General features: G+C 46.9%; 46 protein-coding genes, 1 other RNA gene and 1 pseudogene. 18 read left to right on the top strand and 30 right to left on the bottom strand.

Translation table 11 applies throughout. From position 1 onward, the window contains the following. Nucleotides 1–187: pseudogene (locus AC1DXC_RS25385) on the bottom strand (hypothetical protein); the annotation flags it as partial. A gap of 284 nt (nucleotides 188–471) precedes the next feature. On the opposite strand from AC1DXC_RS25385, the gene AC1DXC_RS25380 reads away from it, so the two are divergent. Further along, nucleotides 472–1,668 carry a pyridoxal phosphate-dependent aminotransferase gene (locus AC1DXC_RS25380; RefSeq protein ID WP_477461980.1) on the top strand — a complete coding sequence of 399 codons (1,197 nt, stop codon included), beginning with the start codon at nucleotides 472–474 and terminating at the stop codon, nucleotides 1,666–1,668. A 26-nt stretch (nucleotides 1,669–1,694) separates the two neighbouring features. On the opposite strand, the gene AC1DXC_RS25375 is transcribed toward AC1DXC_RS25380, so the two are convergent. Continuing rightward, nucleotides 1,695–2,153 (bottom strand): DUF3592 domain-containing protein, encoded by a 459-nt coding sequence (locus tag AC1DXC_RS25375; RefSeq protein ID WP_477461979.1) that lies wholly within the window; start codon nucleotides 2,151–2,153, stop codon nucleotides 1,695–1,697. Nucleotides 2,154–2,200: 47 nt separating this feature from the next. Beyond that, nucleotides 2,201–3,829 carry an acyl-CoA carboxylase subunit beta gene (locus tag AC1DXC_RS25370; RefSeq protein ID WP_477461981.1) on the bottom strand — a complete coding sequence of 543 codons (1,629 nt, stop codon included), beginning with the start codon at nucleotides 3,827–3,829 and terminating at the stop codon, nucleotides 2,201–2,203. Nucleotides 3,830–3,990: 161 nt separating this feature from the next. On the opposite strand from AC1DXC_RS25370, the gene AC1DXC_RS25365 reads away from it, so the two are divergent. Further along, complete coding sequence (locus AC1DXC_RS25365) at nucleotides 3,991–4,584, top strand: hypothetical protein (protein ID WP_477461978.1); 594 nt, start codon at nucleotides 3,991–3,993, stop codon at nucleotides 4,582–4,584. 68 nt (nucleotides 4,585–4,652) lie between these two features. Here AC1DXC_RS25365 and AC1DXC_RS25360 read toward each other — a convergent pair whose 3' ends face one another. Beyond that, nucleotides 4,653–5,237, bottom strand: a complete 585-nt coding sequence (locus tag AC1DXC_RS25360; protein WP_477461977.1) for an LOG family protein — start codon at nucleotides 5,235–5,237, stop codon at nucleotides 4,653–4,655. Nucleotides 5,238–5,387: 150 nt separating this feature from the next. Here AC1DXC_RS25360 and AC1DXC_RS25355 point away from each other — a divergent pair, with 150 nt between their 5' ends. Continuing rightward, nucleotides 5,388–6,170 (top strand): hypothetical protein, encoded by a 783-nt coding sequence (locus tag AC1DXC_RS25355; RefSeq protein ID WP_477461976.1) that lies wholly within the window; start codon nucleotides 5,388–5,390, stop codon nucleotides 6,168–6,170. Between the two features lie 101 nt (nucleotides 6,171–6,271). Here AC1DXC_RS25355 and guaB read toward each other — a convergent pair whose 3' ends face one another. Beyond that, on the bottom strand, nucleotides 6,272–7,741 hold the full coding sequence (guaB, locus tag AC1DXC_RS25350; protein ID WP_477461975.1) for an IMP dehydrogenase: 1,470 nt from the start codon (nucleotides 7,739–7,741) through the stop codon (nucleotides 6,272–6,274). 403 nt (nucleotides 7,742–8,144) lie between these two features. On the opposite strand from guaB, the gene AC1DXC_RS25345 reads away from it, so the two are divergent. Next, nucleotides 8,145–9,215, top strand: a complete 1,071-nt coding sequence (locus AC1DXC_RS25345) for a hypothetical protein (RefSeq protein ID WP_477461974.1) — start codon at nucleotides 8,145–8,147, stop codon at nucleotides 9,213–9,215. Nucleotides 9,216–9,229: 14 nt separating this feature from the next. Here AC1DXC_RS25345 and AC1DXC_RS25340 read toward each other — a convergent pair whose 3' ends face one another. Continuing rightward, the gene (locus tag AC1DXC_RS25340; RefSeq protein ID WP_477461973.1) at nucleotides 9,230–10,513 is read right to left on the bottom strand and encodes a M16 family metallopeptidase; all 1,284 of its coding nucleotides are present in this window, start codon (nucleotides 10,511–10,513) and stop codon (nucleotides 9,230–9,232) included. A 92-nt stretch (nucleotides 10,514–10,605) separates the two neighbouring features. Next, complete coding sequence (locus AC1DXC_RS25335; protein WP_477461972.1) at nucleotides 10,606–11,898, bottom strand: M16 family metallopeptidase; 1,293 nt, start codon at nucleotides 11,896–11,898, stop codon at nucleotides 10,606–10,608. A gap of 422 nt (nucleotides 11,899–12,320) precedes the next feature. Between AC1DXC_RS25335 and AC1DXC_RS25330 the strand changes: the two genes are divergently transcribed. Further along, nucleotides 12,321–12,878 (top strand): hypothetical protein, encoded by a 558-nt coding sequence (locus tag AC1DXC_RS25330; RefSeq protein ID WP_477461971.1) that lies wholly within the window; start codon nucleotides 12,321–12,323, stop codon nucleotides 12,876–12,878. A gap of 186 nt (nucleotides 12,879–13,064) precedes the next feature. Here AC1DXC_RS25330 and AC1DXC_RS25325 read toward each other — a convergent pair whose 3' ends face one another. Beyond that, nucleotides 13,065–13,409 (bottom strand): phosphoribosylpyrophosphate synthetase, encoded by a 345-nt coding sequence (locus tag AC1DXC_RS25325; protein ID WP_477461970.1) that lies wholly within the window; start codon nucleotides 13,407–13,409, stop codon nucleotides 13,065–13,067. A 362-nt stretch (nucleotides 13,410–13,771) separates the two neighbouring features. Between AC1DXC_RS25325 and AC1DXC_RS25320 the strand changes: the two genes are divergently transcribed. After that, entirely contained in the window at nucleotides 13,772–14,140 is a 369-nt protein-coding gene (locus AC1DXC_RS25320) for a hypothetical protein (protein WP_477461969.1), read from the top strand. A gap of 54 nt (nucleotides 14,141–14,194) precedes the next feature. Here AC1DXC_RS25320 and AC1DXC_RS25315 read toward each other — a convergent pair whose 3' ends face one another. The 3 genes from AC1DXC_RS25315 to gatB all read right to left on the bottom strand — a co-directional run bounded on the left by AC1DXC_RS25315 (nucleotide 14,195) and on the right by gatB (nucleotide 17,580). After that, nucleotides 14,195–14,890: a response regulator transcription factor gene (locus AC1DXC_RS25315; RefSeq protein WP_477461968.1), complete on the bottom strand. Its 696-nt coding sequence runs from the start codon at nucleotides 14,888–14,890 to the stop codon at nucleotides 14,195–14,197. A 105-nt stretch (nucleotides 14,891–14,995) separates the two neighbouring features. Then, the gene (locus tag AC1DXC_RS25310) at nucleotides 14,996–16,108 is read right to left on the bottom strand and encodes a redoxin domain-containing protein (protein ID WP_477461967.1); all 1,113 of its coding nucleotides are present in this window, start codon (nucleotides 16,106–16,108) and stop codon (nucleotides 14,996–14,998) included. Nucleotides 16,109–16,110: 2 nt separating this feature from the next. Beyond that, the gene (gene gatB, locus AC1DXC_RS25305) at nucleotides 16,111–17,580 is read right to left on the bottom strand and encodes an Asp-tRNA(Asn)/Glu-tRNA(Gln) amidotransferase subunit GatB (RefSeq protein ID WP_477461966.1); all 1,470 of its coding nucleotides are present in this window, start codon (nucleotides 17,578–17,580) and stop codon (nucleotides 16,111–16,113) included. Between the two features lie 277 nt (nucleotides 17,581–17,857). Between gatB and AC1DXC_RS25300 the strand changes: the two genes are divergently transcribed. After that, on the top strand, nucleotides 17,858–18,409 hold the full coding sequence (locus AC1DXC_RS25300; protein ID WP_477461965.1) for a hypothetical protein: 552 nt from the start codon (nucleotides 17,858–17,860) through the stop codon (nucleotides 18,407–18,409). A gap of 281 nt (nucleotides 18,410–18,690) precedes the next feature. Here AC1DXC_RS25300 and alaS read toward each other — a convergent pair whose 3' ends face one another. Further along, nucleotides 18,691–21,363 (bottom strand): alanine--tRNA ligase, encoded by a 2,673-nt coding sequence (gene alaS, locus AC1DXC_RS25295; RefSeq protein ID WP_477461964.1) that lies wholly within the window; start codon nucleotides 21,361–21,363, stop codon nucleotides 18,691–18,693. 505 nt (nucleotides 21,364–21,868) lie between these two features. Between alaS and AC1DXC_RS25290 the strand changes: the two genes are divergently transcribed. Continuing rightward, nucleotides 21,869–22,408 carry an AAA family ATPase gene (locus tag AC1DXC_RS25290; protein ID WP_477461963.1) on the top strand — a complete coding sequence of 180 codons (540 nt, stop codon included), beginning with the start codon at nucleotides 21,869–21,871 and terminating at the stop codon, nucleotides 22,406–22,408. A 49-nt stretch (nucleotides 22,409–22,457) separates the two neighbouring features. Here the strand turns inward: AC1DXC_RS25290 and AC1DXC_RS25285 are convergent, their stop codons facing one another. From AC1DXC_RS25285 to AC1DXC_RS25270, 4 genes are all read right to left on the bottom strand, one after another. Then, nucleotides 22,458–22,703 carry a hypothetical protein gene (locus tag AC1DXC_RS25285; RefSeq protein ID WP_477461962.1) on the bottom strand — a complete coding sequence of 82 codons (246 nt, stop codon included), beginning with the start codon at nucleotides 22,701–22,703 and terminating at the stop codon, nucleotides 22,458–22,460. 117 nt (nucleotides 22,704–22,820) lie between these two features. Then, nucleotides 22,821–23,567 (bottom strand): ABC transporter ATP-binding protein, encoded by a 747-nt coding sequence (locus AC1DXC_RS25280; RefSeq protein WP_477461961.1) that lies wholly within the window; start codon nucleotides 23,565–23,567, stop codon nucleotides 22,821–22,823. Next, nucleotides 23,564–24,430, bottom strand: coding sequence for an ABC transporter permease (locus AC1DXC_RS25275; protein ID WP_477461960.1), 867 nt, complete (start codon nucleotides 24,428–24,430; stop codon nucleotides 23,564–23,566). The genes AC1DXC_RS25280 and AC1DXC_RS25275 overlap by 4 nt, the downstream gene beginning before the upstream one ends. Next, entirely contained in the window at nucleotides 24,430–25,401 is a 972-nt protein-coding gene (locus tag AC1DXC_RS25270) for an ABC transporter substrate-binding protein (RefSeq protein ID WP_477461959.1), read from the bottom strand. Before AC1DXC_RS25270 ends, AC1DXC_RS25275 begins: the two co-directional genes overlap by 1 nt. Nucleotides 25,402–25,515: 114 nt before the next feature. On the opposite strand from AC1DXC_RS25270, the gene AC1DXC_RS25265 reads away from it, so the two are divergent. The 4 genes from AC1DXC_RS25265 (at nucleotide 25,516) to AC1DXC_RS25250 (ending at nucleotide 31,477) form a co-directional block, all read left to right on the top strand. Continuing rightward, nucleotides 25,516–26,661, top strand: a complete 1,146-nt coding sequence (locus AC1DXC_RS25265) for a methionine aminotransferase (protein ID WP_477461958.1) — start codon at nucleotides 25,516–25,518, stop codon at nucleotides 26,659–26,661. Between the two features lie 103 nt (nucleotides 26,662–26,764). Beyond that, nucleotides 26,765–27,544, top strand: coding sequence for an amidohydrolase (locus tag AC1DXC_RS25260; protein ID WP_477461957.1), 780 nt, complete (start codon nucleotides 26,765–26,767; stop codon nucleotides 27,542–27,544). A 405-nt stretch (nucleotides 27,545–27,949) separates the two neighbouring features. Next, nucleotides 27,950–31,021: a GH92 family glycosyl hydrolase gene (locus AC1DXC_RS25255; protein WP_477461956.1), complete on the top strand. Its 3,072-nt coding sequence runs from the start codon at nucleotides 27,950–27,952 to the stop codon at nucleotides 31,019–31,021. 117 nt (nucleotides 31,022–31,138) lie between these two features. Next, nucleotides 31,139–31,477 (top strand): TfoX/Sxy family protein, encoded by a 339-nt coding sequence (locus tag AC1DXC_RS25250; protein WP_477461955.1) that lies wholly within the window; start codon nucleotides 31,139–31,141, stop codon nucleotides 31,475–31,477. A 123-nt stretch (nucleotides 31,478–31,600) separates the two neighbouring features. Here AC1DXC_RS25250 and AC1DXC_RS25245 read toward each other — a convergent pair whose 3' ends face one another. Continuing rightward, on the bottom strand, nucleotides 31,601–33,235 hold the full coding sequence (locus AC1DXC_RS25245) for an alpha-amylase family protein (RefSeq protein ID WP_477461954.1): 1,635 nt from the start codon (nucleotides 33,233–33,235) through the stop codon (nucleotides 31,601–31,603). Nucleotides 33,236–33,359: 124 nt separating this feature from the next. Here AC1DXC_RS25245 and lepB point away from each other — a divergent pair, with 124 nt between their 5' ends. Further along, nucleotides 33,360–34,469 carry a signal peptidase I gene (lepB, locus tag AC1DXC_RS25240; protein WP_477461953.1) on the top strand — a complete coding sequence of 370 codons (1,110 nt, stop codon included), beginning with the start codon at nucleotides 33,360–33,362 and terminating at the stop codon, nucleotides 34,467–34,469. 128 nt (nucleotides 34,470–34,597) lie between these two features. Beyond that, nucleotides 34,598–34,945: a DUF1801 domain-containing protein gene (locus tag AC1DXC_RS25235; RefSeq protein WP_477461952.1), complete on the top strand. Its 348-nt coding sequence runs from the start codon at nucleotides 34,598–34,600 to the stop codon at nucleotides 34,943–34,945. A gap of 129 nt (nucleotides 34,946–35,074) precedes the next feature. On the opposite strand, the gene AC1DXC_RS25230 is transcribed toward AC1DXC_RS25235, so the two are convergent. The 3 genes from AC1DXC_RS25230 to AC1DXC_RS25220 form a co-directional block, all read right to left on the bottom strand. After that, entirely contained in the window at nucleotides 35,075–35,659 is a 585-nt protein-coding gene (locus AC1DXC_RS25230) for a riboflavin synthase (RefSeq protein ID WP_477461951.1), read from the bottom strand. A 72-nt stretch (nucleotides 35,660–35,731) separates the two neighbouring features. Further along, nucleotides 35,732–36,631: an OmpA family protein gene (locus AC1DXC_RS25225; protein WP_477461950.1), complete on the bottom strand. Its 900-nt coding sequence runs from the start codon at nucleotides 36,629–36,631 to the stop codon at nucleotides 35,732–35,734. A gap of 20 nt (nucleotides 36,632–36,651) precedes the next feature. Continuing rightward, nucleotides 36,652–37,149: an SRPBCC family protein gene (locus tag AC1DXC_RS25220; RefSeq protein ID WP_477461949.1), complete on the bottom strand. Its 498-nt coding sequence runs from the start codon at nucleotides 37,147–37,149 to the stop codon at nucleotides 36,652–36,654. A gap of 76 nt (nucleotides 37,150–37,225) precedes the next feature. Between AC1DXC_RS25220 and AC1DXC_RS25215 the strand changes: the two genes are divergently transcribed. Continuing rightward, complete coding sequence (locus AC1DXC_RS25215; RefSeq protein WP_477461948.1) at nucleotides 37,226–37,681, top strand: NUDIX hydrolase; 456 nt, start codon at nucleotides 37,226–37,228, stop codon at nucleotides 37,679–37,681. Between the two features lie 148 nt (nucleotides 37,682–37,829). Here AC1DXC_RS25215 and accC read toward each other — a convergent pair whose 3' ends face one another. The 3 genes from accC to AC1DXC_RS25200 all read right to left on the bottom strand — a co-directional run bounded on the left by accC (nucleotide 37,830) and on the right by AC1DXC_RS25200 (nucleotide 40,641). After that, nucleotides 37,830–39,305, bottom strand: a complete 1,476-nt coding sequence (gene accC, locus AC1DXC_RS25210; RefSeq protein WP_477461947.1) for an acetyl-CoA carboxylase biotin carboxylase subunit — start codon at nucleotides 39,303–39,305, stop codon at nucleotides 37,830–37,832. A 243-nt stretch (nucleotides 39,306–39,548) separates the two neighbouring features. After that, entirely contained in the window at nucleotides 39,549–40,028 is a 480-nt protein-coding gene (locus AC1DXC_RS25205; RefSeq protein WP_477461946.1) for an NADH-quinone oxidoreductase subunit B, read from the bottom strand. Then, nucleotides 40,018–40,641: an NADH-quinone oxidoreductase subunit A gene (locus AC1DXC_RS25200; RefSeq protein ID WP_477461945.1), complete on the bottom strand. Its 624-nt coding sequence runs from the start codon at nucleotides 40,639–40,641 to the stop codon at nucleotides 40,018–40,020. Before AC1DXC_RS25200 ends, AC1DXC_RS25205 begins: the two co-directional genes overlap by 11 nt. Between AC1DXC_RS25200 and AC1DXC_RS25195 the strand changes: the two genes are divergently transcribed. After that, complete coding sequence (locus AC1DXC_RS25195; RefSeq protein ID WP_477461944.1) at nucleotides 40,640–41,854, top strand: BaiN/RdsA family NAD(P)/FAD-dependent oxidoreductase; 1,215 nt, start codon at nucleotides 40,640–40,642, stop codon at nucleotides 41,852–41,854. The two genes, AC1DXC_RS25200 and AC1DXC_RS25195, sit on opposite strands and share 2 nt — an antisense overlap. A gap of 5 nt (nucleotides 41,855–41,859) precedes the next feature. On the opposite strand, the gene AC1DXC_RS25190 is transcribed toward AC1DXC_RS25195, so the two are convergent. The 3 genes from AC1DXC_RS25190 to AC1DXC_RS25180 all read right to left on the bottom strand — a co-directional run bounded on the left by AC1DXC_RS25190 (nucleotide 41,860) and on the right by AC1DXC_RS25180 (nucleotide 44,380). Next, entirely contained in the window at nucleotides 41,860–42,762 is a 903-nt protein-coding gene (locus AC1DXC_RS25190) for a Nif3-like dinuclear metal center hexameric protein (RefSeq protein WP_477461943.1), read from the bottom strand. Between the two features lie 132 nt (nucleotides 42,763–42,894). Further along, on the bottom strand, nucleotides 42,895–43,419 hold the full coding sequence (locus AC1DXC_RS25185; protein WP_477461942.1) for a c-type cytochrome: 525 nt from the start codon (nucleotides 43,417–43,419) through the stop codon (nucleotides 42,895–42,897). A 118-nt stretch (nucleotides 43,420–43,537) separates the two neighbouring features. After that, nucleotides 43,538–44,380, bottom strand: coding sequence for an SDR family oxidoreductase (locus tag AC1DXC_RS25180; protein WP_477461941.1), 843 nt, complete (start codon nucleotides 44,378–44,380; stop codon nucleotides 43,538–43,540). A gap of 117 nt (nucleotides 44,381–44,497) precedes the next feature. On the opposite strand from AC1DXC_RS25180, the gene AC1DXC_RS25175 reads away from it, so the two are divergent. Beyond that, a complete protein-coding gene (locus AC1DXC_RS25175; protein WP_477461940.1) occupies nucleotides 44,498–45,553 on the top strand; it encodes an acyltransferase in 1,056 nt (351 codons plus the stop codon). A 140-nt stretch (nucleotides 45,554–45,693) separates the two neighbouring features. Further along, nucleotides 45,694–46,064: a transfer-messenger RNA gene (ssrA, locus tag AC1DXC_RS25170) on the top strand. A gap of 310 nt (nucleotides 46,065–46,374) precedes the next feature. Here ssrA and AC1DXC_RS25165 read toward each other — a convergent pair. The 4 genes from AC1DXC_RS25165 to AC1DXC_RS25150 all read right to left on the bottom strand — a co-directional run. Next, nucleotides 46,375–50,577, bottom strand: a complete 4,203-nt coding sequence (locus tag AC1DXC_RS25165) for a hybrid sensor histidine kinase/response regulator (protein ID WP_477461939.1) — start codon at nucleotides 50,575–50,577, stop codon at nucleotides 46,375–46,377. Nucleotides 50,578–51,205: 628 nt separating this feature from the next. Next, on the bottom strand, nucleotides 51,206–54,331 hold the full coding sequence (locus AC1DXC_RS25160) for a PVC-type heme-binding CxxCH protein (protein ID WP_477461938.1): 3,126 nt from the start codon (nucleotides 54,329–54,331) through the stop codon (nucleotides 51,206–51,208). A gap of 61 nt (nucleotides 54,332–54,392) precedes the next feature. Then, nucleotides 54,393–55,319, bottom strand: coding sequence for a hydroxypyruvate isomerase family protein (locus AC1DXC_RS25155; protein ID WP_477461937.1), 927 nt, complete (start codon nucleotides 55,317–55,319; stop codon nucleotides 54,393–54,395). Nucleotides 55,320–55,790: 471 nt separating this feature from the next. Continuing rightward, on the bottom strand, nucleotides 55,791–56,804 hold a 1,014-nt coding region (locus AC1DXC_RS25150), incomplete at its 5' end, for a glycoside hydrolase family 3 C-terminal domain-containing protein (protein ID WP_477461936.1).

Below are 56,804 nucleotides of genomic sequence, written 5' to 3'. Positions count from 1 at the left end.
CTGGTAAGGCTAACTCTTCCACTACCTCCGCTTTGATTACTGCCGGTTTTTTCTGCTTCCTTTGCTTTGACATCACCATCCGGTGGATTTGAGTTCGGGATATTCCATACTTCTTTGCTAAAGTACGATAACTTAAACCCCCTACATTATGGTCTTCAAGAATCAATGAGGCTACTTTCTCTTCCATATTTGTTTACTTAATGTGTAAACCTATTTCAGGACGAGACAACTGATTTTTACCGATTTTATTTAAGTGACTAATAACAAACCTATTATACATTTTACTTAAACAACAGGGTGTGTTCCAAAGCGTTCCACAAAAAAATACAAAACCCTGATAATCAACAGATATTCAAAAATCAGTGTTCCACATTCAAAGTGGAACACCTGCCGGCCACGTGATGCTTACCGAAGCAGTGTCAACATAAAAGGGGAGCAATAGGGCTATGATTTTTTTAGTAATTTTGCCCCATGCCAAAAATCTCGCAAAAAGGGCAGCGCATGCCTGCCTCGCCAATACGTAAGCTAACCCCCTTTGCCGATAAAGCTAAGCTGGAAGGTAAGAAAGTATATCACCTTAACATAGGCCAGCCGGATATTGAAACCCCGGAGGGCATGCTGAACGCCATAAAAAACATCGATTTTAAGGTATGGGCCTATACCCCATCAGAAGGCACGCTGAGTTACCGCAAAAAGCTCACCGAATACTACAATAAACTGGGCTACGATATAACGCCTGAAAACATCATCGTTACCACCGGCGGCTCGGAAGCCATTACCATTGCCATGCTTAGCTGCCTCGACGATGGCGACGAGGTAATTATCCCCGAGCCATTCTACGCCAACTACAACGGCTTTGCTAACCAAACTGATGTGTTGGTAAAACCGATATTATCCTACATCGATAACGGCTTTGCCCTGCCCCCTATCAGCGAATTTGAGAAACTGATAACCGATAGAACGAAGGCCATCATCATTTGCAATCCCAATAACCCAACAGGTTACCTGTATTCGAGGGAAGAATTGGAGGCCTTGAAGGCGCTTGCCCTGAAATACGACCTGTACCTTTTTAGCGATGAGGCCTACCGCGAGTTTTGCTATGATGGCCGCAAGTTCATTTCCCCTATGCACTTGAGCGGATTGGACGAGAATGTTATCGTAATGGATACGGTAAGCAAGCGTTACAGCGCATGTGGTGCGCGCCTTGGCTGCCTGATCACCAAAAACAAGGCTGTTATTGCAACAGGATTGAAGTTTGCCCAGGCGCGGTTATCGGCCGGTATGGTTGAGCAGATAGCCGGCGAAGCCGCCGTAGATACGCCCGACGAGTACTTTACCGCCGTAAACACCGAATATACCAAACGCCGCGATACACTGGTAAGCGCGTTGAACAAAATAGATGGCGTGTACTGCCCCAACCCGGGCGGTGCGTTCTATGTGGTAGCACGGTTACCGATAGATAATGCCGATAAATTTTGCCAGTGGATGCTGGAGAGCTTCAGCTACGAGAACCAAACGGTAATGATGGCACCTGCAACCGGTTTTTACAGCACGCCCGGCGCAGGCACCAACGAGGTACGCATGGCTTATGTAATCAACAACGATGACCTGAATAAAGCAATGGTTGTACTGGCCGAAGGCTTGAAAGCGTATCCGGGAAGGGTGTAGTAGACGCCAAGTTTAGCAAAAAAGCGCTAAAAACGGATATAACTATCCGGATCGAGGATATAAAAAATTACCGAGGCGGAAAGAACGGCGGCCCCTGCCAACAATAGTAGCGGGGCCACCGTTTTCGTGCTAAAATTATCCACCATAAAGTTTTTATGGTTAGCCGGATCGTACACAACCTCCACCTTTTCCCCAAGTGCATAGACAGAAGGGTTGCTTGCGAACAGGTCGTAATCGGCCGAGATAGGCCCCGAGTCGACCGTTTTAAAATATATCACTGGATAAAACCGCGCCTGCCTATTGTTGGTGACCCAACTCCAACGCTTTATTTTTATCTCTTCAACCTTCCCTTGTACTCGAATGCCATTTTTGAGCAATTTGTTGAACTGCACACGTCTGCCATTACCTAATACAAGCATATATAGCCCTGCAATTGTGCCAAACAATTCGCCGTAGGTGCGGTCTGATATATCGATAGTGAGCATAGCGTAAAATAACAAAAAAGAGGCGAAATATCGGGCCTCTACGGTTATTAGGTTTGTATTATGCCCACATTAAAAGCTTTTTCAATAGGCGCGTGATTGGCGGCTTCTATCCCCATAGATATTACTTTACGTGTTTCCAGCGGATCGATGATGCCATCTACCCAAAGCCTGGCGGCGGCGTAATAAGGGGTGGTTTGGGCGTTGTAGCGGTCGGTGGTTTGTTTTAGCAGCTCGGCTTCTTTGGCCTCGTCTACCTCCTCGCCTTTGGCTTTTAAGCCCGCGGCCTGCATCTGTACCAAAACTTTTGCCGCCTGCGAGCCGCCCATTACGGCTATTTTGGCCGATGGCCAGGCGTATATAAGCCTGGGGTCGTACGCCTTGCCGCACATGGCATAGTTGCCTGCACCATATGAATTGCCTATTACGATGGTGAATTTAGGCACAACGGAATTAGCCACGGCGTTCACCATTTTGGCACCATCTTTTATAATGCCGCCATGTTCGCTACGGCTGCCTACCATAAAACCGGTAACATCCTGCAAAAACACCAATGGAATCTTTTTTTGGTTGCAGTTCATGATAAAACGGGTGGCTTTATCGGCACTATCGGAGTAAATTACCCCGCCGAACTGCATCTCCCCTTTTTTAGATTTGATCACCTTACGTTGATTGGCCACAATGCCCACCGCCCAGCCATCTACCCTGCCGAGGCCGCAAATGATGGATTGACCGTAACCCGCCTTATATTCTTCAAATTCGGAGTCGTCTAACAGACGAAAGATAATCTCCCGCATATCGTAGGCTTTCTCGCGGTTATCGGGCAGTATGCCGTAGATGTCTTTTTCATTAAGCTTAGGGGCGGATGGTTTTGTACGGTCGAAACCGGCCTTATTATAATCCCCCACTTTATTCATGATATTGCGGATGGAATCGAGGCAGGCTTTATCGTTGGGGTGTTTGTAATCGGTTACGCCGCTAATTTCGCATTGGGTAGTGGCGCCGCCCAGGGTTTCGTTATCCACCTCCTCGCCTATCGCCGATTTTACCAGGTACGAGCCTGCCAAAAAAACCGAGCCTGTGCCTTCAACGATCATCGCCTCGTCGCTCATGATGGGTAGGTACGCCCCGCCGGCCACGCAAGAGCCCATGATGGCCGCTATCTGGATGATGCCCATGCTGCTCATATGCGCATTATTGCGAAAGATGCGGCCAAAATGTTCTTTATCGGGGAAAATCTCGTCCTGCAAGGGCAAATAAACCCCTGCCGAATCTACCAGGTAGATGATGGGCAGGCGGTTCTCCATGGCTATCTCCTGCGCACGCAGGTTCTTCTTGGCTGTTATCGGGAACCAGGCCCCCGCCTTAACTGTAGCATCGTTGGCAACAACAACGCATTGCCGGTCGCTTACGTAGCCTATACCACAAACCACGCCGCCGCTTGGGCAGCCGCCGTGCTCGGCATACATACCATCTGCGGTAAAGGCACCTATTTCCAACCAGGGCTTATCGTCATCCAGCAGGTAGGCTATGCGTTCGCGGGCAAGCATCTTGCCTTTTTCTTTTTGTTTGGCGGCGGCTTTTTCGCCACCGCCCAGGTATATCTTTTTTAGCCGGGTGTTAAATTCGTAAACGAGTTGCTTGTTAACATCCTCATTTTTATTAAATTCCAAATCCATATACGTGCTCATAATAGGTAGGGTAATGTTAGGAAAATAAACGCAAATCTATGCATGCATAACAAATTAATGGGCACGAATTGCGCGAATGAGACTAATTACATTAATTTTGATTTACCAATTGTACACAATAAACCCAATTGACGAAATTCGTGTTGATTATGAAGAGAACCACTCTATTGATATTTCTTTTAATTTGTTTCGCCGCCAACTCCTACGCCCAATACACATTCGATATCAAAGAAAAAACGTTGGCGTATGCCCGCGGTTTTGAAAAAGCGGCAAACGGCACGCCTATTGAATTAACAACCACCTTTCTAAGCGGCCCCCATATAGGTCAACCGGAGGTATATCGCCGCAAACAACAATCGCTGCCCGATTTGCTGGTGTACTATTTTCCGAATGGAACAGATTCTACCCTCAACCAGGTTTTATACGAATGGGATGATACCAACTTCGCCAATAATCGCGAAGCAATAAAACAGCCTTTAACTACCTTGCAACCCTATATCGATCATTATTTATCCATCCAAAAGCAGGCTGAGGCAATTTTCGGCAAGCCGGAAACAACAGGCTCGCTTGATGATAAAACTCTAATAGAAACAGGCAGGTTTCAGCGGAAAGATAATTTCAATAAGAACGGCGTATCTGTTGAGATGTACATCGTGCTATCCAACAAGCAGGAAACCAACGGCATCGTAAGCATCATGCCCACGCATAGGGTTAGGATGTATGTAAAGACGATGGCTCAGTAGGCGGTCATCAGTGTGCAGTTCTCAGTTGGCTTTTTACCGCCAACTGCTACCGCAACCGCCAACTGAACTTAGGTCAAATTCCTGTCCCTGAACCAAACTTCATCAGGCGCTATGTCAATTGCATCCATCAGGTTGATGAGTTCTACCGGGTCGGCAGAGCTGAGCACCAATGCGCGGTTGGCTGGCTTTAAGTAGCGCTGCTGAACCATTACATCCATTTGCTGCAGCAGGCTATCATAAAAACCGTTGGCATTCAGGATACCTACCGGATGGTTATGTAGCCCCAACTGCAGCCAGGTAAGCACTTCGAAAAATTCTTCCAGCGTGCCGAAACCGCCGGGAAGCATTACGATGGCATCGCAAAGATCGTTCATCAATTGCTTGCGTTGGTGCATGTTTTTCACGATTCGCAGCTCGGTAATCCCCTTGTGCCCTACCTCCTTGTCCATCAAAAACTGCGGGATGATGCCGATAACCCGGCCTCCCCGGGTCATAATTGCATCGGCCAGCAGACCCATCACGCCAACGTTGCCGCCGCCATATATCAGTTCGATACCGCGGCTAACCATTATCTCGGCCAGTTGGTTGATGGATTGCTTCAAAACCGGGTCGCCGTTAAAGTTGGCACCGCAGAATACGCAGAGGGATTTCATGACGGTAAATATAATAGTAAAAGGGTTTCGACGGATTAAAACCCTAAATTCGAAGCATAAATTATATCATCCATTATTTTGCGGGTTTTATCTATTGCATTAACTAATCCGCCAACCTAAACTTACGCTATTATATAAACCACAATCTAAATGAAAAAACACCTATCCTTCTCAGCCGCGCTGATACTGTTTTGCCTTACATCGTTTGCGCAAAACATTGCTAACCCTAAAATTGGTTCGCAAGACGACCCAAATGCCAAAATCGTACTGATACAAACCGACAAATTGTACTCGATGGTACAAATACAGGTAACTGCAAGCAGCGATAGCGCCTGGGCGGTTTTGAACAAGGAAATCTACCTGCAAACCGACGTGGACAATAAGCGTTACGAATATGTAAAATCTGAAGGCATAGCTGTTGCGCCTACCAAGAGGCACACCTTTACCCAGGAAGGGCAAACCGTAATGTTTAAAGTGTACTTTAAAAAAATACCGGCGAATGCCAAGCTAATAGATGTTATTGAACGCGCCGGGCCGCGTACCGAGGGCGTAGCCTTCTTCAATTTTTATAACGTGAGCCTTAAGGAGCAAACAGCCGACGGGAACATAATAACCGATATAAGGATAACAGCACCGGGAGGAGGGTCCCCGGATCTTTCGCAAGGGAGCAACGTATCCGAAGGCGGCAACAACCTTTTCGGCGGCTTGGGCGGCGATGCCGGCATAGGCAACATGTACAAAACGATGATTAAAAGTATGATGGATGCCCAAATAAGCTATTACAAAGAGCCGGGCAAACTGGCGGAGTTGGCTAAGTTAAATAAGCAATATTTTGATGCACTGGTAAAAGAGGGCTTTACAGAAGACCAGGCCTTGAAACTCGCTGCTGCAGCGGGATTAGGCCCTAAGGCCGGATTCGGCGATAATAAGTAAAAGCTAAAACTGTACGCCGATAAATGAGAAAAGGAATGCAAATTTGCATTCCTTTTCTCATTTATTTATGATACCGATAACTAAACTCTGTTCGCTAGCCTCTATCGCGTGTAATTCGGCGCTTCTTTAGTAATGGTAATATCGTGCGGATGGCTTTCGCGCATACCGGCGGCCGTGATGCGTACGAACTTGGCGCGTTGCAGGTCTTCGATGTTAGCAGCACCGCAATAGTGCATACCGGCACGTAAACCACCGATGTACTGGAATATCACCTCGGCCATATTGCCTTTGAACGGTACGCGGCCTACGATTCCTTCGGGTACCAGCTTGGTTACCACGTCGGTCTCATCCTGGAAGTAGCGATCTTTTGAACCTTTGGCCATGGCCTCTACCGAACCCATGCCACGGTACGATTTAAATTTACGGCCTTCGTAGATAATGGTTTCGCCCGGTGACTCTTCTACCCCAGCAAATAACGAACCCGCCATAATTGAGCTTGCGCCAGCTGCGATTGCTTTTACGATATCGCCTGTTTGCTTGATACCGCCATCTGCAATAACGGGGATGCCGCGGCCTTCCAGCGCTTTGGCGCATTCGTAAACAGCATATAATTGCGGAACGCCCACACCCGCTATGATACGGGTAGTACAGATAGAACCAGGACCGATACCTACTTTCACGGCATCGGCACCGGCATCGGCGAGGGCAATGGCGGCCTCTGCAGTAGCAATGTTACCTGCTATAACCTGTAACGTTGGATAAAGTGCTTTAACAGCCTTTACCATATCGATAACGCCTTTAGAGTGGCCGTGCGCGGTATCAACCGTCACTACGTCCACACCGGCATTGTATAAAGCCGTTACACGGTCGATATTATCCGAGGCGACACCAACTGCTGCGCCAACGCGTAAACGGCCGTACTGGTCTTTACAAGCGTTAGGGAAGTTCTTAACTTTTTGGATGTCTTTATAAGTGATGAGGCCTACCAATGTGCCGTACGCATTAACCACGGGCAGCTTTTCGATTTTATTGGCTTGCAATATATTGGCTGCTTCGGTAAGGTCGGTACCTTCGGGGGCTGTAATGAGGTTGGTTTTGGTCATCACTTCGATAACCTTGACGCTCATGTCCTTCTGGAAACGCAGATCGCGGTTGGTGATGATGCCTTTCAGCTTGTGCTCGGCATCGATAACCGGGATACCGCCGATGCTATATTCGCGCATGATGTTGAACGCATCCGACAGCAGGGCATCTTCCAGCAAAGTAACCGGGTCCTGTATCATCCCGCTTTCAGATCGTTTTACCTTGCGTACCTCATCGGCTTGCTGCTGTATGGTCATGTTTTTATGCAGCATGCCAATACCGCCTGCCTGCGCAATAGCAATGGCCAGGCCGGCTTCGGTAACGGTATCCATCGCTGCCGAAATGATGGGGATGTTTAAACGTATAGTTTTCGTTAAAAAAGTACTCGTGTTAACTTCGCGCGGTAATACTTCTGAGTAAGCGGGGAGTAGTAAAACGTCGTCGTAAGTTAATCCTTCGGCAACAAATTTAGATGGGTCTAACTGCATAGCAAATAATTATTTTGGAGTTATTATTTGCCGGGCAAAGATGCGGTTTTATTTCGGATATCGAAAGTATGATTTCGGATTTGATGCAAAAACTGACAAAGTATTGATGATTGAAGATGCAATTTAAGAGGCTTTAGTTAAAATGCTTTTTTAGGGCATGTTTATTTGTCGCATATAGCTATATTTACAATCAACCTTATCTCATGTTTATGAAAAGAAACATCTTACTGATTTTTTCATTCCTGCCTTTTGCAACATTCGCACAATCCAATTTCAAAAGCGGTATATCGTTAATTTAAAAGGAGATACTTTACACGGCTATATCAATTATAAAGAGTGGGAACATAACCCAAAGGATATAGATTTTAAGGCCGCCGTAAGTGGTAAAGCAAAATCATACGGATTGGCGGATATTAACTGCTTCGCGATCGATGGCTACGTAAGTTATTATAAGTACACCGTGAGCATCAGTTTGAATAAAATCGATATAGCTTCGCCTCCCGCCCTTTCAGATACCAGCGCAACTATTGAGAGCGTATTTTTAAAAACTATTCAAAAAGGAGAAAAAATTACGTTGTATGCCTATCGGGATGATATAAAAGAACGCTTCTATGTAAAAGAAGCCGGGATGCTTGTACCGACAGAATTACTGTATGGCATTTACCAGGACCCAAACGGCAGTAGCAGCGTGATCGACAAAAATACGTTTAGAGTACAGTTAGCCCGTTTAGCTCAAAAGAACATGACCGATGCTGTAAAAGTAATTGCGCAAACACAACAAGCTGGATATAAAGAAGGCGATCTGGAAAAGATTTCGGCAAAAATAAATGGCAACACTGCACTAAAAATTACAGTCGCGGCGCATAAAGCACCTGTTCGATTTTTTGCAGGGGCAGCCTTTATTTCGAGCACGCTAAAGTATTCAGCAGACGGCCCGTATTACAATCCGCCACCCGCAAAGGCAAGTTCGCCAAAGATAATTGCAGGTATAGATGTTATAACCAATCCGGATATTGGGCATTTAATATTAAGGATGGAGATGGGCTACTCTGTAAACAACTTTGACATCGCTGATAAACCAAACCCCATTTACAATGTAGCGGCCTACGACGAAAACATAATCGAGCTTAAACAGAATGTTATCTCCATAACCCCGCAAGTGATCTACAATATTTATAATGCCGAAAACCTCAAGGTTTTTTTAAACCTCGGGTACTCTGTGAATGTGGTATCTTACAGCACAAGAAAAGTTACTGTTGTTGTACAAGGGCAACCGACAAGCAATACAACAAAAATAAAAAACAGCGGAGACCTTAATGGCAGCTACACCACATTTCAATTTAAGGTTGGTACCGTGCTTAATAAGCACATCGAAATTTATGGCAGCTATTTCCCAAACGCAGAAATTACAAAATCAGCTAGCTATACTACCAGTTTAAACTCGTACCAATTTGGTATTAATTATATTTTCTAGGCGTCGAGATGGATTTAATATTTTCCAACGATTACCTTATAAAAGTTCTCAAAATCCCAATACTTGTTAGCCAGCGCCTTTAACTCTTCGGCGGTAACGTTTTTTACCGCAGCGGTATAACGGTCGTAATAATCGTAATCCAGGCCTGCGAAATGGAGGTTCTTGAATTTATCGGCATGCGACAAAATATTCTCCAGGCTGCCTAAAAGCGAGCCGAGCATAAAGTTGCGCACCAGCGATAGTTCGTCGTCAGGTATCAAATCGGTTTTCAGCAGGTTTACCTCTTTCTCTATTTCGCTAACCGCAGAATGGCAAACATCTGCCCCAACTTCTGATGCGATGAAGAACGAGCCGCTTTGCTTGAATGAACTTATACCCGAGCCAATGCCGTAGGTATAGCCCTTATCCTCGCGGATGTTGGCCATCAGCCTCGACCCGAAGTAGCCGCCCAAAACGGTGTTGAGTACCTGCATAGCCGGAAAATCGGGATGCGCACGATTGATGAACGGCGTACCGATACGTATGGCCGATTGCAGGGCCCCGGGTTTCTCCGTATAAAAAAACCTTTCTGCAGATGGTTCCAGCGCGGGCTGCATGATATCGGCTATCGCCGGCTGATTTTCCCAATCGTTTTCAAAAGTTTCCGTCAACAATGCCAGGGCACTGCCGTTTACCTTGCCGGCAATAATGACGGTACAATTGGCAGGCTGATACATTTCTTTGAAATGCGCCTGCAAATCATCGCGTGTAAGGCTCTGAAAATCTTCGGGTTGAGCGGCCAGCCCGTAGATGGTATCGCCGTTGAGGGCTCTATTGAAAATGCGGCGGGCCACAAAATCGTTCTTTTGCAGGCTAACCTGCAGTTTCTGCTGCTGGTTGCGCACAAAGGTATCCAGTTCCTTTTGCGGAAAAACCGAATTGGTGATGATATCCTTAATCACCGGCAACGTGCTGGCCAGGTGTTTGGTTAGCGTATAAAGCGTAACCTGCGATTGATCGTAGCTGTAATCAACCTGCAAAAAAGCGCCGTAAAAATCTATATGGTCGGCAATTTGCGCGGCTGTCATGCGGCCGGTACCATCGGTAAGCATGGTATTGGTGGCCACATTGAGCAATGGCTTAGCCGGGTTGAAACGTAGGTTGTTGAATATCCATTCTATGCGCAGCAAATCCTGCCCGCCCGAATTGAAGGCGTAAACATCGCAGCCGTTCGCCAGTTTTATGTGCTCAGGCTTTATTAAGGCTATGTTCTCCACCCCGTTGAATTGGGGAGGAGATTTTCTATCAAGTTTTATCATTGAATATTTTTCGTGACTGAACTCGGATTTTAAAGAATTAAGCAACTTTTCAGAATTCTTTAAATTCGACAAATTCCGGTTTGGCAATTCTGTTAATTCTTTAATTCTGAAAATTCTGATTCAGACAATTCAGATAATTCAGATTCGGTCTTCTCCGCCAGGTAAACCAGCGTTGAAGAATTGTCTTTCCGGAACAATTTATTGGCTTGGTCCTTAATATCTGCCGAAGTTACCGCCAAGTACTTATCTGTTTCGTGGTTAAGGTTATCGGCATCGCCCATCAGCTCGTAAAAAGCCAGGTTCATGGCGTTATCCAAAAGCGACATCTCCGAAAACGCTTTTATCGATTCGGTTTTGTTTTTTACTTTAGTAAGCTCATCTGCAGGCACTTCTTCGTTTTTCAGCATCTCAAGCTCCTGCCAAAGGGCAGCCTCTGCGTCCTCTATCGCAACGCCCTCTATGGGTTTTCCCTGCATCACAAACATGCCTTTATCCATACTTTCGGTAATGTAGGCATGCACCTCGCTGAACAATTGCTTATCCTTTACCAGCCTTTTATAAAGCCTGGAGGAGTTGCCGCGCGACAAGATATCCGACATGAGATCCACCGCGTGGAAGCTGCTATCCAACCTGCCTTCCATCTGAAAAGCGATATATAGGTCATTTAGAGGCACTTTGGCTGTAACCGTATCGCGGCGTTCTTCTTGCTGCGGGGCTTCGATAGGCAAGTTACGAACGTACTTCTCCCCCGCCGGTATTGGGCCGAACCATTTTTCGGCCAGCTGTTTTACCTGCTCGGTTTTCACATCGCCGCCTACTACCATAACGGCGTTTTGCGGGTTGTAATGCTTTTTAAAGAAGGCCTTAACATCCTCTATACGAGCATCTTCGATATGTTTTATGGTTTTGCCGATGGTTGCCCAGCGGTACGGGTGCTGCTTATACACCATAGGGCGCAACTTTAGCCACACATCGCCGTAAGGCTGGTTAAGATAGCGTTGCTTAAACTCCTCTATCACCACATTGCGCTGTACTTCCAGGCTTTTTTTGCTGAAGGCGAGGCTCAGCATACGGTCGCTCTCCAGCCAAAAGGCGGTCTCGATATTGGCCGACGGCAGGGTGATATAATAGTTGGTAATATCGTTGCTGGTGAACGCATTGTTCTCACCGCCAACACGTTGCAAAGGACCATCGTAGTTGGGGATGTTTACCGAACCGCCGAACATCAGGTGCTCAAACAAGTGTGCGAAGCCGGTTTGTTCGGGGTCTTCGTCGCGTGCGCCCACATCGTAAAGGATGTTGAGCACCGCCATGGGTGTTGTACTATCTTCGTGGACGATAACCCTGAGGCCATTATCCAGCGTGAACCGGTTGAATTTAACCATGTAATAACAAATATTTAACCGGACAAATGTATAATAAGTTGTTGGAATGTTGAAAGGTTGGAACGTTTGAATGTTGTAAAGTTTCATTTTTGACCTTGGCGTAACCAACCCACAAGAGACCATTTGCGACACAATCTTTTATCAAACCCCCAAATTCACTTGCTAAAATTTCCGTGTTTTTTTATTTATAGTATAAAAAAAAGGATGTTTTTCGCGCTTTTCCCATCAAAAAATTGGCCGTTTTCGGGCCAGTTTATCCATCTGCAAAAAAGGCTCCAAAATCGGCCATTTTTAGTAAGATTGTCCATCATCCAATTTTTTGCCACGATTTTAATTTTTTTTGAGTCGCTCAAACCGCCTTGCAAAAAATCGCACCCGCATCGTCCAATTTTTCTAAATTTAAGTTTTCAATTATCAACCCCATGCTCAGCCACGACCAGCTTATCGAGGAGCTTTACAAAACCTTCGGCAAAACTAAAATTGCCAAACTAACGGCTATCGTAAATGAAGAGCGTTTGGATGTTGACGCCCTGATTGACCTAACCTTCCATACCGATAAAACCCTTGGCTTCCGTGCCATGTGGCTGCTTGATAGTGTGATGCTGAGCGACATTGCACGTTACTCGGCAAACCTCAAATATTTCCTGTCGCGCATAAAGGAGGTAAACAACGAGAGTTGCAAACGCCACTACGCCCGCATCATGATGTTTATGACCAGCACCAAGGCACCGGATGTTGTGAAGAAAGCCTTAGGGGAGATTGATCTGGAAGATACCGTAGAACAGTTTTTTGATTGGATCATAAACCCTAAAGTAAAACCTGCCGTTAAGATATTTGCTGCCGATGCGCTTTTTAACCTAAGTGAACGGTACGACTGGATAGCCGAAGAACTGGCCAACCAAATGGAGTTCCTGATGCGGAGCGGAGGTCCGGCTATACAGGTGAGGGGGAAGAAGTTGCTGGCAGCGTTGAAGAAATAGTTGGCAGTTTGCTGTGGGCAGTTTGTAGTTTCCGAAAAAGTAGGCGGTTAGCAGTTTGCGGTGGGCAGAAGGATTTATTTCTCGGTGGGCAGTTTGCAAATTTTTTAATTGCAAACTGCCTACTGAGAACTGTAAACAAAAACCTGCTACTGCAAACTGCCCACTGAGAACTGCAAACTGAAAAACTTACTCCACAGGCCTGTCGCTGCCGTGCAAGTGGGTGCTTACCTGTTTATGGTGCAGTTTTGCTTCTATAGCCGATGAACTGTCGTTAGCATATGTGCCGTATGCATTTATCAGAATACCCTTGAGATTATATTTGGCGGAGCTGATAGCATACACGATGGACATATCCGACGGGTTGCTCTGTCCCTCGAAACGATAGAACTCGTCTATCTCGAATTCATCGGCCGCCATGTGTATATTTTTGTCTTTATCGTCTATGGTGTCGCCCTCCAGGCTAAGGTTGGCTTCGTATCCGCGTTTGGTGAGGTCGTTAGTGGCATCCACTAACGTTTCAAAATTTTTCATATGATGGTAGTGTTTATTGGTCTGCTGTATTTACTATCAGGATAACCTCTAAACAAGCCGCGTTGTTTTAATAGGAACCTCTTAAAGCTTGCGTGGAAGAAACAGCAGGTTATCCCCGGCCCGAAAAACTACCATTGCCGACGGGCACCCCATCACGACCGATGAACCCTGAAAAACAACCGACGAGCAGCCGATATCCTCCTTATTTATTGATTATAAGGCTTTAACGACTAAAATCTACCGCCCGTCTATATAACCTCACTGATGGTCTATTTGGTTTTAGCGGCCTGTTTTTTTGTTGTTGCTTTGGGTATTGAAACAAACGAGAACAATTATCCAACACACAAAAAATTAAAAATATCATGAAAAAAGCAATCAAATTATCAGCCCTTTTATTGTTAGTAAGCACCAGCATTTTTGCAGCAACCGGCAAAGTGCTACCCGCACAGGATGAGGTAACCGTACAATCGGCAGCCAAACCAATGGTAGTAGCCATCAGCATCCAAAAAGAAAGCGTGGGCAAATCGTACGTAACGTTTTTCGATGCAGATAGCAACGAATTGATGACCGATTACCTGCCCGCCAAAGATTCTGTAGCCAAAACCTACAATTTATCTGAGCTGGCGCCGGGCACTTATACCATGGCCGTAACATCAAACAACCAGGTGGTTAAAAAACAGCTTACCGTTTTTGAAGAGTATGGCGTAAAAACATTCATGTTTTTACAATAACAGCAAACACCCCTAAAAGCAAACGAGGCCCCGGTTTTACCAGGGCCTCGTTCTTTATATGGCTTCGAATTTGTAGCCTACGCCTTTTACGGTGGCTACAACGTCGTCGCCCAGCTTTTCGCGCAGCTTGCGGATGTGTACATCTATGGTACGGTTGGTTACCACTACCGAGTCTTCCCAAATGTTTTTCAGGATTACCTCGCGGGTGTAAACCTTGCCGGGTTTAGAAGCCAGCAGGTAAAGCAGTTCGAACTCTTTCTTGGCCAATACCACCTTAACTCCGGCTTTGTACACCAGGTAGGCTTCGCGGTCAATCACCAGGTTGCCAATTTCCAGCTTGTTATCGGCCACCTCTTCGGGCGGGGCGTTGCGGCGCAGTATGGCGTTTATACGGCTTACCAAAGCGCGCGGCTTAATAGGTTTGGCAATGTAATCGTCGGCGCCTACGTTAAAGCCGGCAATCTCAGAGTACTCCTCGCTGCGGGCCGTCAGGAAAACCATAAAGGTGTTCTTGAACTCGGGCATGGTGCGCATAATGCGGCAGGCTTCTATGCCGTCCATCTTGGGCATCATAATATCCAATACGATCAAATCGGGGAGTGTTTTCTTGGCTTCGGCAACGGCTTCCTGCCCGTTACGGGCCGAAAATACCTGGTAACCTTCTTTTTTAAGGTTGTATTCTATCAACTCTAAAATATCAGGTTCGTCGTCAACAATCAGTATTTTTTGCTTTCCTGTGGTAGTGCTCATGCAGGTTAATTTTTTTGCATAAATGTATAACCTTAATACCAGTTTATGGTTAACTACATATTAACAAATTGTTAAGTAGCGAGAAAGCTTAACCTTGTGTTTAGGCTAATTAAACGTCTTATTTAAGAAAGCCTCCAAATCGGCACCGGTAATATTCTTAGCCGCGATGTTGCCGTTAGGGTCGATAATGTAATTAGAAGGGATGGCAGATACCTGGTATAGGCGCTCAGTTGGCCCTTCAAAACGCTGCATTTCAGATACATGCGTCCAGCTCAGGTTATCAGATTTGATTGCACCTTGCCATGCGCTTTTTTGTTCATCGAGGGATATGCCTAGTATATTAAAGCCTTTCGGGTGGAACTTTGCATACTGTTTAACCACGTTGGGGTTCTCGCGGCGGCAGGGAGCGCACCACGATGCCCAAAAATCGAGCATCACATATTTGCCTTTATAGTCAGAAAGTTTCACCTGTTTGCCATCGATACTGGTCATGGTAAACTCCGGTGCTTTGTGCCCAACCGATACCGGTTTCACGGCATCCATCTGGCGGATGAAGGCTCTAACGCTGGGGTTATCTTTAAATTCGCCCTTGATGGCGTCTGCAAAGGCAACCAGCTGCTGCTCGTATTTAAACTGATCCAGTGACGTTGCAGCGTAGAAACCCGCCAACGAATGTTTGTTCTTCTCTACGAATTTCAATACTTCCTGGCTGTTATCATCAATATTCTTTTGGAAGACGGGCATGTATATTTTCAGCAAAGAATCTGATTCGTGCCCTATAGAGTCGGATTTTGCTCTGTACTCGTCGGTTAGTTTGCTGTTTTTATCGCCGTAGTAATTGCTGATACGGTTGAACTCTTTTATCTGCTCGGAAGTTTCGGAGCCTGTTACGTCGTACACGTGGGCCGGGTCGTTCAAATCGGTAGTCAGGGTTATATTTTCGCCATTTTTGGCTACGATATCGAATATATTGCCGTTGATGCTCAGCTTGAACAAGTTGGCAAATGGCGTACTGTGCTTAAATTTGAAGTTGCCGCCATCCAGCATAACCGAATCTACCGGGATAACGCCCGCACTATCTGCAGCCAGCAAATACACTTTGCCGGTTTTGCCCGGATTTTTTACGGTGCCGGATACGGTAAAGGTGTCGCCATCCTTGCATGACGCTAAAAACAGGGCTGCGGAAAAAAACACGGAGGCAAACAGACGGATCTTCATTACTATTTAGATTCTAGTTCCTTTATTAAAAGCTGGTTGGTTTTCTTTGGGTCGATTTTGCCTTTAGATATTTTCATTATCTCGCCCATAAACAAGCCTAAAACGCCCTTTTTGCCCTTTTGGTATTCGATAACCTTATCGGGGAATTTGGCCAGCGCAGCGTGTATGAACTCATCCAGTTGCGATGAATTATCGCTAATGAGCAGGTTAAGTTCCATGGCTACATCGGCGGCGTTCTTGTTGCCATCTTTAATCAGCACCGGGAATATCTTATGTGAGGCAACAGAGTTGTTCACCTTGCCCTCGTCTACCAATTTTATCAGCCCGGCAAGGGTGGCGGGTTTTAGTGGGATATCGGTTATGTGGATGCTATGGTCGTTGATATAAGAGCTTACGGCACCCATCAGCCAGTTAGCGGCAGATTTGTAATGATCGGTGTGCTTGATAATTTCTTCAAAGTAAGCGGCAAACTGTTTATCCGCGGTGATAACCCCCGCATCGTATTCAGATAACCCAAGCTCAGTAGTAAACTTCGCGAACAGCTCTTTAGGCAAAGCCGGCATTTGGCTGCGGATAACCTGCAAGTATGCGTCATCCAACTGTATAGGCAGCAGATCCGGCTCGGGGAAGTAGCGGTAATCGTTCGCCATTTCTTTCGAACGGAGCACGGACGTTTCGCCGGTGTCGGCGTTGAAATTTAATGTGTTCTGGTCTATATGACCGCCTGCTTCTATCACCTCTACCTGTCGTGCAAATTCATGCTCAATGGCGCGTTGCACATTGCGGATAGAATTGAGGTTCTTCACTTCGCAACGGTTGCCATACTCGGGCGCGCCCCATAGGCGTACGGATATGTTGGCATCGCAGCGCATGCTGCCTTCTTCCATGTTGCCGTCGCAAATATCCAGGTAACGCAGCAAGCGGCGCACCTCAGTCAAAAACTGACCGGCTTCTTCGGCGCTGCGCAGATCGGGCTGCGATACAATTTCTATCAGCGGCACCCCCGCCCTGTTCAGGTCGATAAGCGAATATTCATCGTGCTGATCGTGTGAGCTTTTTCCGGCATCATCTTCCATGTGGATGTGATGGATGGCGATATCTTTCGAGGTACCATCGGCCAGCTTAACAGTAACGTGGCCGCCAATGCATATGGGGTGCTGATCTTGTGTGGTTTGGTAGCCCTTGGGCAAATCGGCGTAGAAATAATTCTTGCGCGCGAAAGTATTGTTGAGGTTGATGGCGCAATTGCAGGCCAGGCCCATCTTAACGGCGTACTCCACCATTTTTTTATTGATGCGCGGCAATGTACCGGGGTGCCCCAACGAAACGGGACTCACATGCTCGTTTGGACCCGCGCCAAAAGCAGCCGAATCTGAAGAGAATGCCTTACTTAAAGTAGATAATTGCGCGTGTATCTCTAATCCTACTACTAACTCGTACTTATCGCTCACGCCGCCTGTTAGAACTGCCATATAATATATTCAGCTGCTGTACAGCATTGATTTGAACCTTCCAAATATAATGTTAATTATATTTTTTGCGTGTTTTTTTTCAAATGCATTGCCCGTATTGCAAAAAATAGCTACAAAGGCAGTCATTTACCTTCATTTATCTAATGGAGATAATACTTTTACTTAAACAATAAAACCGGGTCTTTTTACGGTATATTTATAATTTTCTAAACCTTTTGACGATTACGGTGTCTGTTATACCAAACTGTTAATAACAAGTTAACACATATTCAAAACCATGAAAAAGACACTATTAGGGATGCTGGCCGGATGTTTAATCCTTGCCGCCTCATTTACAAAAGCAGATGCGCAGATTAGCGTTAACCTTAACGTTGGGTTATGGAACCCACCTGCAGAATATTCTACGGTTGATTATTATTACCTGCCCGACGTAGAAAGCTATTACTATGTACCCAAACATCAATACGTTTACATGGACGGCGGCACCTGGGTGTTTCGCAATTCGTTGCCACCAAGATATAGCAGCTACAATATTAACAATGGCTATAAGGTTGCGGTAAACAGGCCGCGGGCTTACACTTACTATACAACCGACCGCGTGCGTTATGCCAAATATAAAGGTTATAATAAACCAATGGTGGTGCGTGGCAATTCGTATGCAGCGCATAACAAGCACTATGTACGCAGAACCACGGTTGTAAGGACAAATAATGGCGGCCCGGGCCGCGGACCGGGTAACGGGCACGGCAATGGTGGCAATAAAGGCCCAGGTGGCGGCCATGGCAATGGCGGCAACAAAGGTCATGGCGGCGGCCACGGCAAACACTAAACAGAAGGCATTTAAAATATGAAGGCCCTCCGAGTGATCGGGGGGCCTTATTTTTGTAACCAATTCTTTACCAGCACGTCATTGCGAGGAACGAAGCGTGGGGCTGAGTTGCAGCGCGACGTTTACCACCACGTCATTGCGAGGCACGAAGCAATCTCCCGATATGCAGAGCGACCTGCACAGTGCATTGTCCTGCGTAGAGATTGCTTCGTGCCTCGCAATGACGATGGGGTTATTAAGATTTGACAACTTTTTAAAAGTTGTCAAATCTCACGATTCAATTACCCTACAAACCCCCTCGCCTTCTCCAGCGCCTTATCAATCCCGCTGGCATCGCTGCCGCCGGCGGTGGCGTAGAACGGCTGACCGCCGCCACCGCCTTTTACTTCTTTGGCCAGTTCTTTCACGATGTTGCCCGCATGCAAGCCTTTATCCTTCACCAGGTTCTCGGCAATCATTACGATGATGTTGGGCTTGCCGCCTATCTCCGCTGCCAGCACCAGGAACAGGTTGGGCACGATATCCTTTAAATTATAGGCCAGATTCTTCACCGCATCGGCATTGGGTAACTCTACGCGTTGGGCAATAAAGTTGATGCCGTTGATGCTTTCTGCTTTTTTAGCCAGTTCATCTTTTAAGCCGGATGATTTTTCCAGTACCGATTTCTCGATCTCCTTTTTCAGACGGCTGTTTTCTTCCAGCAGACTTTCGATGCTTTTGCCGATATCCTTTGGGTTCTTCAGCAGTTCTTTTACCTGCTGCACCAGTTTGGTTTGCTCGTTGATGTAAGTCTCTGCCGCGATGCCGGTAATGGCCTCGATACGGCGAACGCCGGCCGCTACGGCACTTTCCGATATGATCTTGAAGTAACCGATATGCCCGGTTGCCTTTACATGCGTACCGCCGCAAAGCTCCTTGCTGAAGGTGGCATCAAAGGTAATTACCCTTACGAAATCGCCATACTTTTCGCCGAACAGGGCGGTTACGCCGCTGCTGATAGCTTGCTGGTATGGTACGCTGCGCTCCTCCTGCAGGTAAATATTCTGGCGTATCTTTTCGTTTACGATAGCTTCGATGCGTGCCAGTTCCTCCTCCGTCACTTTGGCGAAGTGGGAGAAATCGAAACGCAGGTAATCGGCATTTACTAAAGAGCCTTTTTGGTTGACGTGCGTGCCCAGTACCTGTTTCATGGCGGCATGTAACAAGTGCGTGGCGCTGTGGTTGTTATTGGTACTGTTGCGGCGTTCCGCATCTACAATAGCCGTTAACGCATCCTCTGGTGTTGATGGCAGTTTATCGGCAAAATGCACGATAAGGCCATTCTCCTTTTTGGTATCGGTAACTTCGATTATCTCCCCGTTAGGGAACACCAGTTCACCCTTATCCCCTACCTGGCCGCCGCTTTCGGCATAGAAAGGCGTTTTATCCAACACAATCTGGAACTGCTCTTTGCCCTTAGCGGTTACCTTGCGGTATTTGATGATATGGGCAATAGTTTCGGTTTCGTCGTAACCGGTGAATTCAACGGCTTCGTCTTCGTCTTTTACCAATATCCAGTCGCCGGTATCGATGGCTGTAGCAGCGCGGGAACGGTCTTTTTGGGCTTTGAGATATTTGTTAAAGCCTTCAATATCTACCGACCAACCTTTTTCGCGAGCGATTAGCTCTGTTAAATCGATTGGGAATCCATATGTATCCGATAACTCAAAAGCAACAATGTCTAATATTCCCAGGGTTGCTGTATTGAACCCTTTTGTTTTTAATTCCTCCAGTTGCTTAAAATTATCATTTAGAAGATTTAAGCCTTTTTGTAAAGTTCTCAGGAACGAAACCTCCTCTTCCAAAATCACCTTCTGTACAAAATCCTTTTGATTCCACAGTTCCTCGAACACACCTTTAAATTGTTCAGCCAATAAAGGCACCAACTCATTAAAGAAAGGCTCTTTAAAACCCAAAGTTTGATAACTATAACGCACCGCGCGGCGTAAGATCCTGCGGATAACGTAGCCGGCTTTATTGCTTGCCGGTAGCTGCCCATCGGCAACAGCAAAGCTGATGGCGCGGATATGGTCGGCCAATACGCGCATGGCTACGGCATCTGCCCAATCGGTATCGCCGGGTTTGGCGGCGCTGTTATATTTTTTGTTCGATTTCTCTGCGATGAACTGTATCATCGGCTGGAAAACGTCGGTATCGTAGTTGCTTGTTTTGCCTTGCAGCACCCGCACCAAACGTTCGAAGCCCATGCCGGTATCCACGTGCTTATTAGGCAGCGAATGCAGCGAACCATCCTTTACGCGGTTAAACTGCATAAATACGTTATTCCAGATCTCTATCACCTGGTCATGGTCGGCGTTAACCAATACGGCACCGCTTACTTCTGCACGCTCGTTATCGGGGCGACTATCAAAATGCACTTCCGAGCACGGTCCGCAGGGACCGGTTTCGCCCATTTCCCAAAAGTTATCTTTTTTATTGCCGGGGAGGATGTGGCTATCGTCTACATACTGTTTCCACAAGTCATAGGTTTCGGTATCTTTTTCAAGGCCCTCTTTTTCGTCGCCTTCAAAATAGGTTACGTACAGGCGGTCCTTATCCAGCTTGTAAACTTCGGTAAGCAGCTCCCAGCTCCAGGCAATGGCCTCTCTTTTAAAGTAGTCGCCAAAGCTCCAGTTGCCCAGCATCTCGAACATGGTGTGGTGGTAGGTATCAATCCCCACCTCTTCCAGGTCGTTATGTTTTCCGCTTACGCGCAGGCAGCGTTGGGTATCGGCTACGCGCGGCGCTTTGGCTGGCGCCTCGCCCAAAAACACGTCTTTAAACTGGTTCATCCCCGCGTTGGTGAACATCAGGGTAGGGTCGTTTTTAATTACAATGGGCGCGCTGGGTACAATAATGTGCCCTTTAGAGGCAAAAAAATCAAGGAAAGCCTGGCGTATTTCGGTAGCTGTCATAATAGTACTTGTATTGCAAAACGGGTTTGCTGTGCAAAAGTGTGAAAATTTTTGTGAAAATGTTTCTCATTATCTTCATTGTAGGCAAAGCGTGGCAATCATCAACAGGCAGAGCAGTTTGCCTCGCCTGTGCCTTGTTAGGAATGGGTGTGCTGCCTGAAGCGTCAGTGGATGTTCATTTCTTTTGGCACCAAAAGAAACGAACCAAAGAAAAGTGCCGGCTACGCCCTGTTCTATGAAAGTTTGTGCGTTAGCGGTTTCAGTGGTTGCCGAACAGGACAAGGCCGGTTTTTGAGGGCTTCGTTAGGCTTGTCGGGCTCTTTTTTCAAAATCAAAGCAATCTTTTAATCAAGTACATCAAGGTTCAGACAAAAAGAATCATCGGAATCTTAAAATCATTAAAATCAACGGTCCAGACAACAATCAGGCAATCCTTTAGTCAAGCGCATCATGGTTCAGATAACAATTCAGCAAATTCTTAAATTCGCCCCATCAATCCAGACATATGAAAATACAAATCATGGGCGCATCCTGTGCGGGCTCTACCACTTTGGGTCGTGCACTGGCCAAGCGTTTAAATATCCCTTTTTTTGATACCGACGAATACTTCTGGGTACTTACCGATCCCCCCTTCACCACCAAGCGCGAGCCGGAATTGCGCAATGCCATGATAAAAGCCGAAATGGCTAAGCACGAAAGCTGGGTACAAGCCGGTTCGGTAATCAAATGGGGTGCCGACTGGGAAGAAATGTTCGATGTGGTGGTGTTCCTGTACATCCCGCATGAACTGCGTATGCAACGCCTGATAGCCCGCGAGATCGAACGCTACGGCGATATCATCTACACCGACCCTGCCCGCAACGCCCAGTACCAGGAATTCGTTGCCTGGGCTGAAAAATACGATGACCGCTCATTTAGCGGGCGAAGCATACAACACCACGAGGACTGGCTAAGCCGGGTTGATGCGAAAGTATTGGAGATACGCGGCGATACTACGGTAGCAGAACGGGTGGAACGCGTTATCAACTTCTTATCGAAATTGTAGTCCTATTCTGTTAATTCCAGAAATTCCTTAAAATTCGAGTTCAGACAATTTACGCCGCCAGCCTGTTCGCTTTCACCACTTCGATCATGTAGTTGTTCATGAGCTCATATTCGGAGATGATAACGCTGAAATCTTCGAAACGGAGGCCGTCTTCAAAGGCGTACAGGGTGTAGCCGCGTTTGTTGCCGTCGTACTCGCCAAGCTCGTACACTTCGTCGTAATTCTTGCTTTTTATCTTTGCGCCGCTTACCAACTGGTAAGAATCGGATATGTTTTGGAATGTGATGCTCTTCATAGTACTGATGGCTATGCAATTACTTTGCCAAAAATTAGCACAGCCCCCTCTAAATCTCCCCCGGTTGGGGAGACTTTTAAAAAAGCCCTCCCTTCCGGGGAGGGTTGGGAGGGGCTTCTAAAACCACTCAAACAACTCCGCCTGTTTCAGCGCAGCCTTTTCTGCCGATGGGATATCTTTGAGGATTTGCCCCTCGCCCATTTGGATGATGCGGGTGCCGTAGTTTGCTGCGTCCTTTAAGTTATGGGTTACCAATATGGCGGTGAGGTTGTATTGTTTTATCAAATCATCGGCTATGCGCATTACCTTTTCGGCAGATCGCGGATCGAGGGCGGCAGTGGGTTCATCCAGCAATAGTATCTTGCATTCATCCATCACGCTCATCAGCAGGGTTAATGCCTGTCTTTGTCCGCCGGATAGGGTGCCGATAGGTTGTTCGGTCTTATCTTCCAGCCCCATGCCCAGGGTGGCTATCTTATCACGCACCAATTGTTTAAAGCTTTCGTTTTTGCCGATGGTAAGCCCTTTATTTTGGGTGCGCAGGGCAGCTAGCCGGAAGTTATCCAGTATGCTCAAATCTGCCGCTGTGCCGGATAATGGGTTCTGGAAGATACGGGCTATCCACTTGCTGCGGCCATAGTCGGGCAGTTTGGTGGCATTGTTGCCATCAATGGTAACCGTGCCGGTATCGCTGAATATCGTACCTGCAACTAAATTCAACAATGTGGTTTTGCCCGAACCGTTGGAGCCTACGATTACCACAAACTCGCCCTGCTTTATTTCCAGGCTCAGTTTGCCCAAGGCCTTCACTTCGTTGGGTTTGCCCGCGTTGAAGGTTTTGCTGATATTTTTAAGTTCTATCATGCTTTACGGGAGAATAAGCGCGGCAGGCCGACGATAATCGCTACGAATCCTGACGTTACAATCTTCAGCATATTGGGGTTTACGCCGATGCTTAAAGTAAGTGCCAAAACAAACTGGAATATAATTGCCCCGGCCAATACCAACACCAGGCTTAGCCATACCGAAGTTATCTGCAGCCAGTTGATGAGCGTTTCGGCGATGATAACCGAGCCTAGCCCGATAATCACCACCCCTATCCCCATACTGATATCCGCGAAGCCCTGCATCTGCGTAATGAGGTAGCCGCTCAATGCCGTAAGCGCGTTGGCTATGGCCAGGCCGATAATCTTCATCCTGTCGGTATTCACGCCAAGGGCGCGTATCATTTGTTCGCTGTTGCCGGTGGCACGCATAGCAATGCCGAAATCTGTTTTGAGCAGGTAGCCGATAAGCAGCGTAAGCGCAGCAACGAACAGCGAAAGGATAATAAGCGAATTTTGATTCGGGTCGGTTAGGATATTCAATACCGAGAATAAAGTGGGCAGACTAAGCAATGGCAGGTTGGATCGGCCCAAAATGGTAAGGTTTACCGAGTATAGTGCGGTCATTACCAAAATGCCGGCCAGCAGGGCGTTTATCTTCAGTTTGGTATGGATAATGCCCGTAAGCGCGCCGGCTGTTGCCCCTGCACCTATTACCGCCAGCAATATCAACCAGCCGGGCTGGTTATGCGTAAGCAGTATGCCCGTAACCACCCCGCCCAGCGTGTAGCTGCCATCGGTAGTAATATCCGGGATGTTGAATATCTTCATGGATATGTATATCCCGAAGGCAATCCCCGCGAAGCATAGCCCCTGCAATAAAGCGGTGAGGTAAAAATCCATTATTTTACGGCGGTGTAATCAGCAGGGACGGTAATGTTATATTTCTTAGCGGCAGCAGCATTGTACACCCGCTTGCGCAATTTCACCATCTCTAATTTAAGCCCATCCGTTTTATGGGTTTTTAAATATTGTGCTGCCTGCAGGCCGCTTTGGTAGCCCCATTGGTAAATATCGGCACCGAAGGCAGCCACCGCGCCACGCTGTACCAAGCCGGCTTCGCTGGTAAAAATGGGTACGTTATGCGCGTTGCAGCTCTTCAGTATAGTTTCGAACGCCGCGAACACGGTATTATCCGGGTTGGCAAAAAAGGCATCTATGTTTTTTCCCAGCAGCGCTTGCGTAACCAGCTGCGCATCGGCAGATGAATTGAGCGGCAGGGCAATAATCTTCACATTGAGTTTATCTGCCAGACCTTGTATCCTGTTCAACGCATCCGCAGATTGCGGCTCACTTTGATTATATATCATGCCAATGGTAAGCTGCGCTCCTTTCGGCTTCAACAATTTAGGGATGATGGCAAAGGAGGTATCAATATAATTCAATTCCTCCATGGTGCCGAACAAATTTGCAGGGCCTTTGCCGCTTGCATCGGCCACCTTCATCCGCTCGGGCGTGGGCGATACCATCTGGAAGATGGGTATCGTTTTGGTCTTTTGGATAGCCGTCACCGTGGATAAAGTGGTTGAAGTAGCCAACAAATCCACTTGCTCTGATACGAACTGGTTCACAATCGTCGTGAGCGTGGGGATGCTGCCTTGCGCATTGCTGTATTTTATTTCGATGTTCTTTTTCTCTTCGCTGAAGCCATTATCCTTTAGGGCCGCTACGAAGCCGTCTTTAGCCTGCGATATGGTAGCATCCTCAAACGCATCCACAAAACCGACCACGGGCACGCCGTTCTTTTGGTTAGTTTTGCAAGAAAAAACGGCGGTAATTACTAAGGCGGCGAGTAGAAGCTTGGCGGTTTTCATATCATCAAAAGTAGTTAAAGGCGGTCGTTTTTAAAGCCCTGTATGGGCGTATTTTGTCTTTCAAATATCAGAATTTTCCTATCGCGACGCTTTTTTTACTTATTTTAGCCCTTAATGATACCCATTGTTTCAAAATTACCTCAAACCGGCACCACAATATTTACGGTAATGTCGGCCCTGGCTGCCGAGCTGGGCGCAATCAACCTATCGCAGGGTTACCCCGATTATGATTGCTCGCCCGAGTTGGTAGAGTTAGTAAGCAAGGCCATGACTAACGGGCATAACCAATACGCACCCATGCCGGGATTGATGGCCCTGCGCGAACAGATTGCTATCAAAACCGAAAAACTTTACGGCGCTGTATATAATCCCGATACCGAAATCACCGTTACCGCCGGCGGCACGCAGGCCATATTTACGGCGATAAGTGCGGCAATACACCCCAACGATGAGGTAATCATATTCGAACCGGCTTACGATTGTTATGCCCCTGCCATTAAGCTGATGGGCGGCGTGGTTAAGTCACTGGAGCTTGACCCGCCCGATTACCGCATTGCCTGGGATATGGTGAAACGCCTCATCAACGGCAAAACCAAAATGATCATCCTCAATTCGCCGCATAACCCTACCGCAACTATTTTGCGCAAGGAGGATATTGACGAGCTCAGCGCCCTGGTAAAAAACCAGGATATACTGATTTTGAGCGACGAGGTGTACGAACACCTGATATACGACGGCGAAACGCACCACAGCATGGCCCGCTACCCCGAACTGCAGCAGCGCAGCTTCATCGTATCGTCGTTCGGCAAAACCTTCCATGCCACGGGCTGGAAGATGGGCTATTGCCTCGCACCTGCTTACCTAATGGCCGAGTTCCGCAAAATACACCAGTTTTTGGTATTCAGCGTAAACGCACCCATGCAGCATGCCATAGCCGAATATCTAAAGGATGAAAACACTTATTTAAGCCTGCCCGCTTTCTTCCAGCAAAAGCGCGACTACTTCCGTGAGGGGCTAAAAGGCAGCCGTTTTAAACTGCTGCCTTGCGCGGGTTCGTACTTCCAATCTGTGAGTTACGATGGCATTACCGATGAGAAAGATACAGAGTACGCCATACGCCTAACCAAAGAAATTGGCGTAGCTTCCATACCCGTTTCGGTGTTCTACAGACAGGGTACCGACAGCCATATACTGCGTTTTTGTTTTGCCAAAAGGCAAGAAACTATCGATAAAGCCGTTGATAGGTTGTTGAAAGTGTGATAGCAGATAGTTCATGGTTCATAGCAGGATCAGGACTTCTACAATATAATATTAGCGGAAAAAGCTATGATCTATGAACCATAGCCTATGAACCAAAATGCTTATGGATAATTTGAAAGTTACCGTTTACCAGGGATATTTATTTTGGGAAAACACCGATAAAAACCTGCAGAATATATCGCTGAAGCTATCGGGCATCCGCGAGAAAACCCATCTCATCATCCTGCCCGAGATGTTCAACACCGGCTTCAGCATGAATGCCGAAGCTTTGGGCGAAGAAATGGGTGGCAAAACCATGCAATGGATGGATGCTACCGCCAAAAAGTACGATTGCGTGGTAACGGGCAGCCTTATCATTAAAGAAGAAGGCAAATATTACAACCGCCTCATTTGGATGCGCCCCGATGGCAGCCATGAGCATTACGACAAACGCCACCTGTTTGCACTGGGCAAAGAACATCACACCTACACCGCCGGCACAAAAAAACTCATCGTTGAGCTAAACGGCTGGAAGATATGCCCCATGATTTGTTATGACCTGCGTTTCCCGGTATGGCTGCGCAATGTGAACGAAGAATATGATGTGCTGCTTATCGTAGCCAACTGGCCCGAGCGCCGCGCCCTGCACTGGCGCACCCTTATCCCTGCCCGCGCGGTAGAAAACCAAAGCTACGTAATAGCCGTGAACCGCGTTGGCCACGATGGCAACGAGGTGTACCACTCCGGCGATTCTACCTGCATCAGCCCCAACGGCGATGTAGTGTACTACAAACGCGACGAGGAAGACCTCTACACCTTCTCCATCATCCACGACGAAGTGAAGAAAATACGCCGGGCCTTGCCGTTTTTGAAAGATGCGGATGAGTTTAGGTTGGTGGATTAAAGGTTAAAGGTTAAAGGTTAAAGGTTAAAGGTTAAAGGTTAAAGGTTAAAGGTTAAAGTGCAATGCTTGTGGGATTTTTTTGTTTTAAAATTCTGTCAATTCTTTTAATTCCTTAAAACGGCGTAGCCTTCTTGAGATCCATAAAAAACAATTAAACACGAAAAATTAGAGTTCAGACAAATTATCAGGAAATCCTTAAATCAGGAAAATCAAGGTTCAGACAGATAATCATGGCGATGCCCACCCTATCGCATTTTCTTAACCGCTGATTTTATTGATTTCAAGATTACGCTGATTCCCGACTTATCCAACCAATGAACCAGTGAACAAATGAACCAGTGAACCAACCAAACCAATATTTCTTACTATTTTGCGTTATCCAAAAAACTAAAACTGGCTTTCTACATGAGATTGATTATACGCGGTGCTTTACTGGTGTTTATTTTAAGTTCGGCACTCGGCGCATCGGCCCAGGACACCGCTAAAACTGCTGCAAAGCCCAAAAAGGAAAAGAAAGAAAAACCGCTCAAGAAAAAGGAGCTCACCCAGTTCGTTAACCCGTTTATTGGTACCGGCGGGCATGGGCACACCTACCCCGGCGCGGTTGCGCCATTCGGCATGTTGCAGTTGAGTCCCGATACACGTTTAGAGGGTTGGGATGGCTCGTCGGGCTATCACTATAGCGACACCACCGTTTACGGTTTTTCGCACACGCATTTGAGCGGGACAGGCATTGCCGATTATTGCGACGTGCTATTTATGCCCACCACCGGCGAGCCGCAATTCAAGAATACAGACTACCGCTCGGGCTTCAGCAAAAAGAACGAGTTTGCTTCCCCCGGCTATTACAAAACCAAGCTGAACAAGTACGATATCGAAGTAGAGCTTACCGCCACCACGCGCGCGGGCATGCACCAGTACGATTACCCCAAAACCGATAAAGCCAACATCATCATCGACCTGCAGCACCGCGACGAGGTGCTCGACTCCTGGATAGAAGTAGTTAACGACCACGAGATACGCGGTTTCCGCCGCTCCAAATCATGGGCAAACGACCAATACCTTTACTTTTACGCCAAATTCTCTAAGCCTTTCAAAACCTACGGCATAGCCCTTAACGACCAATTACAGGCAGGCCAAAGCAAGGTACAAGGCAAAAATGTGAAGATGTACATCCAGTTCGATAACCCCGGCGAGGTGCTTTCCAAGGTGGGCATATCATCCGTAAGCGTTGATGGCGCGCTGAAGAACCTCGACACCGAAATGCCTGATTTCGATTTCAAGAAAATACTGAAAGCTACCAAAACCGCCTGGAACGACGAACTGAACAAGATACAGGTAGAAGGCGGCGCACCACCCAAAGCGCAGCAGCAACAGGAAATAGGCCCATACGGCTACCCAACCTATGTAAAAAAAGGTGTCGAGTTGCCCGACCCTGCACGCCGCAAACAGGTGATATTCTATACCGCGCTGTATCACTGCATGCTGGCTCCGAACATCTATAACGATGTCGACGGCCAATACCGCGGGCTCGACCAGCAAATACATACCGCCGCGGGATTCAACTATTACACGGTTTTCTCCCTATGGGACACTTTCCGTGCCGAAAACCCGCTTCTTACGCTCATCGACCGCAAACGCACCACCGACTTCATCAAAACCTTTATAGCCATGTATGAGCAGGGCGGCTTGCTGCCCATTTGGCCGCTGGCCTCCAACGAAACCTATTGCATGGTGGGCAACCACTCTATCCCGGTAATTGTTGATGCTTATGCCAAAGGCATCCGCGATTTTAATGCCGAGGAAGCCTTTATCGCCATGAAAGCCGCCGTAAACCGCAAGCAGTTCGGACTGGATAACTACGTAACAACCGGCGCAGTAAATGCCGACGTAGAGCATGAATCTGTGTCTAAAACGCTGGATTATGCTTACGATGACTGGTGCATTGCCCAGATGGCCAAAATGCTGAACAAACCAACCGAGTACGCCGAGTACATCAAGCGCGCGCAGTACTGGAAGAATGTTTTCAATAGCGAGAACACCTTTATGCAGGCCCGTGATAACGGCGGCTGGTACACCCCATTCGAGCCTACCGAAATCAACAACAACTACACCGAGGGCAATGGTTGGCAGTACACTTTTCTGGTACCGCAGGATGTAGAAGGCTTAATAAAAGCTATGGGTGGCAAAAAAGATTTCGAGATAAAACTGGACGAGTTGTTCAGCACCACGGCAAAACTCAGCGGCCGCGATCAGGCCGATGTTACCGGACTGATTGGCCAATACGCCCACGGCAACGAGCCGAGCCACCATATTGCCTACCTGTACAACTTTACCAACGCGCCCGATAAAACGGAGTACTACGTAAACAAGATACTGCGCGAGCAATACAGCGACAAACCCGATGGCCTATCGGGCAATGAGGATTGCGGGCAGATGTCGGCCTGGTACGTGATGAGCTGTTTGGGTATCTACAACATTGCACCGGGGCAGCAGCAGTTCCAGGTGGGCGTGCCACAGTTCGAAAGCATCATCATCAGCCTGGAGAATGGCAAACGCTTCAACATCAGCAATACCGGCGCAACGGTTAGCCGCGACAATAACTTTTTGCAGGGCCTCAACCTGGATGGCAAAGCCTATAACAAGCTATACATCAATTACGAAACGATAGTGAAGGGCGGCACCTTCGAGGTTTTCAGTGGGAGGATTGCTAATAAACTTTTCGTGCAGGATTTGGAGAAACCCACCTCGGCCATCACCGACGAGCTGATCGTACCGAACCCGTACATCGTGGCTGGCACCAAAACCTTTAAGAAACCCATCACGGTAGAAATCAAATGCATCGATACAGCCGCAAAAATATACTACACGCTGGATGGCACCACGCCCACCGCGGCATCGCAGATTTATGATAAGCCGATACAGATATTGGTAAACACCACTGTTAGGGCTATAGCTGTCAACAACGGCAAGAGCAGCTTTGTAGATGAGGCCACTTTCATTAAGATACGCAGCGACATCAAACTAACCCTCACCAATAAATATCTGCCCAATTATTCGGCACAGGGCGATGAAACGCTGATCAACGGCATCCATGGCACCAGCAACTGGCGGTTGGGCAACTGGCAAGGCTACCAGGGTAAAGATTTGGAAGCGGTGATAGATTTGGGCACCATAAAACTCATCAAACAGCTAAGCCTGGGAACGCTGCAGGATAGCCGGGCCTGGATCGTGTTCCCGCAATACGTACAATACTGGATATCCGATGATGGCAAGAATTACAAACTGGCCGCAACGGTAAACACCAAAGTGGATGTAAAAAACCTGGATGTGCAAACCCAGGAATTTGCCGCTACAGTGAACGTAAAGGCCCGCTACATCAAACTCGTAGCCAAGCAATACGGCCCCCTGCCCGATTGGCACGAAAGCAAAGGCAGCCCATCGTACATTTTTGCAGATGAGATAACGGTGGAGTAGATTTGAGAAGTGAGAAGTGAGATGTGAGATGTGAGATGTGAGATATAGGTGCAATTCTAATTTAGAATTTTGGTTTTAGATTTAGAATTTAGGGGTTAGAATTTAGGATTTAAAAACATGGATGAAAATCTTTTAAATCGTGTACGCGAAGCGTTGGTAGATATATCGCCCATCGAAGAAAAGCGCATGTTTGGCGGTGTCTGCTTCTTGGTAGATGACAAGCTTTGTATCTGCGTAAACAGCCATGAGATGCTTTGCCGCATCAACCCCGATGATTTTGAGTCGGCATTAGAAATGGATAACGTACGCCCCATGCAGCAGCGCGAACGTACCGCCAAAGGCTACGTTTTTGTGCACGAGGATGCGCTAACCAACAAAAAAGATTTCGATACCTGGGTCCAAAAGGCGCTGGATTATAACAAGATAGCTAAGGCTAGTAAGAAGAGGAAGAAGTAGGCGCAACCCCTCACCACCACGTCATTGCGAGCGAAGCGCGGCAACCATCGGCTAGCAGAGCGGCTCTGCAAGTCCGACCTTTGTGCCGAGGATTGCTTCGTGCCTCAATGACGCGGTGGTGTATCAATCCCAATTAAACGTAACCTCCCTATTATTCAGCTTCCATTTCGTCGGCCATTGTTCAGTGAGCCAATCCAATGGTTCGCCGGTTGGTTGTACTTTGGCTGCCTGGGCGAAGGCTGTTTTTATAGCGGATTTTTTATCTGCATCCAAAAACGCAGTTTCGGCAGATATGAACAGCGGCGAGCCGCTTTCTGCCAGCAATTGCAGCCACTGGCTGTTCCTTTCCCAGGAGATATCGTGCGTAAGGCCCACGCAATCGCCATCGGCGGCGTAAAAAGTATTGTTTTGCGGCAGGCGGAACGCAAGCGTATTTACGCCATATTTTTTGGTACGTTCCCATTCCTTCCCGCTGGTATCATCGCCAATGCGGTTTAGTTCGAATAAGCCCGCCGATAAATGGCTCACGGTATTGCAGCCTATGATATACATATCGCCTGCGGCCTGCCTTATGGTGCCATAAAGAGTGTTGATGATCTCGGCGTTGGTTTTAGATTGGTCGTTAAAATGCCAGCCGGGTACCGTAAGCCGATCTTTCATCTGAAACCCCCATCGACCGAAAATATCCCAGCTGCTGTAATCGTGCTTCACCATATCATAACCCCATTGTTTATACAAGCTGATGTTGCGCTTTACCCTTTCCAGGGTTTCGGGCAAGGTAGGGTCGAGTATCTTCTCGTCGGTGTTACTGCGGGTAGGCAGTGTTGGTGCCAGCAGCGAAGTTTTATCGTCTTGCCGGGCAATCAAAGGGCGTGTCCACAAGCCGGGATGCATGCCGATTTTTTTTATCTCATCGGCCATTTTGTGCATGTCTTTAAACTTATCGTTCACTATCGAAAAATCATCCGGTTGCTGCCAGCCATCATCGATGAGCGAGAAAGGTTTATTCGAGGTATTGGTAACGAAACCTGCCATTACCGAAGTTTGTTGTTTTACGCTTTCAAATGAGTTTTTGCCATACATCACATACCAATCGTTTATACCGTAAACAGGCTGTTTAGGCAGGCGTGGTTTTGCGCACATCAGCTTGCAAAAACGTGTTAAGGTTGCCCAGGGCCTTTCGCCTGCAAGGCTAAGGGAAGTAACGATATCTGCTGCATGCAGTTTACGCTGGCCAAGCTTTACGCCATCTCCGCCCGAGCGAGTGTCCATGGTCAACTGCAGGCTCTCGTCTGCAACGTCCCACCAACACATAGTGTTGCCGCCCGTCTTCACACCGAAGGCAGCGGTTTCCTTTGCGTCGTGTAGCAGCACATACCATGGGTTGCGCACACCTGCTTGTGGCGCTTTCCAGCCCAGGTCGGCATAGCTCCGTTCCCAGTGGTCACCGAGTATCTTGCCATATTTTTTTGTTTGGTATTTCCATTTAAGGCGCACTGCCAGCAAATCAGCCATTGGCGATTGTACATAAACTGCCTGCGCATTGCCTGTGGCCTTTATTTCTATGCGAATGTCTTTATAGGTGTAAGCCCGGCCGCCAGTAGCGGTGAGTTTCACCCAACCTTCGGCCAATTCGGCCCAGGCCTCATCGGGATGGTTGATGAGGGCAAACCCGGTGCCTGTTGCAAAAGTGAGCCTGCTGTACATTGCCGCGACCATAGATGCAGCAGATAGTTTGATAAAATTACGACGTAACATAGGGTGTTATAATAGGTAGGATAAATGTAGCAATTACAGGCAAAAATCGCTCAATCGCTTGTAACAAATCCCCAAAGCTGCACTCTAACTGCATAAGGAATATTAAATTAATACCATACGCTCTATGAACTGGAAATTCTTATCCCGCAAAAAAGCCGATACCGCCAAGCCTAAAAAAAGCAAAACCCGCGAATGGGTAGATGCCATTTTGTTTGCACTGGTGGCTTCCACCATTATCCGTGGTTTGCTATTTTCGGCATTTGCTATTCCTTCGGCTTCTATGGAAGGCAGCCTGATGACGGGCGATTACCTTTTCGTGAGCAAGCTTTCCTACGGCGCGCGCATGCCGATGACACCTTTAGCTATCCCGTTTACAGAGTCTACGGTTTATGGCGGCATGAAAACCTATTGGGACGCCGTGCAGCTTCCTTACTTCCGCCTGCCCGGCCTGGGCGACGTGAAAAAAGGCGATGCAGTAGTATTTAACTACCCTGCCGAAACCGAACCCCGCCCGGTAGATATGCGCGTGCACTATATCAAACGTTGCGTGGGCCTGCCCGGCGAAACGCTTACCATTGTAAACGGGCAAGTGTACACCGATGGCAAAGCGGTAAAGAACGCGCCGCATGCCCAAACCTCTTACACCGTAGTTACCAATGGTACACCACTAAATCAGGACGTTTTAAATGACCTACATGTGGAGACGCGCGATTTCAACGGTGCCGACACCTACGAAATGATAATCCCTACCGACAGCTACCAGCAGGTAAAAAGTTTCTCTAACGTAAAATCAATTACACAGAAAAATGAGCCAAAAGGCCAGGCCGATATGGGCGTTTTCCCGCAAAGCAACTTATTCAAATGGAACCAGGACAATTACGGCCCTATCCTGATTCCCAAAAAAGGCACTACCATAACCCTTAACGATAGCACTACTGCCCTTTACAGCCGCGCTATTACGGTTTACGAGCACAACAAGCTGGAGATAAAAGGCAAGGATGTTTATATCAACGATAAAAAAGCCGACACCTACACTTTTAAGATGAATTACTACTGGATGATGGGTGATAACCGCCACAATTCGGGAGATTCGCGTTTTTGGGGTTTCGTACCCGAGGACCATATCGTAGGCAAAGCCGTTATCACGTGGATGAGCATCGACAGCACCGCATCGTTCTTTAGCAAAATCCGCTGGAACAGGGTGTTCAGGCCGATACACAGCGTGGAGCAATAAGGAACCGGGATTAAGCAGATTTTTACGATTTTTTGGATTTTAATAAGTTAGCACTTGTTAAAATGAAAGCGCATATCCAAAATTGAATAAAATCGTATAAATCCCTAAAATCCGTTTAATCCTGGTTCATGCCCCGCCCCATAGACAATTACTTCCTCAGCCACCCAGAGCCTGCCCAAAGCTGCCTGCAATTCCTGCGCGGGCATATCCTGGCATTGGATGCCAACCTAACCGAGGAATGGAAATACGGCATGCCTATGTATTGCTATAAAGGCAAAATGTTTTGCTATTTGTGGACGCATAAGAAATACCTGCAGCCTTACATAGGCATCGTAGAAGGCAACCGCCTAAACCACCCCGATTTACTGCAGGAGAAACGCGCACGCATGAAAATATTGTTGATTGATGCTGCGCAGGATATCCCGGTTGAGAAAATTGACGGGATATTGAGGGAGGCGCTTGGGTTTTATAAATGAACCCTGAAATCTTCGCTATCGCGAGCGAAGCATATCCCGTGGTTTGCATAGTGCAAGCTTTCAGCTTGCGTCAGCTGGAAGCTGACACCATGCCCGCCACGGGTTGGAAACTCGCGGCAGCCAACATTCCTATCGCTGCATCAGCCTCGCTACGTATTTGCCAATAATATCAAACTCCAAATTAACAAGGCTGCCTTCGCGCACATTATGCAGGTTGGTATGCTCATACGTGTAAGGAATAATGGCTACGGAGAAATAATTTGGACCGGAGTTTACTACCGTAAGGCTGATGCCGTTTACGCATATCGATCCCTTCTCAACCGTAACGTTGCCTGTTGCGGCATCGTATTCGAAGGTATATTCCCAGCTGCCATCCAGCTCGGTAAATTTGGTACAGATGGCGGTTTGATCTACATGCCCCTGAACGATGTGCCCATCCAACCGGGCGTTCATCTGCATACAGCGTTCCAGGTTTACGGGCTCGCCAACTTTTAGGTGGCCAAGGCTGGTTTTATTCAGGGTTTCTTCGATGGCTGTAACTGTGTGCGCGGCATCTGTGAGCCCCACAACCGTAAGGCAAACGCCATTATGCGCTACCGATTGATCTATCTTCAATTCATTCACAATAGCCGATTCTACGGTGATATGCAGGTTGCCCTGCTCATTTCGTAGGTCAGTTATCTTGCCTAAAGTTTCTATAATTCCTGTAAACATGCCGCAAAAATAATGTTTTGCTTCGCGAATTTTAAATCGTGCGCATAAGAGGATACTTGGATGAGAATAGGGCTATTCTTCGTTGCTGACTACTACTATCTCCACGCGCCTGTTCAGGTCCGAATCGTGGGCAGTAACCTCGGGGAAAATTTTCGGGTCGCTGCTGCCAACGCCCTTGTGGCTCATCCGGCCTTTGTCTATGCCTGCCTTCATCAGGTAATCGTACACGAATTCGGCCCGATATTTAGACAGTGCGTATTTCTTGTTATCGAAATCGAAGCCATCCCGCCCGCTATATTCGCAGCAGATATGCCCTATAATTTTGATTTTAAGCTTAGGGTGCTTCTTCATCAACTCCACCAAAATATCTGCGTATTTGTGTGAAGCCGGTGTTAAAAAATGCCTGCCGCCCAAAAATAGCAGTTCATCTATATCCATCCGCTCGCCGGCTTTTAACGTGGCCAGCTTATCTACCTTGGCCTGGAATATGGTATCCCTAAAAACGCTGTCTTTTTTGATAATGGGAGCCGGTTCGCTTACTACTGTTAGCGTATCCTGCGGCATTGGTAATGTTGGGATAATTTTGAGTACGATCACATCCACCCTCCTATCCTTTGGGCTTCCTTTGGAAGTTTTTTGTTTGCAAGATGCCTGCTCGCCTTTTCCTTCGCTTGAAATATCCATCCCCGGTAAAAGTTGTTGCAGGTATGCCTTAACGTTATCGGCACGGCCTAAGCTTAGCGTTGAATTGTATGGCTTGCTGCCTAAATAATCCGCATAGCCTATAACGTGTATTGCTTCAATACGGATTTTATCCGCCACAAAAGCCGAATCGAGTTTTTGCCGGTGCAGGTTTACATCTTTTTGGTTGATGTTGTAATACAGATGTAGGGTGTCGATTTGTGCAAAAAGCGTTGCCGATTTGCAAAACAACACGATGATGAATATAGATACAGTTTTATAGCTAATCATTAATATCCTTTAGTGTACCCCTATTTAAAACAACTCACCAGTTCCACCCGCTTGTTGCGCAAATCCTTGCCGCCCTCCATAACCGATTTCAGGTTGGCGAGGTAAAACGTCCACCCTATCTGGCATTGCACCAGTAGGTTCTTTTCGGGGTCGCGTTCCTGCGGTATATCTTCCTGCAACAAATCGATGATGGTAAGCCCGTTGCGGGTAGAAAAAGACACGCTAACCGTAGTGTTGCCGGTAAACGTAAACTTGATGAAATCTTTGCCGTTGGCTTCCAGTACGCTGCCTGTTTCGGTAACGGTGTTATCGTAGCCGTGCCAGTGCCAGGCGTAGGTATCTTCTTTGGCAATCTGCTCATCGCGCTCGCGGCGGCGCTGGGGCACGGTGAAGAAATCGGCCTTGCGCAGGAACCATTTCTCAAGTCCGCCGGGCGTGGCCCAGGCCAGGTAAAGGCTGCGCATATCCACATTATAATCGCCGCAAAGCTTGAATTTCTTCCACCTGATGTCTTCCATAACCGGTTTAATTGGTCAGATAAAACTAAGTATAAAACTTTGCGTTTCGTTATCTTACCATCAAATTGATTTAAACATGCCAAAGCAAAGCGCGGGGATTTTAGCCTACCGGAAATTCAATAACCACCTGCAGGTTTTCCTGGTACATCCCGGCGGACCATTCTATGCAAAAAAGGATGCCGGCGCCTGGAGCATCCCCAAAGGCGAGTACGAAAGCGATGAAGACCCGCTAACAGCTGCCAAACGCGAGTTTGAAGAAGAAACGGGGCAAAGCATCAATGGCGAGTTTACGCCCCTCGCCTCTATCAAATACAAAAGCGGCAAAGTGGTGCATGCCTGGGCTGTGGAGGCGGATGTTGATGCGGCCAATATCAAAAGCAATTATTTCGAAATGGAATGGCCACCCAAATCGGGTAAGATGGCTAGTTTTGTGGAGGTGGACCGGGCGGATTGGTTTGATGTGGATGCCGCGAAGCAGAAGATAGTGTCTGCGCAAGTGGGGTTATTGGTGGAGTTGGAGGGAATGATTTAGGCGATTTGCCCCTCAAAGCCTTTACCATCACGTCATTGCGAGCGCTGCGCGGCAAGCATCGGCAAGCAGAGCGGCTCTGCTAATACGACCTGCTTGCCGATGATTGCTTCGTCGCTTCGCTCCCCTCGCAATGACGACATTTTATTAGTTAACTCCTATTCTTCACCCAGTTAGATACCCCACCTCCGTTGCTTTCCGCCAAAACAACCTTACCCGCGCCCAATAGCTTCTCCATCACCAGCGCCGCTATCAAAGCCTCTTCCTCCGTACCTTTATCCAGTGACTCCGGCGTAAAGTATTTCTTTACGAAATGCGTATCGAACTGCCCCGAGGTAAAAGCCTCGTGCTGCATCACAAATTTGCCGAATGGTAACGTAGTGGTGATGCCGGTAATGTGGTATTCGTCTATAGCGCGTACCATGCGCTCAATGGCCTCGGTGCGGTCTTTACCGTAGGTGATGAGTTTGGCAATCATCGGGTCGTAATAAATCGGGATTTCCATACCTTGTTCAAAGCCATCATCTACCCTTACCCCGGGGCCTTTTGGGGTAACGTAGGTTTGCAGCGTGCCAATATCCGGCAGGAAATTATTGGCGGGATCTTCGGCGTAAACGCGCAATTCCATGGCATGGCCTTTTATTTCCAGGTCCTCCTGCTTAAAGCTGATGGCTTCACCACGTGCGATTTTTATCTGTTCTTTCACCAAATCTATGCCGGTAATCAGCTCCGTTACCGGGTGCTCAACCTGCAGGCGGGTGTTCATTTCTAAAAAGTAAAAGTTGAGCTGCTCATCCATAATAAACTCTACCGTGCCTGCGCCGGTATAGTTTACAGAACGCGCCACATCAACCGCGCATTTACCCATGGCCTCGCGAATTTCGGGCGTCAATACCGATGAAGGCGCTTCTTCCACTACTTTCTGGTGGCGGCGCTGTACCGAGCAGTCCCGTTCGAAGAGATGCAGGATATTGCCATGCGTATCGCCCAGTACCTGTATCTCGATATGCCTCGGCGAAGAAACATAACGCTCAATAAACACCGAGCCATCGCCAAAGGCCGAGGTAGCCTCGGATACGGCAAGGTCCATCTGTTCTACAAAATCGTCGGGGGTATCTACGATGCGCATGCCTTTGCCGCCACCGCCCGCTGCAGCCTTGATGAGTATAGGGAAGCCTACTTCAACCGCGCGGAGCTTTGCTTCGGCAATATCGGTAATGGCTTCTTCGGTGCCGGGCACCATGGGGATGTTGTATTTTAATGCGGCGGCCTTGGCGGATAGCTTGTTGCCCATTACCTCCATAGCCTCGGGCGAGGGACCGATGAGTATCAAGCCAGCCTCGCGCACCTGTCGGGCAAAACTGGCGTTCTCGCTTAAGAAACCGTAGCCAGGGTGTATGCCTTCTGCACCGGTCAGCTTACAGGCCGCAATAATTTTATCGCCGACGAGGTAACTTTGATTAGATGGTGCTTCGCCGATGAACACGGCTTCGTCGGCATAGCGTACATTGAGGGCGTTGCGGTCAGCAGCCGAATAAACGGCCACAGTTTTAATGCCCATTTCGCGCGCGGAGCGCATTACCCGCAAAGCTATCTCGCCACGGTTTGCTACCAGTATTTTTTGCATAGGTAACAAATGTAATGGTCTGAACCGGGATTAAGCAGATTTTTACGATTTATGGGATTTTGAACTTCCACGTTATGTCGAACTTGCGTCCCCGCTGGGTCTCTTTAAAAAAGGACCCTGCGGCTCGAGGACATTCACACGCAGCATATCCGCTCTGCATAGTGAGAATTCATAGAATATGGATAATGCACAGGCTTTAATTCTGACAATTCGTTAATTCCCTAAAATTCGAGTTCAGACAGTTTATCCTACCAAACTTTCCTGCTCAATTTTCTTTTGCAGTTCCAGTATGGCGCCTATCAGTGCTTCCGGGCGCGGGGGGCAGCCTTGTACGTAAACATCTACGGGGATTACCCTATCAACACCCTTTACCACATGGTAGCCGTGCTGCCAGTAGGGGCCGCCACAGTTACTGCAAGATCCCATGCTGATCACATATTTGGGGTCGGGCATTTGCTCGTACAGGCGCTTGATGCGCTCGGCCATTTTAAAGGTAACGGTACCGGCGATGATGATTACATCGGCCTGGCGACTGGATGGACGCGGGAAAACGCCGAAACGGTCGAGATCGTAGGTTGCCGCCATAGCGCCCATCATTTCTATGGCGCAGCAGGCTATGCCAAAACTTAATGGCCACAGCGACGACAAACGCGCCCAGTTGAGCAGATCGTTCATCTTGGTTATGACGATGCCGCCGCTTTCGTTAGTCAAATCAGGCGTCATTTGCAGGCTTTTTAAAACTTGGTTTAAACATAGGCTTGGGCGGAGTGGCAGTTGCGGCAGCAGCCTGATTAGTAGCAGTGGCAGTTACCGTTTGCTGTACAGGTTGAGTTGCTAAGCTGAACTCTTTTACTTTGAATGCACTTTGCTGCAGGTTTATTTTATCATAGAGCGATTGCGGGATATTGGTGCCGGAATCGGGCAAGGTTGGGCTTGGTTTTATCCAGTCCAGGTCGCCTTTTACCCAAACATAGGCAAGGCCTAAAATAAGGATACCTAAAAAGATGAACATCTCGATAAGCGAGAACCAGCCCCAGCGCGGATCTAATTGGATGATTTCCTTGTTGCCGAAAACGGTGGCCCATGGAAACACGAACACCATCTCTACATCGAATAATAAAAACACCAGTGCGATCACATAGAAACGCGAATTGAAGGGCAGCCAGGCATTGCCGGTAGGTTCTTCGCCGCATTCGTAGGTACTAAGCTTCTCTGGGTTAGGGTTTCGCGGGGCCAGCAGGCGGTTCACGCCGAATAGCATGAGTATCATTACGACACCTGTAATTAAAAAGATAAGTATCTTTCCAAATTCTGATATTTGCGAAACATCATCCATGACAGCAAATTTAACAAAACAAACCCAATTCGACGCGATAATTATCGGCGGCGGCGCCTGCGGCCTTATGTGCGCCGTACAAGCCGGCTTTTTAGGCAAACGCGTGCTGGTACTGGAGAAAAACGACAAGCCCGGCGCAAAAATACTCATCAGCGGCGGCGGCAGGTGCAATTATACCAACCTGTATGCCACACATAAGCAATTTATATCTCAAAACGAGCATTTTAGCCGCTCAGCCTTAGCACAATGGACGGTGGATGATACCGTCACCTTTTTTGAAACTTACGGGATAGAAGGCAAGGAGAAAACCCTCGGGCAACTTTTCCCGGTGAGTGATAAGGCAAAAGACGTGGTGAATGTTTTCACCAATCTCTGTGATGATTTGGGGCAGGAAATATGGTGCGACGCCGAGGTTACCGCCATTGAGCAAACTGCAGATGGCTTTACCATCAGCCTTGAGCGGCAAGGCAAGCAGCAAACTTTATTCGCCCCAAAAGTGGTCATCGCTTCCGGCGGCCTGCCTATAGCCAAAATGGGCGCAACAGATTTCGGCTTACGTGCTGCGCGTAAATTTGGAATGACAGTTACCGAAACCTCCCCTGCCCTGGTGCCGCTCACCATTACGGGCAAGGACCAGCCCTGGTACGAGCAGCTAAGCGGCAACAGTGTATTTTGCCGGGTATGGAACGACAGGGCAAGCTTCGAAGAAAACATCCTTTTTACCCATTGGGGATTAAGCGGACCGGCCATCCTCCAGATATCCTCGTACTGGAAACCCGGCGAATCTATCTATATCGACCTGCTGCCCGGCAAATATATCACAGAGATGATAATGACCGAGCGCGAGCAAAACGGCAAGAAAATGCTGCTGGCTTACCTTGCCGGCCTGTTTACCCGCAAATTTGCCGACGCGCTTAGCGATTACGTGCCGGCCGAAAAAAACCTCGCCTCGCTTACCAAAACCGAACTGGAAGACATCAGCATACTGATACACGAGTTTAAAGTAAAACCGGCAGGCACCAAAGGATACGACAAGGCCGAAGTGATGACCGGCGGGGTAGACACCAACGAACTATCGTCCAAAACCCTCGAAAGCAAAAAAGTACCGGGCCTGTTCTTCGGCGGCGAATGCGTAGATGTTACCGGCTGGCTGGGTGGTTACAACTTCCAGTGGGCATGGGCAAGCGGATTTGTTATAGCGCAGAACTTATAGGGCACTCACATCCACTCAAACGGCTCGCCTGATGCGATGTGGGTAATTTTCATCCCGGGTAACTTTGGCTGCAGCCATTCTACCAGGTACCACATGCCCGGGTCCTCGCTAAAATTATGGCCGATGAGCACCAGTGCCATCTTGCCGCCTAGCGCACGTTGGTCGCGCATGTATTCGGCGGTTTCCCACTCCGATAATTCCCCCGCTACCAACACGTCTGGTTTCTCGGTTTCGGCGAATGCCACCTGCCTTTGCCCGCCGGGTGCACCGGGTAATAGCGCTATATGACTACATTGCAGGTTAAGGTCGCCGATAACGCGTACATGCTTAATACTCAGCGATGTTTTCAAATGCGTAATCAAAGCTTGCAAACTTATGGGCGGCACGGTAACATCGTACTTGCCAGTTTTAAAGTATTGCAGCCAGCCGAGTTTTTTGGCGGTGCCATAAGCCACCAAATCGGGTTTTATAGAATGGATATAATCGTGGAAACGCCAAACGGTAATCTTGTATTTGGCCAGCAGAGCCTGTTTTTGTTTTACGACATGGTTATCCTTCACCCAGTCGGGGTTATCGGTATGGTTATAAAATGTCGGCTCATGCGCTATGATGAAATTTGCGCCCAGTTTCGCGGTTTCTTCTATAACGGCCACGGTGGCAAACATGGTGGTTACGATGCCGGTAACCATCATATCGGCACTGCCGCTTTTGAGGGTATCAACCGTGCCGGGTATTGGGCTAAGGCCGCCTTCTTTAAGTATCAGATCGATGACTTGCTGTACGGTAATATCCTCCGCCTTAACTTTTGCAAACGAAAATGCCGGGTTCAATCCGAGCAGAGCGAACCCAGCTGCGGCCGTTGACGCTTGGGCGATGAATTTGCGGCGGGAGGGCGATGTTTCTTTCATGATTGGTATTTTATCGAGCCATAGCATTGGCGGATTGAATGTACAGCAATAGCTGCAACAGAACAAATCAGCCTGAAAATATTTACGCATAAAAAAGCCGCCCTTTTTGTGGCGGCTTCATCATTAAATTCTTTATTTACCTGATGGTGGCTGCGTGCCCGGGGCAGGTGAACCTGCAGGCGGTTGAGCACCAGGTGCACCGGGACCACCCGGAGGCGGGCCACCCGGGCCACGGCGTTGCGGAGCCGGTGGGGCAACAACTTCCGGGTGCGATACACCACGGTGGCAGCTGTAGCAGTTGATGCCGGTTTGTGTCATCATGCCCAGACTATCCTTTTTGGCCTCGAAATATTTTTTGTTGATATCGTTCATCATTTTATACATATGGCGAGCCATATCTTTTTCAGGCTTCGCATCGCTGGCGAAGTCCATTTTGTGGGCCTGCTCGTCGCGTACGTGGCAAAAATTGCAATGAACGTTCAACGAGTGCGCCCATTCATCCATTACTGCATCTAATTGCTTATCAGTAATGTGTTTTGGCAAAACCTTTAAATTTTTGAATTTATGCTCTTCGGGCTGTGGCGCGGGCGACATGGCCATAAACACCACTACCGATAGCAGCGTTGCAGTGGCCAATAATTTTTTGTTGATAGTCATTTTTTTGAGGCTGATTTAATAATACTAAGCTAACTCAAAAAAATCGAATCAAAGCGTTTGAAAACAGAAATGTTACAGAAATGTCATTTTAACCATGTTTAAACATACTTTGCTCGCCTCAAATGAAAGGTTCAATCATTTCCATGCTTATCTCCCATAGCTTTTTGCGGGCATCATCGTCTGTTGCCCTTGCCGATGGACTGTGAACCTTACCGCCTTTAAAGTATTTGCCGCTTTTGGCATCTATGCGGCTACCTGTTGCCAGGTAAACCACATTTTGCGCTCCTTGTTCTGCCGTTATCATAAATGGACGGGCCAACCAAAGCCACACCTTGCTGAATCCGCTAAGCCCGGCACCGAAATTAGTATTTACTACGCCCGGGTGCAAGGCAAGTGATGTAACACCCTTTGGCCCATATTTTACTGCTATTGAACGTGTAAAGTATATGTTAAAAAGCTTGGCCATGGCATAGGCCTTAAGCGGCGAGTAGCGTGCAGTTTCCCACTGCAGATCTTTAAACTGTGCTTTACCCAGGCGGTGTGCATCGCTGCTAACGTTAATTACACGGGCCTGCCCTTTCTCCAGCAAGGGCATCAGCAATTGGGTAAGCAAGAAATGCCCGAGGTAATTTACCGCGAACGTCATTTCGAAGCCGTCTTTGGTCACCTGTCGAGTGGCAAATATCCCTCCTGCATTATTTATCAGGACATTGATGCTGAAGAGGCTGCTTTTGAGGATGCCCGTAGCGTTGCGGATGCTATCCATATCGGCCAAATTGCAAGAAACCAGGTAGATATTGTTATTCTTGGATATGTTTATCAGTTCCTGCTTTACCTGTTCTCCTTTATCTATGTCGCGCACCAGCAGGTAAAGAGCATGGTTTTTTTTTGCGAGCGCCAAAGCGGTTTCTTTGCCTATGCCGGATGTTGCGCCGGTGATAACGGTTGTAGTAATTGGCATGGTAATAATAGTTTGGTAAGGGGGATTTTGCTCTACCAAAACTAATATATTGCACGGTATTTGCAAAGGGGATTGTGGTAGCAAGCTACGCCCCCTGCATCAATCGCAATCATATCCATGAAACAGAGCCTTTCGACTGCCAGAAGCCCAAACATAAGCTGGATAAACAACCTGCGGTTGATAAGCATGGTTGCAGTGGTAGTTTTACATACGGCCTCGCCGTTGTTGTTCAATTATAAAACGGCTACACTTGGCAATTGGATGGCAGCAGACGTTTATAATGCCCTAACCCGATTTGCCGTGCCGGTATTTGTGATGGTGACCGGTGCTTTGCTCCTGAAACGCGAATATGAACTGGGCGATTTCCTGCGGAAACGCCTTGGCCGCCTGATACTCCCTTTCCTGTTCTGGAGCCTGGTGTATGTGGGTTATCAATGGTATAACGAGATAATCGTATTCCCTGCCGATGCCTGGGGTTGCATAAAAATGGTATTGCATCAGCTAAAAACGGGCAGTTCGTACCATTTGTGGTACGTTTACCTCCTTATTGGCATGTACTTGTTTATCCCTATCCTGGGCAAATTCGTGCGAAATGCTACCGAGCGGGAACTGCTCTATTTTTTGGCCCTATGGTTCATTACCATCCTCATCAGCGAGCCATATCTCGACCGTTTCGAAACAGCGGTAGACCTACACAATTTCGCCGGCTACACCGGTTACATGGTGCTTGGCTACTACCTCACTAATAAGCAATTCAATTTCCCGGGCGGCATACTTTTGATTATTTTGATATTCTGTTGCCTGGTAACAGTAATTACCATAGGCACTTATTACCTGGAAGTGAAAACCGGGGAGCTAAGCACTTATTTTTATGAACCAGTTGGCCCCTTTGTTGTGCCGCTGGCCGCAAGCGCGTTCCTTATTGCGAAACATACCACAGTAAAGATTCCTACAAAAATCATAAGCCTCTGCGAGAACGCCGGAAAATACACGCTGGGCATTTATTTTTGCCACGCACTCATCCTGAATATATTAGAGCTGAACGATATTACCTACGCGTTGTTCAACCCATGGCTCAGCATACCCTTGGTGGCCCTGTTGTGCTTCATGCTATCGTGGTTGCTGGTTTGGGTGATGAGTAAAATTCCGCTAGTGAAATATCTGGTGGGGTAATTCAGTTGGCAACATCGAAATAAAAGCCGATGGGAAATGCCGACTGCATGCCAATCGGAGGAATCATTTTAGAATCGGTGCAATCGATAAAATTAGTATCTTTGTACCCTGCAAACTGCCCACCGGGAACTGCAAAAAATGGGGTCGACCGGAATTGACAGGATGGAGATAAATAAGTAAGCATGCAGCGCGTTGGGTGAATTAGCGCTAAAATCTGAACGCTCAAACTTTCAAATGGCGAAAATAATTTTGCCTTAGCTGCCTAATTTAGAATTAGTATAGCTTTTGTCCCGCCGGTTTTCTGTTCTGTTGGATCGGCAACCGGGGCATCGAAAAACGGAAATAGCCTGCTTAAAGGTGTGGTAAGCAAGCGAAACAAAGCACCTAAGGATTAAGGTACAGGTAAGCGGTTAACCTTCCATAGTCCCTACAATTAAATAACAGCTAAGCATGTAGAAAGCTTATTTTATACCATGTTTGGACGAGGGTTCGAATCCCTCCGGCTCCACTTAATTCAATGTTAAAACAGACTAAAAGCCTGCAAATCAAATGATTGCAGGCTTTTGTTTTTAGACATACTGGTTACGCGGTTCATTGTATTGGTGGGCTACGCGACATCGGATTTGACCAGCATTAATAATAAAAAATAAAAAACGGGTTTGGAACCCAGCCTTCGTACCGAAATTAGATTGACAGGATATTTTATGCAGCAATATTGCGTTTATAAGCATACTGGTTGGTTATTTTTTTAAAGGGGTTTGGAGCTTGAGACCGATAAGCGAAAAAAAGAGCACCCAAAACTATGTTAGAAATTGCTTAAATTAACCATTTATCAGTTGGAATGTTTCCCCCAGCATAGTAACCAGCACCTCCAGTTTTACAGGTTTGGCAATATAATTGTTCATCCCGGCTTCCATGCATATTTCGCGGTCTTCTAACATGGCGTTGGCGGTCATAGCAATAATAACCGGTTGTTTTGCATAGTGTTGCCTTATATAACGGGTAGCGTCTAATCCGTCCATATCGGGCATTTGCACGTCCATTAAAATCACGTCGTAAAACTGTTTGTCCAGCATGGCAATAGCCTCTGATCCATTTGTTGCCAGTGCCGGCTGGAAACCAAGTTTCTCCAGCACTCGTAATATCATTTTCTGATTGATCAGGTTGTCTTCGGCCACCAGGATGTTTAAGGGGTGTAAGGCGGAAAAATCTTTGTTAAGCAAAGTAGCGTGTTTCTGGTCCTGATCTGCCTGCGGCGGTAATTGCAGCAATTCGGCTATTATTATCTTTCTTAAACGCTGTTGCTTAACAGGTTTGGTTAATACAGCAGCAAATAAACCGGGGTGTTGCTTTTTAGTTTCGTCGCCAATGGAACTTAACAGGATAACCGGTAAAGCTTTATTTTTTTCTTTGATAGCGGTGCTAAGCTGAACACCATCCATCTCGGGCATCTGCATATCGGTTATCACAAGGTCAAGATCAGGTTTACTGTTCAAAATTTGCAACGCATCATGCCCGGATGAAGCCATAACCGGCTTAAGCCCCCAATTCTCCAGCTGTAGCTGCAATATGCGGCGGTTGGTAGCATTGTCATCTACTACCAGCACTTGTCTTCCTTTAATTCCGTCTATGTTTAATGGTTCGGGCTCCTGTTTGTTTTCTGTACTTAATTTACATTTTATGGTAAAACGAAAGGTTGTACCAATACCAGGTTCACTGTCAACTGTGATGTTTCCGCCCATAAGGCTTATCAGGCGGTCGCAAATAACAAGGCCTAAGCCGGTACCGCCATATTTTCGCGTAGTAGAAGAGTCAACCTGCGAAAACGGTTCGAATAATTTGGACAATTTGTCTGCGGGTATCCCTATCCCGGTGTCCCTTATTTCAAAACCAAGTTCTATTTCGTCATCACTCAACACATTTTTAAGGCCGATATCTAAAAAAATCTCTCCCTTATGGGTGAATTTCATGGCGTTACCCATTAAATTGATCAGCACCTGCCTAAGCCGCATGCTATCACCAATCAAGTAGGCGGGCAACCGGTGGTCCAGCTGGTACATCAGGTCGAGGCCCGCCCCGGCAGCTTTGCCGGCAAAAAGATCCAGTACTTCCTCTACGCAGGTCCTCAGGAAAAAAGCTTGCGGGTCGAGTTCCATTTTACCCGATTCTATTTTCGAGAAATCCAATATATCGTTTATCACGTTCAGCAAGGCCTCGCCACTATGCAATATAGTTTGCGAATACTCGTGCTGTTCGGGGTCAAGATCCGTTTCGTTCAGCAAGGAAGCCATTCCTAAAACGCCATTCATAGGCGTCCGTATCTCATGACTCATCGTTGCCAGGAACACACTTTTGGCTTCGTTGGCCCGCTTTGCTTCCTCGGTTTGAGTTTTCAGTTCTTCATTAAGTACGTGCAGCACTTCCGCCTGTACCTGTAATTCTTCAGATTGGGCCTGCAATTCTTCCGCCTGTGCCTGAAGCTCACCATTCGCTTCCTGTAGTTCTTCCGCTTGTTTATGCACCTCGCGGGTGCGTTCTATCACTTGTTTCTCCAGCCTGGATTTTTGTTCCTCAATGTTACGTACCTTGTTTTTATACCAGGCATAAATAATTGTACCGATGGAAAGCAAAACCAGCGCCCTGAACCACCAGGTGGCCCAATACGGAGGTTTGATAATGATTGTTAATGTGGTGCCTTTTTCATTCCAAATGCCGTCGTTATTGGAAGCTTTTACCCTGAAAATATAGGTGCCGGGGTCGAGGTTGGTGTAAGTAGCCTTACGCTGCTTCCCTACATAATTCCATGCTTTATCAAAATTCTCCAGCATGTAGGCATATTCGTTTTTTTCGGGCACGGTATGGTCAAGGGCTGCAAACTCAAACGTTAGTACCGTTTGATCGTAATTAAGGGAAATTTGTTTGGTATAGGCAATGGGGCGAACCAAAGGTGAGTGTTTGGTGCCAATCTTTACAGATTTGTTGAACAACTGGAAATCGGTAAGTATAACTTTTGCAATATTACGGTTGCGGCTAACGTTTGCGGGGTTTATTGCATTGAACCCATTTATCCCGCCAAAGTAGATATCCCCGGTACTGCTGCGAAAACCAGCGCGCTGAACAAACTCACGGCTTTGAAGCCCATTATGCACATCGTAATTGTTAAACAGGCGTGTTTTAGGGTCGAACCGGCTGATGCCATTATTGGTGCTTAGCCACAAAAAACCGGCGCTATCTTCCACAATACTATTGATCACATTACTACTTAAACCGTCTGCTATGGTATACGAAATAAATTTTTTGCGCTTGGCGTCCCAAAGGTTAAGCCCGCCGCCCATCGTACCCACCCAAATATTACCCTTAGCATCGCCTTTAATACAAAAAATGATATTGCTTGACAGGTTGCTGTTTTCCACATTGAGCCTGCCGAAGGTTTTGGTTACCGGATCGAAAATGCTGATCCCACCATTGTAGGTGCCGATCCAAATACGCTCTTCGGGGTCTTCATAAAAAGCATTGATGGAACTGCCTGACAGCGCGTTTGGGTCGTTTAGGTTTTTGTCATTTGAATTGTAACGAATAACTTTCCCGCTCGCCGGATCGAGCACGTTTACCCCATCGGTGTTTGTGCCCATCCATAGGTTACCCTTATGGTCTTCCATAAGGGTAAAAATATTATCGCTGCTTAACTGGTTGCTCGCACTGCCTGCCCGGTAATGCTTAAAAGTATTTTTTTCCGGGTCGAAATAATTCAACCCTCCGCCATAAGTGCCCAGCCATAAACCTTCGCTGTTTTTATGTTTGCAAATAGCAAGCACGGCATTCGCGGATAAGCTGTTTTTATTTGCGGCATCGTGAACGTAATGCCTGAATGTGCCGGTTTTGGTGTTCAGCAGGTTAAGCCCCCCACCATCGGTACCTATCCAAATCCCGCGCTTATCATTTTCCCCAAAGGCGGTTACTATACCCTGGCCTAAGGCATCGCTTTTGGTATCTTTACTATGGTACACATCAAACAGGAGTAAATTTTTGTCGTATTTATTCAATCCCCCGCCATTGGTGGATGCCCACAGGATACCCGCATCGTCTGCCAGTAGGCCTAACACAGATTTGCCCTTTAAGGAATTTAGGTCATCAGGGTTGTTGTTGTAGGCGGTAAATTCTCCCTTGTTGGTATCCAAAATGTTCAAACCCTCTTCGGTTCCTATCCATACAGAACCATCCTTGCCTGTGGCAAAGGAGTATACGGTATTGCTGCTGATGCTTCTGGGATTTTTGGCATCGTGTTTATATGTAACGAATGTGTGGTTACCGGCATCGTATTTATTTAAGCCATTCATGGTGCCAACCCATATGTTGCCTTTAGCATCCTGCGCAATCCCCCGTACCTGGTTATCACAAATAGAACCCGGATCATTAGCGCGATGCGAAAATTTAACAAACTGGTTTTTACTGCGATCGTAAAGGTTTAAGCCGCCGTTGGTGCCAACCCATATATTATGTTTATTATCTTCAATAACTGCAAAAATATTGCTATTGCTCAAACTATCCGGGTTAAGCAGATTTGCGTTGTAATGCATAAACCTTTGCGTTTGCCGGTTAAAAACATTTAGGCCACCGTAGGTACCTATCCATAAATTGCCCAGGTAATCATCACATATACTCAATATGTATTTGTTGCTTAACGTTCCTTCGCTTGCTTTTGTAGGGTAGTTTATAAACGAATCCTTTTCCCGGTCGTATTTACTTAAACCATTATTAGTACCTATCCAAAGCGTGCCTTCCCTGTCTTCAAATAGCGCACCTATGCTGTTGCCATTTAAGCTATGCGCGTTTTTGGGGATATTACGGTAAATAGTAAAATTATAGCCGTCGTAGCGGTTAAGGCCATCATACGTACCAAACCACATAAAGCCGTATTTGTCTTTTAAAATGCATCGCACTACGCTTTGCGATAAGCCGTCTTCGGTGGTAAGGTGCGTAAACTTTATTCTCTGCTGTGCATTTGCCGAACAACTGCATAGCATTCCCGATATTAAAAATATATAGAATGCTATTGGCCTTATATAGAAGTATGCTTGTTTTAACATTTGTTACCGTAAAAAAAATCGCCAACGGCAGGTTGCTATTAAATATAGTAGTTCTCTTTTTGCCAACTTGCAAATCCTTACCTCTTTACGAAAAAAATAGTTGCTATGTTGTCTTTACCAAGCCATACGAAGCAATAAAATATAAGTTTAATTGCCTGGTGCTAATCTGCATTAATGATAAACCGATGAATTCAGAAAATGAATTTTGATCTTTAGCTATATGCAGGGATATATGAGAAGGAGGCAGTAGTCTTCTGACATAACTGTGTGTTACATTGCATTACATTTTTTACAAGAATTTTTAATCCATGTAAAATATTGAATTTAAGGATGATATAGGGCGATACGAATCCCTCCTGCTCTACTGAATTTAGTATCAAAAAAGAATAAATGCCTGCAAATCAAATAATTGCAGGCATTTCTTTTATAGTCAAGTGTTACTAAATTAATTTACTTACATCAAATGTATCCATGCAAACCTTATCACAATTGCCTCAAAACGATTTGCTTTATACAATTCTGACTTGCATCTCCCCCGCAAAGGCAGGTTACTGCTTTATTTGTATTATTCTTTTTTCTTTAAAGAACCAAGGAACGCAAGTAGATCCGCGAATTCTTGTTTCGACATTGTTTGATTTAGGCCGGCCGGCATCATAGAGGCCGACACCTTTTTTATTTGCTTAACATCAGCCGTTTTAATTTTCTGAACAGAGCCTCCGGGGTACTTCAATTCGATATCTGTCTCTGTCCGGCTCGAAATGATCCCCATCAGGGTCGATCCATCCTTCATAATAAGTTGCGAGGTCTCATATCCAAAATTAATCCCTGCAGAGGGGTTGACAATAGCGTCAAATAATCCTTCTTTTGGTAACTTGGCACCTATTTCTGATAAATTAGGCCCAAATTCAAAACCGGCTTTATTAGCTTTATGGCATACCGAACAGGTTCTGAGGAAAACGGCATTTCCTTTCAGTGCATTCCCTTTTAAAGCCAGTATGGCAGTAAGATTAGCAGACGGCACCTTGGTTTTAGCAATTTTGGCAACATTGGTTTTGGGTAAAAAGGCGTTTGCTTTGTCTAGTGTGCCTTTTCTGAGCGTTCCGCTCAAGCCTGCAACAGCTGGTGCAATTAAACTCTGCGGTAATTTTTTCCCCTCAAGCATTGCCAGAACGCGGTCTTCCCCATTTTGGCTTTTGCCCAGCGCTTGTACCGCTTTTTGACGGGTGGATATGCTGTACTGATCTGATAAAATCACCTTTGACAGGATCGCTATTGATTCATCGTTGCCTATTGCACCAAGCACTGATAAAACATTGGACGCTGCATTTTGATCTTTACCTTTAATAACATTCAGGAAACGAACGTCATCGTTAGCTTTAAGTAATAGCCTGGCCGCATCGGCCCCGATTCCTCCGCTCTGATATCCTCCGCTACTCTGAATACCTTTGCTTTTTACCAGATCCATCAATTTATCGGCTTCGGTAGTAATATTATACTGCTTTACCATATCAACAAAATCCTGTGTTCCGGTATATGAATTCAAAACCAGTTTCACCTGCTCTTTGGCTACAGGCGAATCTGATATATCCTGAGGGTTTAAGGACTTCAACAGCATTGCACTTAATTGCAAATCATTACCATTGTTTTCTTCTAATAATTTCACCAAAGCTTTAGATCTATCGGGCTGTGGATAAAAGTCAAAAGCTCTCAAATACCTCAAACGGGATTTTAACGGAACACTTGCATCTTTAGCCAGCGTTACCAGGTACGGAAGCGCAATATTTGTACGGGCCCGCCAAACAATATCTCTGCCTCCGGCTGTTGATAAAGGATCCGGTACTACTTTCAGGTAGGCTGCAAAGAATTGGTCCCATTGCTTGTCGGCCCCTATACCCAGCGCCTCTAAATACCATTTGTCATTGCCCGTATGTTTCGCTGCAAGTGCCGCCCACATCGTCGCGGCTTCAGGTTCATTGCGATGCCGTAAGGCAATTGCACAATCGCGCCTTACCTGTGCGTCTGCATCGTTCACTAAAGCTGCTGCAAGTTTAAGCACATCGGTATTTACTTCTCTTGCAGCCCTCAGCCCGGTTATCTTTAAATCGGGGTTAGGGTTGTTGATGGCTTCGGAAAGGTATTTTGCGGCCTTTGTTGATTTTGAAAGCACCCATAGGGCCCGGGCACGCATACGGGGATTGGGCGACGTTGACCATAACTTTTCCAGCTCCGCTATTGCTGATTCGCCCATGCCGGTTAAGGCTATGAAAGCATGCCTGCGAACGCCGAGATTTGGATTTTGCAAGGCAATCACTGCACCCTTCGGAGTGGTATAATCCTGTTCAGGTATTTTATAAGTAGCTTTCATACTTTCCGGAACAACCCGGTATATGCGGCCACGCTGAAGATCGCCCACCCGGTGCCCGCCAACGCCTGGATCGTACCAGTCGGCTACAATTAAAGAACCATCCGGAGCTGTACAAACATCTGCCGGGCGAAACCATTGGTCCCTATCGCCATTAAGCATGTTGACGATACCGGCAGTATATCCCGCGCCGGCTTTTTGAACAGGATAGGCCCGAACAACATTATGTCCCGGTTCGGCATGGATCATCCCATTTTGAAACTGCTGCGGTAACAGCGTCCCTTCATAAATAACCATCCCGGTAGGGGAGCCGGAACCTGTTTGTAAAAGATTGGGGATAACACCCGGATCATTTTGATGCCAGTGACGCAGCGGGATCGAATCTTCCATGTTAATGCGTTTAGCACTCCAGCCCGCACCGGTTACTTCATCCGTGTAGCCATAGTTTCCATATTCCATTACGTAATTGATCCGCACTCCTTTATTCCCGTCATCATCATTATCACTTTGCCATATATTTCCATAACTATCTATGGCCGACTCGTATTCGTTTCTGAAATTATGGCCCAGGCATTCCACATGCGTGCCGTCCGGGTCGCAACGGAAGAGCATTCCTTCTTTGTATTTTTTTGGTCCTATCTCATCACCATCCTGATCCAGCACCACCTCATTATTTTTATCTCTGAGGGTTTTACCGGCATTCCCAAAATTGAAATAGAGTTTACCATCGGGGCCGAACGCAAAACTGTGCATCCCATGATCATGTTGTTCACCGCCTATCCCCTGGAATAGTATTTCTTTTCGGTCGGCTTTACCGTCATTATCGTCATCATAAAAGGCCCAAACATAGGGGCTTTGCGATACCAATACCCGGTTACCCAATACGCATACGCCTAAAGGTGCATTAACCTCGGGGCCCTGATAAAACACCGTGCTTGTTTCCAAACTTCCGTCTCCATCCTTATCTTCTAAAATCAGGATGCGGTCGCCGGCCTCCCTGGGTTTGTTGTGATTGATCTCAAACCGGTAATTATAGGCCTCAGTCACCCAAACCCTTCCTTTTTCATCCACGTCGATATTGGTAGGATTGATCAACATGGGTTCGGTTGCCATGGTTTCAACACGCAGGCCAGGCGCCATGTCGAGCCCCTTTAGGCCATTTTTAGCCAAATGTTTTTGTGCTTCGGTAAGCGGCGTATCAATCGTAGCCAAATTATACCATGAGTGTTTTGCAGGAATATTGGTAAAGGCTCCCAATACTACTAACAAAGGAATCGCGGCCATTGATCCACTTATTAGAAAAAAACGTTTTCTTTTATTGTTGTCCATTTCTATGTTTTCTTTTATTGTTGTCCACTTTTATTATAAAATACTCATTTCCTCCTGTTGCCTACATGAAACTATCAGCTTCGCGATATGCTTTGATCAAAGCAAGCTCGCCTGCTTTACCGGCACCCGCATTGCCGTGTTCCATGCCTACCACCCCTTTGTATCCTTTATCATAAATGAGTTTGAATATGTTTTTGTAATTGATCTCGCCGGTACCGGGTTCGTTGCGGCCGGGATTATCGCCAACCTGGTAATAACCTATTTCATCATAAACCCAATTAAGTGTAGGGATAATGTTGCCCTGGTTGCGTTGTACGTGGTACATGTCATACAAAATTTTGCAATATGGGCTACCCACCGCTTTACAAATAGCATAAGCTTGATCGGGTGTACGTAAAAACAGGTCTGGGTTATCACTCAGGGGTTCAAGCACCATCATCAGGCCATGGGGCTCAATAACGGCTGTTCCTTTTTTGATAGCTTCAATTACATTACCTGTTTGTATGCCAATAGGCAGGTTGCGTACAAAATCTCCGGGAACAACGGTATATTGTTTACAGTTGGTCCGTTTTGCCACTTCCACGGCTTCTTTACAGCTGGCAATAAACTTATCTATGTATTCCGCCTTGCCTGATGCTAACAGGTTGGTGTCATTACCTAAACCAGGTTGTACAAAAACGCCCATGGACATACCCAATTTGGCCAGCGTATCTCCAATCTTTTTCTGCTGATCAACTGGCCGCGCACCCATCCAGTTATCTTCGATACTTCGAAATCCCTGCTCGTAAGCAAACTTAATTTGATCAATGAAATCGCCACCCGCATGGTTTTTAAACATGCCATCATGTATGCCATAATTTAAATTAAAAGGTTTGCCATTATTAACATTCTTGGTCTTGGCATTTGCTGAATTTGATTTTAAAAATCCGGTTGTTAATATTGATGCACCTGCCAGTACGGAGTTTTGAACAAAGTTTCTGCGTTTCATATTTCAATTGATAGTTTAATATTGGTTTTCAAATATATTAAAACTACATGGGGCAACGCAATCGATTGTTTAAAAATGGGTGGCACAAATGTTAAATCGAGTTAAATTTCTCATTTACAGAGCATTAAAGTATTTAACGCTTATTTAACAGCAAAAAATCGCGAAAATGAAGSCCCGGAGGTTAACAAAAACGGGGCGAAAAGTGGTAAAATTAAAATAGTACCTGCCACAGTTATCAGGCTTTATCGGCCTTTTGTTTGCTTTTTTGCGTTCGATAATTTAACAGGCTTTATTTTTCCGGGGAAATGGAACTCCTAATATGAAAAAAGTCAAAGTCGGCCGCGTCCTCGATATTTTTTTCAGCATATTTTTACGCCAGCCAGCCCGTAATTTTTTTGCAGGAGGCCACAACCCGCAAAATCGCCATCTTTCATTATTTTCCATAAACTTCACACGGCTTCTGAAAGGAGTTTATTTAACCAGGATTTTTACTGTTTTTGAAATATTGCGCGATGAATTGCCTAATTGAAGAATGTATTCGCCGGATTCGGTATTCCAGTCTTTTTTTGTCACGTCGTAAAAGGCCAGGTCCTCCACCTTTACATCCAGCTCGACTGTTTTAGTTTCGCCCGGTTGCAGAAAAACTTTTTTAAAAGCCTTCAATTCTTTTTCAGGACGCAAAACCGAACTAACCGGATCGCTTACATATAATTGCACCACTTCGGCGCCGTAGCGGCTGCCTGTATTTTTAATGGTGAATTTTGCACGGATGGTTCCGTTTTTCCCGTAGCTTAATTTATCAGTCGAGAAGCGGCTTATGGCAAAATCAGTATAGGAAAGCCCATAGCCGAAGGGGTATTGCGGCTGGATCTTTTTGGTGTCGTACCAGCGGTATCCAACCAGTATGCCCTCTTTATATTCTGCCGTTGCGCCTTTACCCGGGTAAGTATTTAATGCAGCAGCAGGAGTGTCTCCTAACGATACGGGGAAAGTAAATGGTAATTTGCCGGAGGGGTTCACCACGCCCTTTAAAACATCGGCCAATGCATTGCCAGCTTCCGAGCCGTTGAACCAGGACCAAACAATTGTATGATTTGACTTTTTGATCTCGCTCAGATCGTATGGTGCACCCGCCATGATCACAATAATGGTATTCGGGTTAGCTGCGGTAACCGCGTTGACCAATGCCTGCTCTCCAAAAGGCAGCGCCAGGCTTTTACGGTCATGGCCTTCGCTTTCATATTCACGGTTTGAGCCGATGCACAAAATGGCGACATCGCTGGTTTTTGCCAGCGCCACGGCCTGATCAATTAGTTTTTGGTCGGGCCGGTCATAGCCAGTATTTTGCGCATCAGTATTGTTTGCTAAATAGTTGGCCCTGTAGCCCTGGGCAAAACTGATGCTCGCTGTTTTGCCGAACCTTGATTTTATACCGTCTAATGCCGTTATCTCGTATTTGGCTTTTACGCCCGCGCCAAAGCCAAA

The sequence above is a fragment of the Mucilaginibacter sp. P2_D11 genome, from assembly GCF_056404435.1.
Note: the sequence above shows the minus strand (reverse complement) of the source record. Positions and strands in the feature narration are given on the sequence as shown.

Coding starts and splice junctions, on each gene's coding strand:
- AC1DXC_RS25355 (WP_477461976.1), top strand. CDS start 5,388: ATGAAAAAACACCTATCCTTCTCAGCCGCGCTGATACTGTTTTGCCTT.
- AC1DXC_RS25280 (WP_477461961.1), bottom strand. CDS start 23,567: ATGATAGAACTTAAAAATATCAGCAAAACCTTCAACGCGGGCAAACCC.
- AC1DXC_RS25180 (WP_477461941.1), bottom strand. CDS start 44,380: ATGCCAATTACTACAACCGTTATCACCGGCGCAACATCCGGCATAGGC.
- AC1DXC_RS25325 (WP_477461970.1), bottom strand. CDS start 13,409: ATGAAAAATTTTGAAACGTTAGTGGATGCCACTAACGACCTCACCAAA.
- AC1DXC_RS25340 (WP_477461973.1), bottom strand. CDS start 10,513: ATGATAAAACTTGATAGAAAATCTCCTCCCCAATTCAACGGGGTGGAG.
- AC1DXC_RS25160 (WP_477461938.1), bottom strand. CDS start 54,331: ATGGACAACAATAAAAGAAAACGTTTTTTTCTAATAAGTGGATCAATG.
- AC1DXC_RS25380 (WP_477461980.1), top strand. CDS start 472: ATGCCAAAAATCTCGCAAAAAGGGCAGCGCATGCCTGCCTCGCCAATA.
- AC1DXC_RS25225 (WP_477461950.1), bottom strand. CDS start 36,631: ATGATTAGCTATAAAACTGTATCTATATTCATCATCGTGTTGTTTTGC.
- AC1DXC_RS25335 (WP_477461972.1), bottom strand. CDS start 11,898: ATGGTTAAATTCAACCGGTTCACGCTGGATAATGGCCTCAGGGTTATC.
- AC1DXC_RS25250 (WP_477461955.1), top strand. CDS start 31,139: ATGGATGAAAATCTTTTAAATCGTGTACGCGAAGCGTTGGTAGATATA.
- AC1DXC_RS25320 (WP_477461969.1), top strand. CDS start 13,772: ATGAAAAAAGCAATCAAATTATCAGCCCTTTTATTGTTAGTAAGCACC.
- AC1DXC_RS25265 (WP_477461958.1), top strand. CDS start 25,516: ATGATACCCATTGTTTCAAAATTACCTCAAACCGGCACCACAATATTT.
- AC1DXC_RS25275 (WP_477461960.1), bottom strand. CDS start 24,430: ATGGATTTTTACCTCACCGCTTTATTGCAGGGGCTATGCTTCGCGGGG.
- AC1DXC_RS25260 (WP_477461957.1), top strand. CDS start 26,765: ATGGATAATTTGAAAGTTACCGTTTACCAGGGATATTTATTTTGGGAA.
- AC1DXC_RS25365 (WP_477461978.1), top strand. CDS start 3,991: ATGAAGAGAACCACTCTATTGATATTTCTTTTAATTTGTTTCGCCGCC.
- AC1DXC_RS25195 (WP_477461944.1), top strand. CDS start 40,640: ATGACAGCAAATTTAACAAAACAAACCCAATTCGACGCGATAATTATC.
- AC1DXC_RS25310 (WP_477461967.1), bottom strand. CDS start 16,108: ATGAAGATCCGTCTGTTTGCCTCCGTGTTTTTTTCCGCAGCCCTGTTT.
- AC1DXC_RS25185 (WP_477461942.1), bottom strand. CDS start 43,419: ATGACTATCAACAAAAAATTATTGGCCACTGCAACGCTGCTATCGGTA.
- AC1DXC_RS25315 (WP_477461968.1), bottom strand. CDS start 14,890: ATGAGCACTACCACAGGAAAGCAAAAAATACTGATTGTTGACGACGAA.
- alaS (WP_477461964.1), bottom strand. CDS start 21,363: ATGACAGCTACCGAAATACGCCAGGCTTTCCTTGATTTTTTTGCCTCT.
- AC1DXC_RS25375 (WP_477461979.1), bottom strand. CDS start 2,153: ATGCTCACTATCGATATATCAGACCGCACCTACGGCGAATTGTTTGGC.
- AC1DXC_RS25215 (WP_477461948.1), top strand. CDS start 37,226: ATGCCAAAGCAAAGCGCGGGGATTTTAGCCTACCGGAAATTCAATAAC.
- AC1DXC_RS25245 (WP_477461954.1), bottom strand. CDS start 33,235: ATGTTACGTCGTAATTTTATCAAACTATCTGCTGCATCTATGGTCGCG.
- AC1DXC_RS25235 (WP_477461952.1), top strand. CDS start 34,598: ATGCCCCGCCCCATAGACAATTACTTCCTCAGCCACCCAGAGCCTGCC.
- AC1DXC_RS25165 (WP_477461939.1), bottom strand. CDS start 50,577: ATGCTATGCAGTTGTTCGGCAAATGCACAGCAGAGAATAAAGTTTACG.
- gatB (WP_477461966.1), bottom strand. CDS start 17,580: ATGGCAGTTCTAACAGGCGGCGTGAGCGATAAGTACGAGTTAGTAGTA.
- AC1DXC_RS25220 (WP_477461949.1), bottom strand. CDS start 37,149: ATGGAAGACATCAGGTGGAAGAAATTCAAGCTTTGCGGCGATTATAAT.
- lepB (WP_477461953.1), top strand. CDS start 33,360: ATGAACTGGAAATTCTTATCCCGCAAAAAAGCCGATACCGCCAAGCCT.
- AC1DXC_RS25255 (WP_477461956.1), top strand. CDS start 27,950: ATGAGATTGATTATACGCGGTGCTTTACTGGTGTTTATTTTAAGTTCG.
- AC1DXC_RS25330 (WP_477461971.1), top strand. CDS start 12,321: ATGCTCAGCCACGACCAGCTTATCGAGGAGCTTTACAAAACCTTCGGC.
- guaB (WP_477461975.1), bottom strand. CDS start 7,741: ATGCAGTTAGACCCATCTAAATTTGTTGCCGAAGGATTAACTTACGAC.
- AC1DXC_RS25290 (WP_477461963.1), top strand. CDS start 21,869: ATGAAAATACAAATCATGGGCGCATCCTGTGCGGGCTCTACCACTTTG.
- AC1DXC_RS25300 (WP_477461965.1), top strand. CDS start 17,858: ATGAAAAAGACACTATTAGGGATGCTGGCCGGATGTTTAATCCTTGCC.
- AC1DXC_RS25270 (WP_477461959.1), bottom strand. CDS start 25,401: ATGAAAACCGCCAAGCTTCTACTCGCCGCCTTAGTAATTACCGCCGTT.
- AC1DXC_RS25285 (WP_477461962.1), bottom strand. CDS start 22,703: ATGAAGAGCATCACATTCCAAAACATATCCGATTCTTACCAGTTGGTA.
- AC1DXC_RS25370 (WP_477461981.1), bottom strand. CDS start 3,829: ATGGATTTGGAATTTAATAAAAATGAGGATGTTAACAAGCAACTCGTT.
- AC1DXC_RS25175 (WP_477461940.1), top strand. CDS start 44,498: ATGAAACAGAGCCTTTCGACTGCCAGAAGCCCAAACATAAGCTGGATA.
- AC1DXC_RS25205 (WP_477461946.1), bottom strand. CDS start 40,028: ATGACGCCTGATTTGACTAACGAAAGCGGCGGCATCGTCATAACCAAG.
- accC (WP_477461947.1), bottom strand. CDS start 39,305: ATGCAAAAAATACTGGTAGCAAACCGTGGCGAGATAGCTTTGCGGGTA.
- AC1DXC_RS25190 (WP_477461943.1), bottom strand. CDS start 42,762: ATGAAAGAAACATCGCCCTCCCGCCGCAAATTCATCGCCCAAGCGTCA.
- AC1DXC_RS25200 (WP_477461945.1), bottom strand. CDS start 40,641: ATGGATGATGTTTCGCAAATATCAGAATTTGGAAAGATACTTATCTTT.
- AC1DXC_RS25360 (WP_477461977.1), bottom strand. CDS start 5,237: ATGAAATCCCTCTGCGTATTCTGCGGTGCCAACTTTAACGGCGACCCG.
- AC1DXC_RS25230 (WP_477461951.1), bottom strand. CDS start 35,659: ATGTTTACAGGAATTATAGAAACTTTAGGCAAGATAACTGACCTACGA.
- AC1DXC_RS25155 (WP_477461937.1), bottom strand. CDS start 55,319: ATGAAACGCAGAAACTTTGTTCAAAACTCCGTACTGGCAGGTGCATCA.